Below are 51,313 nucleotides of genomic sequence, written 5' to 3'. Positions count from 1 at the left end.
GTTCTGTAACCAGTTTTTCAAAATCATTCTGTTTTTCTATATCTTTCATATGTCTAAATTAATAAATTATTAATTTGACACACTTTTTTGAACAGTCTCACAAATGATTGGTGATTAGTTACTTTTACTCCCCTAGCCACTAATCACTATTTACTAATCACTATTTACTATTCACTATTTACTATTCACTATTTACTAATCACTATTTACTAATCACTAATCACTAATTACTAATCACTAATCACTAATTACTAATCACTAATCACTAATCACTAATTACTAAATAGCTGATAGCTAAAACTGTTTGGTGGTTTTCAAAAAAAAACAACCCCGAAGTTGATTCCGGGGTTGTTGTTTAGTTAAGTTTAAGAAATGGTTTAACGCACAATTAGTTTTTTAATGGTTTGTTTGCCTTCGCCTTCAATCAACAGCATATAGACTGAAGCATTCAGTGTACTGATGTCCAGCGGGTAGTGTGCCTGTGGGCTGTTGAAGTGTTGTTTATTGATCATTCGGCCTCTCAAGTCATAGATTGTTATTTGATCTATTTGAACCAGCTGCGGATTCTCAAGTGTAGAGACTACGGTAGCGGGGTTTGGATACAGGCTAAGGCTGCCAAAGTAGGCGTCGGGCGTACTTAATACTTCATCTACCGTCAGGTTGAATGCACAACTGCTTTCATTGCCGCTGGCGTCTGTGGCCGTGAAGCTAACCTCATACTGCCCTAGCCCCACAAAAGTTCCGGGAGATGGGCTTTGCGTTATGGATGTTACAGGGTCAGTACAATTGTCAACGGCAAACACCATTCCCAGGTCAATGAAATCTTCCATTATATAGGTGCCATTTTCATTGGTGAACACTGTAAAGTCCTCCGGACACGAAATCTGGGGAGCCAGGTCATCTACCAATGTCACTTCTGTTGAACACTGGCTGCTATTGCCTTCGTTATCAGTGATTGTTAAAAAGACGGTTTGCACACCCAGGTCGTTACAGTCAAAACTTGTTTGACTGATGCTGATGGAGGCGGTATCGCAGTTGTCGAAACTACCATCATCAATCATCGCAGGGGTTATGGTTGCTTCGCCGTTTTCGTCCAACGCAAGCGTGAAGGGTGCCACACAAAATGCCTGAGGCGCTGTAGTGTCCGCCACGGTAACGGTGGTTGAACAGGCAGCCGTATTTCCAAAGTCGTCTGTAACGGTAAGGGTGACGGTATTTTCACCGATATCTGCACAGCTGAACTGAGTGACGTTAATTGCCAGGGTTACACCACTACAAAAGGCCGCACTGCCATTGTCTATATCGGCTGCTGTTATTGTTGCCAGTCCGTTCGCATCAAGTTCCACTGTAAAGGGAGCGACACAGGCAGCAATCGGTTCGGCCGATGCTTCAACGGTGACTACTGTTGTACAGCTAGCACTGTTTCCATTGAGATCAGTAACGGTAAGGGTGACGGTATTTTCACCCAGATCTGTACAGTCAAATTGGGACGGACTCAAACTCATGGAGGCAATGCCGCATTCATCAAAACTTCCGTCATCCAGCATCGCGGCAGTCAGGGTTGCCTGACCGTTGCTATCGAGCTGAACAGTAAAGGGCTCTGCACACACTACCGTTGGCGGTGTTGTATCTTCCACAGTCACTACTGTGGTACAGGTGGATGTCGTGCCGCTAATATCCGTTAGGGTTAAGGTAATAATGTTGTCACCTACATCAGCGCAGTTAAATGTAGTCTGACTTATGCTTATTGAAGCAAAGCTACAGTTATCAGTACTTCCGGCATTGATATCGGAAACGGTAATGCTTGCCTCACCATTGGCATCTAACTGAATGGTAAAGGGTGCTACACACATCGCTGTGGGTGCGATGCTGTCTTCCACCGTCACTGTTGTGGTACAGCTGTCAGTATTTCCATTTTCGTCGGTTACCGTGAGCGTGACTACATGTTCGCCAATATCTGCACAACTGAAGCTGGTCGTATCTAATGCTAGTGTTACAGCTCCACAGGAAGCGGTTGAACCGCCGTCTACTTGTTCAGGGGTAATGCTTGCCTGTCCGTTTTCATCGAGTTGCACCGTAAAGGGGGCTACACACTGGGCAACCGGTGGCAAGGTATTTTCCACTGTAACTGTGGTTGTACAGGTGGTTGTATTTCCGCCGGTATCGGTGACCGTCAGGGTAATGGTATTGTCGCCCACATCGGAACAGTCAAAAGTAGATGGGCTGATGGTCATGGAAGCCATGCCACAGGTATCGGTACTTCCGTTGTCTATGTCTTCAGCAGTGATACTCGCTTGTCCGTTTGCGTCGAGTTGTATGGTAAACGGGGCTGCACACAGGGCTTGTGGCGGGAAGGTATCTTCTACAGTGACCACAGTCGTACAGGTAGACACGTTGCCGTTGACATCTGTTACAGTTAAGGTAATGGTGTTGTCACCCACATCAGCGCAGTCAAAATTGGATTGACTCAGCGTCATGGAAGCGATCCCACAGTTATCGGTGCTTCCGCCATCAATATCGGCAGCGGTGATGCCGGCTGCTCCACCGGCATCCAGTTGAATGGTAAAGGGTGCTACACACACGGCTGTAGGTGCGATACTGTCTTCTACTGTCACTGTTGTGGTACAGCTGTCTGTATTTCCATTTTCGTCGGTTACCGTAAGCGTCACCAATTGTTCACCTATATCTGCACAACTGAAATCGGTCGTGTCTATTGACAGTGTTACAGCTCCACAGGAAGCAGTTGAGCCGCCGTCTACTTGTTCGGGGGTAATGCTTGCCTGACCGTTTTCGTCCAACTGTACTGTAAAAGGTGCCACACAAACGGCAACAGGTGCCAGGGTGTCTTCAACGGTTACCGTGGTTGTACAGCTCGCTGTATTTCCACTGGTATCTGTAACAATCAGGGTAATGGTATTGGCGCCTACATCAGTACAGTCAAAAGTGGATTGGCTGATCGTCATGGAAGCAATTGCACAATTATCGGTACTACCGTTGTCTATGTCTTCTGCAGTGATACTCGCTTGTCCGTTGGCATCGAGTTGAATGGTAAAAGGTGCTACACAGGTCGCTACCGGTGGTATGGTATCTTCTACAGTAACCATAGTGGTACAGGTGGATTCATTGCCATTGACATCGGTTACTGTTAAGGTAATGGTGTTGTCACCTACATCATTGCAGTCAAAATCTGTTTGACTCAAGCTGAGGGAAGCGATGCCGCAGGCATCTGTACTTCCGGCATCGATATCGGCAGCGGTAATGCTGGCCACACCGTTGGCATCCAACTGGATGGTAAAGGGGGCTACACATACAGCTTCAGGAGCCACATTGTCTTCTACGGTAACTACAGTCGTACAGGTGGATTCAAGTCCGTTCTCATCGGTTACGGTCAATGTGATGGTATTGTCGCCTACATCAGAACAATCAAAGGTGGACTGGCTGATGCTTAGGGAAGCGACACCACAGCTATCTGAACTTCCGGCATCGATATCGGCAGCGGTAATGCTTGCCTGACCGTTGACATCTAATTGAATGGTGAACGGAGCTACACACAAGGCAGTGGGTGGCAGTGCGTCTTCTACAGTAACCACGGTGGTACAGGTGGATACATTGCCGTTGACATCGGTTACCGTGAGTGTTATGGTATTGGCGCCTACATCAGTACAGTCAAAAGTGGATTGGGAGATGGTCATGGAAGCAATTGCACAATTATCAGTACTTCCATTGTCTATGTCTTCTGCAGTGATACTCGCTTGTCCGTTGGCATCGAGTTGAATGGTAAAAGGTGCTACACAGGTCGCTACCGGTGGTATGGTATCTTCCACAGTAACCACAGTGGTACAGGTGGATTCATTGCCATTGACATCGGTTACTGTTAAGGTAATGGTGTTGTCACCTACATGAGTGCAGTCAAAAATGGATTGACTGATTGTCATGGAAGCGATGCCACAGGCATCTGTACTTCCGCCATCGATATCGGCGGGTGTGATGCTGGCTGCACCGTTAGTGTCCAGTTGAATGGTAAAAGGGGCCACACATACTGCTTGCGGTGCTACTGTGTCTTCCACGGTGACTATTGTTGTACAAGTGTCAGTATTACCATTTTCGTCAGTAACGGTAAGTGTGACCGTATTTTCACCGATATCAGCACAGCTGAAGTCGGTCGTGTCTAATGACAGTGTTACAGCTCCACAGGAAGCAGTGGAGCCACCGTCTACTTGTTCGGGGGTGATGGTTGCCTGTCCGTTGACATCCAGTTGCACTGTAAACGGTGCGACACAAACAGCGATGGGTGGCAGGGTATCTTCAACGGTAACGGTCGTCGTACAGGTAGCGATATTGCCATACAGGTCGGTTACAGTTAACGTAATGGTATTGGCACCTACATCGGAACAGTCAAATGTGGTTTGGTTGATACTCATGGAAGCGATTCCACAGTTATCAGTACTTCCGGCATCGATATCGGCTACGGCGAGACTTGCCTGGCCGTTGGCGTCCAATTGAATGGTGAAGGGAGCTACACACTGGGCAACCGGCGGTACTGCATCTTCAACGGTAACAACGGTTGAACAGGTCGCCGTGTTACCATTGGCAGCTGTAATGGTGAGCGTCACGGTGTTGTCACCGATATCTGCACAACTAAATTCGGTTTTATCAATGGTGATTGAAGCCACCCCACAGGGGTCAAAACTTCCATCATCGATGTCACTCAGACTGATACTAGCTTCCCCGTTGGCATCCAGTTGAAGGGTGAACGGCGGCTTACACAGTGCTGTGGGTTGGGTATCAGGGGCTATAATCACATCGTCAAAGGCCTGTGAGCCCACCCAGTTGGAAGTGGTTCCGCTTAAAGCGAAATTTTGCAAGCTTCCCGGAAAGCTTCCGGTGGCATCCACCAGGGTTGTTTCTCCGGGGTTGTTTCCTGCGGGGACTCCCTGATTGAATTCATAGTAAGCTACGAGATTGGTTTCAGTGGGTGTGATGCCCTCATTGGCATCTTGTACCAGCAAGCACAGCAAACGCGCTTCGCTCCATACGGCCAGTTCGTCAATTTCACCTTGAAAAGTTTGTCCTCCATCAGTGCGGGAGCCGATGCTCATGACCTCATTGACTCCGGTGGAAGTATCCCCTCCAAAGGAAGCGCCTGCCAGTACCCCGTCTACAAAGATTTCGAGGGTATTGCTCAGGGCCGTCCAGCGTGCAGCGATGTGGTGGTTTTCACCAACGGTGAGTCCGGAGGTGGTGCGCACACTATGGGTAGTGCCTGCATCACCCACATAGACATACAACTCCATTTGACCGGAGAAGTTGGTAACGCTGATATTAAAGAAGTTGTTTTGGTCTTTCTGTGCATAAAACACACGTGTAAAGCCGGTGCCCGTATAACGGATTTGAGCTTCCACAGTAAGGTCGTTTGAAGGAATATTATCAAAGACAGCAGGCAAGCCGGCTGTTACAGAATTGGAACCTCCATCAAAATGGAGTGCATTTCCGGGAATTTGTGCAGCGAGGTGCATGCACAGCAAAAGGGAAAAAACCAGTAGGTATTGTTTTTTCATAATTTGGGGCTTTAAAAATTTTGTTAAATGTAGTTAAAAATTCATCTTTTTTATAATAATTTAATAATTCCGCGTTTTGAAGTGAGGGTATTTCAGCTTTTTTTATGTTTTTACAGCTCAATTTCAATCGTTGTTTTTTTATGTATTTAAAGAGACCTCTGACTTATTAATTAAATACCATTTAGTTGATCCCCTTTTATTTTCAGTGGGTTTCAAAAAATATTAGCTCGCATATCAACACCCAACTACAACAATCATAGCAGTTTAAAAGGAATGCTGTAATTTCAACACTGGTTTAAAATCATTTTTTTACGATAAAAGTATTGAAATTAGAATAAAATAGTAAGAATTTTCTTCATTCAATGCTTCTAAGCTTATTTAATTTTATTAATTTCGTGTTAAAATTAATGAAACCGCTCAAGATATTGTATAGGACAGACCACTACATTCTTGTCATCATTCGTACTACTTTTTATAAGAACCAACAAGCTGAAAAGTCTGTTTTTTTATCAGGTTGCTTATAGAACTATTGAAAAAAGTTATTTATATTTAAGATTTTTTAACAAAAATAAACCTTTAGAAGTGCTTTAAAGTATTTGATAAATCCCTAGTAAACCCACCTATTAAATATGAAATCTAACAAAGAAGTTAAACGTGTTGAGACGCTTCGCTCCTTCCGGATTTTGGACACCTTGCCTGAGGAAGCCTACGACAACATCACCCAATTGGCTTCTTATATTTGTGGGACTCCCATCAGCCTCATCAGTTTACTGGATGAGGAACGTCAATTCTTTAAATCACATCATGGCCTTTCGGTGTCTGAAACCCCTATAGAACAGGCGTTTTGTGCACACGCAATATTAAACCCCGAGGAACTCTTGGTTGTGGAAGACGCTCATAAAGACCCGCGTTTTAAAGACAATTCTTTAGTAACCGGTGAGCCCCATATTGGTTTTTATGCCGGAATGCCCTTGGTCACCAACGATGGTGTTGCGCTGGGTTCTTTATGTGTGATTGACCGGCAACCCAGGCAACTCAATGAAGATCAGCGCCTCGCGCTCAAATCACTTGCCCAACAGGTGATGCATTTATTGACCCTTCGAAAACAGCAACAAGAAGCAAAAACCCAAAAAGAGCAGATCGAAGCACAACGACAACGGCTGGATAATATTTTAAAAGCCAGCCAGGTGGGCACCTGGGAATGGAATGTACAAACCGGGAAAATGAAAATCAATGAACGCTGGGCTGAAATGTTAGGCTATACACTTAAAGAGTTGGAGCCTATCAATCTGGAAACCTGGTATACACTCACCCATCCAGAGGATGCCAAAAATTCTGATCAAATTATAAAGAAATGCTTTGAAGGAAAGGTTGAGTTTTATGACCACGAATGTCGGATGTATCATAAAGAGGGTCATTTAGTATGGGTTCATGACCGTGGTAAAGTGGTCGAGTGGACCCCTGAGGGCGAACCACTTTTGATGACCGGCACACATACTGATATCACCCAACGCAAAACTTCTGAAACCCAGCTTTTAGCGATTGCCAACAACATCCCCGGAGTGGTGTTCAGGTACATTCGCAACCCCGACACCCAAGACCAGTTAAAGCTAGTAAGTAAAGGTGCCGGCGAATTATGGGGGTTCACTTCACAAGAGGTCATGGAAAACAACCTCTTAGTGTGGAATCTTATTGTTGAGGAAGATTTGGATGGTTTATTAGACACGATTAAAAGCTCAGCAGAAACTCTTTCCCACTGGACACACGAATGGCGTTACAAGCATCCGGACGGAGGTATCAGATGGCATAAGGGTTCCGGAAACCCGGTGTTACAAAATGATGGCAGCACTGCCTGGGATTGTATCATTCTTGATATTACTGAAAGAAAAGAAGCAGAACGAAAAATAAAATACAGTGAAAGGCGCTTTAAAGCCCTTGTACAAGAAGGCTCTGATATGACAACCATTATCAACACTTCAGGGGAATATCTTTATGTAAGCCCTACCTCTGAAAAAGTTATGGGATATAATCCACGGGAACTCATTGGTAAAAACCCCAATGACTTTATACACCCCGAAGACCATGATGCGGTTGTAGAGGAATTTCAATTATTAAGGACCCAAAATCAGGTTCATTTTAAACCCTATCGATATAAAAATAACAAAGGTGAATGGGTATGGCTTGAGACCATTGCAACAAACCTGCTCAAAGACCCTGCTATAGAAGGGATCGTCACCAATTCAAGAGACATTACAGAAAAAGAGAAAACCTTTCAGGCTTTAAAAGCCAGCGAAGATCGTTATAAGGGCTTTTATGAATCCCAAACCAACTTTGTATTGCGCACAGATATGGAAGGGAAATATACCTATGTAAATAAAAAATTTCTTGAAGATTTTGGGTGGCTCTATCCGGACGGTAAAATTTATGGCAAAAACTGTTTATCATCCATTATTGATTATGACCATCAAAAAGTAATGCAGGTTGTTGAAAAATGTGTAAGTTCCATTGGAAAAGTATTTAAAGTTGAAATAGACAAGCCCACAAAGACCGGAGGAATTGTTACTACTTTATGGGATTTTGTCTGTATTGGAAATGAACGTGGCGAACCTTCGGAAATACAATGTATTGGAATTGACATCACTGAACGTATAAAGTTTGAACGTGAATTAATCAAAAGCAATGAGCGTTTTAAATTAATCAATAAAGCTACCAACGAGGCGATTTATGACTGGGATGTGGTGCAGGATGCATTTTTTTGGGGTGAAGGTTTTCAAAGACTCTTTGGTCATACTTTAAATAACAAAACCTTTCAGTTGCAAGACTGGATTGACTTGACCCATCCCAATGACGCGGCTCAACACAAGGAGAACTGGGAGCGTTTTATGAATGATACAAACCAGCACCAATGGACCAATTCCTTTCGTTTAAAACGCCAAGACGGCAGTTATGCGTATGTAAAAGAAGTGGGGTATTTACTGCGTGATGAACACGGAGCCCCTTTAAGAATGATTGGTGCTTTGAGGGACATGACCGAACATCGCATTCGGGAAATTCAAATTCAATTGGAGTTGAATGTTTCACAGTATTTCAAAGACGGAACCAAGTCTTTACATACTTCACTAACAGAAGTTTTAGAATACCTGACCTATTTTTCAGAATTTAAAACTGCCGAGGTTTGGCTTACCGGGACCAAACACAAACAGCTCAATCTAGTTTGCACCTATGCTTCAGACCTCCACGGTGAAACTTTTTATCAATTGGCCAAACCAATCAATCAGTTGAAAAAAGAGGAAGGGCTGCCGGGAACCATCTGGTCACAAAACAAACTGGAGGTATGGAATGACATTGATAAAAAAAAGGGATTTATCAGATATAAAGAAGCTAAAAAAGCCGGTCTCAAATCAGCTGTGGGGCTTCCTTTGGTTCACAATAATCAAACCATTGGAGTGCTTGTTTTTGGCAGTGACAGAACACTTGATGCCAGAGATGAGTTTGTTTCCTCTTTCAAATCCTTACCCTATTTTCTGGGAGCAGAAATACGACGGAAGCAGCAGGAAGAAGAAATTCAATTGTTTTTTGACAACGCCCCCGATATATTGGCAATTGCAGATTCTGAGGGGTATTTTATAAAAGTAAATCCTGCATTTTGTGCTATTATGGGCTATTCTAAAGAAGAATTAACATCTCAGCCATTTGAACTCTTTTTACACCCTGATGATAAAGCCGGTACACTGAAAGAATACCGTGAAACTTCTAGCGGAAACCGGCTTTCTAATAGTTTTGAAAACCGCTATCGCACGAAAGCCGGAACCTACCGCTGGATTTCCTGGAGTTCCTCAACGGTTTTTGGAGAAGACAATCTTTTTTATGCGTATGGGCGTGACATCACTGAAATGAAAGAATTGCAACAGTTGTTTGAAAATGCAGCCAAAATGGCACGCATTGGCAGCTGGGAGCTCAATCTGACAGCTGAAGATGACAACACCATGTACTGGTCACCGATGACCCGCGAACTGTTTGAAGTGGCAGACGACTACAATCCTTCCCTTAGTGGCGGTATGGAATTTTATACAGGAGAAAGTAAGCACCATTTATCCGGTGCTGTACAGGAGCTCATCAAAAATGGGGGATCGTTTGACCTGGAGTTGCAAATTCTCACCGGGGAAGGCAACCTGCGCTGGGTGCGTTGCATTGGTCAATGTGAATTTACAGAGGATGAATGCACCAAACTCTATGGAAGTTACCAGGACATTCACCAACGTAAATCGGCCGAAATCAAAGTAAAGGAAGCACTGACAGAACGCGACACGATTTTGGAAAGCATTGGAGATGCCTTTTTTGCAGTAGATCCCGACTGGTATGTTACTTACTGGAACAGAGAAGCTGAGAACTTGTTATCTACTAAGAAAGCGCATATTTTGGGTAAAAATCTTTGGAATGTTTTTGCAGATCAAGTGGGGCTTACTTCCTATCAGGCCTACAACAAAGCCATGCAAAATCAAACTACGGTGCATTTTGAGGACTACTATCCTGACACCAATAAATGGTTTGAAATAAGTGCTTACCCTTCCAAAGCCGGTCTTTCGGTTTATTTTAAAGATGTGAGCATCAGAAAAATTGCTGAAGAACAGGTCCGGCAATCCAGTGAACGCTTTGAGAAAATCACCGAAGCCACCAATGATGCCATCTGGGATTATGATTTGATTAACAATAAATTATTCTGGGGAAAAGGTTTTAAAACGCTTTTTGGATATGACCCTGAAGTAAAGCCGCCCACATTTGACTATTTAAACTCGTTGATTCACCCTGAGGATCGCGAGCGTGTACTTCAAAAAATTGGTAAATTTATGACCGATGGCACTTCTTCAAACTGGTTTGAGGAATACCGTTTTCAAAAAGCAGATGGCAACTATGCCTTTGTGATTGACCGGGCTAAATTTATCAGAAACAGCGAAGGGAACGTTGAGCGCGTGGTAGGTGCCATGACTGACATCAGTTACCGCAAAGAATATGAAGAATCGCTCAAGCGACTGAATTCAAAACTAAAAAAATACACACACCAGTTAGAGACCTCCAATGCAGAGCTGGAACAGTTTGCTTATGTAGCTTCCCACGACTTACAGGAACCCTTGCGAATGGTGAGCAGCTTTTTGAGTCAGCTGGAGAAAAAATATGGAAGTCATCTGGATGAAAAAGCACGACAATACATTCATTTTGCTGTTGACGGGGCTCAAAGAATGCGCCACATCATACTGGATTTACTGGAGTTTTCAAGGGTAACCCATTTTAATGAGGAAAAAGAAACCTTTCCTGTAGCGGAAGTGATCGAAGACTTTTGTGCACTGAGGTACAAGTTAATTGATGAACTTCAAGCTGAAATCACTTATAAAAATATGCCTGAAATCACGGCTTACAAGGCACCCATTGTTCAGGTTTTCAATAATTTACTGGATAATGCATTAAAGTACCACCGCACCGATAGTACTCCAAAAATTACTGTGGCAGCAAAAAATAACAAAGACCACTGGAAATTTAGTATAAAAGACAACGGCATTGGGATTGAACCCGAATATTTTGATAAAATTTTTATTATTTTCCAACGACTGCACAACAAGGAAGCCTATGGAGGCACCGGAATGGGGCTCGCCATCGTAAAGAAAGTAATTGACAACCTTGGGGGCACGATAGTGGTTGAATCCGCCCCCGGAAAAGGTTCTAAATTTATATTTACCATTCCCAAATAAGGGTGGCTTTTTAAAAATAAAATTAATGTGATGACGATCTCAAATTTATGAAGTAATTTTAAAACAGCAAACCAACCGAAAAAACCGCATGAACAGTAGTTTAAAAATAACCCTTATCTATTTGGCAGTAGGTATTGCATGGATATTTGTAAGTGACCGTGCTGCGCTCTTAATTTTTAGTGATGATCAGGTCAAGCTCATTCAGTTTCAAACATTTAAAGGCCTGCTCTATGTGGGGCTTACTGCTCTCCTGCTGTTTACACTCATACGTGGGTATTACCGAACCATTCGCAAAAAGGTGGAAGAGTTGGAGGAAGTCAATAAAAAACTACAGGAATCCAACAAAGAGCTGGAGCAATTTGCCTATGTGGCCTCTCATGATTTACAAGAACCCCTGCGCATGGTGAGCAGTTTTTTAACGCAACTGGAACGCAAGTATCGGGAACAGTTGGATGAAAAAGCTCATCAATATATTTATTATGCGGTGGATGGCTCGAAGCGCATGCAGCAGATGATTTCAGATTTACTGCAATTATCACGCTCCGGTTTAAAGGAAGAATTCAAAGAAGAGGTTGATTTGAACACGCTGATTGATGAGTTTTATGAGTTGAGAAAAGAACAGCTGGATGCTGTGAATGCCAAGTTTGTTTATGACCATTTGCCCGTCATCCAAACTTTTAAATCGCCGTTGAAGCAAATCATTCACAACTTACTGGACAATGCGTTGAAATACAGTAAAGAGCATGTCCCTCCCCGTATTGAAATTTTGGTAACAGAAAAAGATACCCATTGGGAGTTTGCCATACAAGACAATGGTATTGGAATTAAAAGTGATTATTTTGAGAAAATTTTTGTAATTTTTCAACGGCTTCACAATAAAGAAATTTATGGAGGTTCCGGTTTGGGGCTTGCCATCGTTAAAAAAAATGTGGCTGCATTGAATGGAAAAATTTGGTTAAAATCAAAACCTGACAAGGGCTCCACCTTTTATTTCACCATCAAAAAATAAAACGAAACACCCATGAAAAGTGTACACATACTATTGGTTGAAGACAACCCCGGGGATATCTTATTGACCACCGAAGCCCTGGAGGAGCGCAAACTGGTGAATAAAATCAGCGTTGTCAGAAACGGAAAAGAAGCGCTTGATTTTTTATTTCAGGAGCATCAATACAAAGGCGAGACCCCTCCTGATTTAATCCTGCTGGATATAAACATTCCATTGTTAAGCGGTCATGAGGTCCTTCAAAGAATTAAAACAGACGAACGCACCAAAGAAATTCCGGTAATCATCCTCACCACTTCATCGGCAGAAAGAGACATTCATTTAGCCTATAAAAACCACGCCAATTGCTTTATCACCAAACCTGTAGATATCGATGACTTTATGAAGGCCATCTTTAACATTGAAGATTTTTGGATTCAATTGGTCAGACTCCCCTCAGATACTCCCCAATGAAGATAGACAAAAACAAATACCGCTTGTTGATTGTAGAGGATAATCCCGGCGATTATTTTTTAGTAGAAGACTATCTGAGCGAACACATACAAAAACCCAACCTCACACATTGTTTGACCTATCAGGAGGCAAAAGACAGATTGAACGATCAAAGTGAGGTATTTGACCTTATTTTACTGGACCTGTCATTACCCGATATCAGTAAGGAAGATTTAATGAACGAAATGACCCGGGTAGTCCTCACCACACCTGTCATCATATTGACCGGCTATGCTGATTTGGATATTGCCACTAGGTTTTTGGCTCAGGGAGTTTCCGATTATATGATAAAGGATTTGATTTCTCCACTGGTACTTTATAAAAGTATCTTGTATGCGATGGAGCGGCATCGATTTATACAGAGCTTGAAACAATCTGAAAAACGCTATATGGATTTGTTTCAACTCAGTCCTTCCCCACTTTGGGTGTATGATCTTGAAACCTTGCATTTTCTGGATGTCAATCAGGCGGCGATTGCACACTATGGTTTTAGCAAGGAGGAGTTTTTATCCATGACCCTCAAAGATATCCGGCCGAAAGAAGACATCCATTTGCTTGAGGAAGCTGTCAGTGCCGTAAAGAATAATGTCATTGATTTTTACAGGAACACCTTTCGTCATAAAAAGAAAGACGGTACCATTATTTATGTTGAAATATTCAGCAACAAAATAGAAATTAACAACAAAACAGCTGAAGTCGTTCTTGCTTCAGATATTACAGAGAAATTAGAACAGATACAAGCCATAGAAATACAAAACAAAAAGCTCAAGGAAATTGTCTGGATTCAATCACATGTTGTTCGCGCTCCGGTAGCAAGACTTTTGGCTCTGGTAGATATGATAAAAAATACTGAGCTATCGCCCACTGAAAAAGATGAAATGCTGGAGCATATTGAAAGTTCAGCCAAAGAAATGGATACCATCATCAATGAAATTGTAGAAAAATCTGAAGATGTAGATACTCATACAACGGAGTGATTAAGAAATGAAGAAGCAAGTATAATAAAGAATGTCTACCACACACGATTATAGTACCTTATTTTATTACAGCCCACTGCCAAAATGGGTGTATGATGTCAAAACCTACCAAATTTTGGATGTCAATCAGGCCGCTATAGATCTATATGGATATAGTAAGGATGAATTTTTAGCACTTACTATTAAAGATTTAAGACCCAAAGAATACATACCGAAGGTCCTGGCAGCCCATGAAAAAATAGATATTACTGAGGGCAATATCAATTTTGGAGTTTTCACCCATCAAAAAAAGAATGGCGCACTTATTCGTATGGAGATCAACGGTCATAAAGTTGATTTTCAAGGAAGAAAATGCATCACGGTGGTTTGCCAGGATGTGACTGTTAAAGAAAAGCAATTTAGGCAAAGTCAGCAGGCAGTCCATATTATGAATGCTTCACTGGACGTCATCTGTTCCATAGACGCACAGGGGAAGTTTATTAGTGTGAGTCAAGCTGCAATAGATGTTTGGGGCTATCAACCTGAAGAATTGGAAGGCAAGGCCTATCTGGAGCTGGTTTATGAAGAAGATTTAGAGCTCACCCGGCAAACTGCTCAAGATATTATTTCAGGCAAATCAGTCACTACTTTTCAAAACCGTTATCTCAAAAAAAACGGGGAGATTGCCTATAATATCTGGTCAGCCCGTTGGGATGAGAGCACCCAAACGATGTATGCCATTGCCCGGGATGGCAGTGAAAAAAGAAAGGCCGATGAAGTGCTTGCCGAACGTGAGCAACGCTTTAAAGTGCTTGTGCAGGAAGGTTCTGATTTGATTGCCATCCTGGATGAGGAGGGGATTTATACTTATGTGAGCCCCACATCCGTTGCTATTTTAGGTTTTGCACCTGAAGCCTTTATTGGCAAAAGTCCCTTTGAGTTTATTCATCCTAAAGATGCTGATAAAGTTCAGCATAGCCTGGAAAAAGCAGCAACCTCTAAACGGGTTACCGTAGAGCCTTTTCGTTTTAAAAATTCGGAGGGCGAATGGCGCTGGATTGAAACTGTGTTGACCAACATGCTGGACCACCCTTCCATACAGGGTTTTGTTGCCAATTCCAGAGATGTTACAGAAAAAAGAAATGAAGAGCAGCACTCAAAGCTTTTGCAAAGTGTGATTACTCACACCAATGATGCCGTGTTAATTACTGAAGCTGAGCCCCAGGATGCACCAGGACCCAGAATTGTTTATGTAAATGATGCGTTTACACGTATGACCGGTTATACAGCAGCAGAAGTCATTGGCCAATCGCCCCGCATTTTGCAAGGCCCAAAATCTGACCGTGCCGAATTGGCACGATTGGGCAAAGCACTTAGAAACTGGGAGCCTTGTGAAATAACCACACTAAACTATAAGAAAAACGGCGAGGAGTTTTGGATTAACTTTACAGTATCACCTGTGGCCGATGAAAAAGGCTGGTACACCCATTGGATTGCCATTGAACGGGATGTTACCGCAGCAAAAAACGAAGCATTACAGAAAGCCCTTTTTAGTCAAATAAGTGCGGTGTTCAATCTCACGACCGATTTATACCAGTCACTCCAGGAACTCAGTCAAATCATTGTCTCTGTGGGTGATTTTTCTTTCAGCGAGATCTGGCTCCCCAGCAATCACAAAAATAAATTACGCCTTTTTGCTTCCTTTGCGTCAACCACTGAAGGTAAAAGCTTTTATAAATTTTCAAAAAAAGCTACTGAAACTGAGATTGGGGAAGGACTTCAAGGGTTGACCTGGAGTAAAAACAAACCCCTTTTATGGGGAACCGATGCGATCAAAAAGAATTTTATCAGGTGTGATGCTGCAAAAAAAGCAAGCATCAAATCTGCGATGGGCATACCACTGGAGCATCAAGGTGAATTGGTGGGAGTTCTTTTGGTGGGTTCAACACTCTCTGAAAATTTTGTAACATCACACAAGCCTGTTTTAACACAACTTGGAACGTTAATTGGGACCGAGATCAAAAGAAAACGCCTGGAAAGTGACCTGCACCATTTATTTGAAGCTTTGCCAGATTTAATTTGTCTGGCTGATTTTAAAGGCGAATTTTTAAAAATCAACAAGGCCGGATGTGCTCTATTGGGCTATGAAGAAAAAGAAATTATTGGTGCACACATCCATGATTTTATTCACCCTGCAGATGTGGATATTTCCGCCAAAGCGATGCAAAGCCTCCAGGCAGGAGCAACCAATTTTAAGTTTGAAAACCGTTATATTACCCAAAGCGGTAAGACCATCTGGTTGAGCTGGAATTGCAATACGATTGAAGAAGAAGGGGTGATTTATGCTACTGCCAAAGAAATTACCGATGAGAAAAAACTTCGTGAAGTTGTTTCCAATGCCTCTGAGCTTGCAACCATTGGGGGTTGGGAGATTGATCTTATCAACAATCAGTTTACCTGGTCTGATGTTGTGTATCACATTTATGAAACTGACCCAACTACTTTTATTCCTGAGTTAGCTTCTTCCATAGATTTCTATAGAGAAGATTATAAAGAACAGGTAACCAATATCATTCAAGAAGCCATTGAATCGGGTGATTCTTTTGACTTTGAAGCCGCCCTCATCAGTGCCAAAGGCAATGAAAAATGGGTGCGCGCCATTGGTAAACCGGAAATCGTTAACGGCAACTGTATACGGTTGTATGGAAGTTTTCAGGACATCACCTCGATCAAAGAGACCGAGCACAGGTTGCAGGCCATCACAAATGACTTACCCGGAGTTACGTTTCAATACTATATCTATCCTGACAAGACTGATGCACTGGTATCAGTGAGTGAAGCCTCTCATAAAATATGGGGTTTATCACCGGAGGCCTGTGAGAAGAAAAATTCCCTGGTTTGGAATCAACTTAAAAAAGGAGGAAACATTGAGCAGGTTTTAAAGGATATTCAACACGCTGCCGCTACCCTAACCCAATGGAACAGTAAGTGGAAAAATGTGCTGCCCAATGGAGATGTGCGCTGGCATGAAGGAGTGGGTACCCCCTACCGCCTACCCGATGGAACGGTACTGTTTAATTCCATGATCTTTGATATCACTGACATGGTCAACACTACCCAACTGTATGAAGAAGCCTCTGAGCTGGCTAAAATTGGTAGTTGGGAACTCGATTTGGGCTCCCAAGAGGGTCCCGATGTACTATTTTGGTCGCCCATGGTCAAAAAAATACTGGAGGTGGATGAGAACTACAATCCGTCATTGACAGGTGGCTTTGAGTTTTATAAAGACGAAAGTAGAGACCGCATTGAAAAGGCCCTGCAGAGACTCATCGAGGAAGGGACTGAATTTGATGAAGAATTGCTTATTGTCACCCAAAAAGGTAAAGAAAAGTGGATTCGATGCATTGGCAAACGTCAACAAGTTCAGGGAATAACCACTAAAGTTTTTGGTAGTTTTCAAGATATCAACTCCATGAAAACTGCTGAACTAAAGCTCAAGGAAATCCTGGGTAGTATTTCGGATGCTTTTTATGCTGTTGACCATCGCTGGAACTTCACCTACTTTAATAAAGAAGCTGAAAACTTATTGAACCGAAAAAGCAGTGAGGTATTGGGTAAAAGTATCTGGAAAGAATTTGCACCTGCAAAAGGCACTGAGTTGGAACGGGTGTATCGAAAGGTTGCAAAAACAGGAAAACCAATGAGTTTAGAATATTTGTATCCGGGAGATGGAAGCTGGTATGAACTCAATGTATATCCTTCAAGCGGTGGAATATCCTCCTATTTTAAAAACATAGATGAACGAAAGAAAATTGCCCAGGAATTGCAAAAAGCATTTGAGGAAAAGAACAACATCCTGGAGAGTATTGGTGATGCCTTTTTTGCCGTAGACAAAGACTGGACAGTAACTTACTGGAACAAAGAGGCCGAGCAACTATTAGGTCGCAAACGGGAGGAGGTTTTAGGAAAGAATCTTTGGGAAGTGTATCCTGATGCCGTTGCGCTCGACTTTTACAAATACTACCACGATGCTATGGCTTCAGGGACCACAGTTTCTTTTGAAGAATTCTATCCCGCTTTAAACAAATGGTTTGAAGTATCAGCCTACCCTAGTGAGGAAGGGCTTTCGGTTTATTTTAAAGATGTCACCCTTAGAAAAGAAACTCACATACAAATTCAGCAGGCCAATGAGCGTTTTGAAAAAGTAACCCAAGCCACTACTGATGCCATTTGGGATTGGGACATCGAAAACGATGTCTTTTATCGTGGCAATGGTTTTGAAAAACTTTTTGGTTATGACGTAAATAAAAAATTCAAAAAACAAGACTTCTGGCATGACCGCTTTCATCCTGATGATTTAACTAAAATAAAAACAAGTTTAAAAGAAACCATCAAGGATCCTAAAAAGGGGTTTTGGAGGCAGGAATACCGTTTACTTCATCAGGAAGGTGAATTAAAAACAGTGATTGACAAAGGTGTGATCATCAGAAACAATAAAGGAAAGGCCGTGAGAATGGTGGGGGCCATTACCGATATTACCGATCACATTAAGTATGAAAAAGAACTTCAGAAATTGAATGAACTCCTCAAACAAAACATCTATGAACTGGAGGTTACCAACGAGCAGTTGGAACAATTTGCCTTTATTGCTTCTCATGACCTGCAGGAACCATTGCGGATGATTTCCAGCTTTCTGAATCAGTTAGAACGAAAATACAGCAATCAGCTGGATGAAAAAGCCCATCAATACATTCATTATGCCACCGATGGTGCCAAGAGAATGAAACAAATTATTCTCGACTTACTTGACTATTCAAGGGCCGGAAGAGATCAACAGTCGTTGGAAGAAATAGATTTGAATCAGTTGATAGATGACTATAAAGTTCTGAGAGGGAAAATAATTTCTGAAAAAGAGGTCTCTATACACACCAAAGGTTTTCCAAAAATTGCAGGGTTCAAAGCTCCGGTAACACAAACCCTTCATAGCTTACTTGACAATGCCATTAAATATTCAAAAGAAGGAATTCCTCCAAAGGTTAGCATTTCGCTTTCAGACAAGAAAACCCATTGGCAACTAAAAGTTGAAGACAACGGAATTGGGATTGATAAACGTTTTTATGATAAAATTTTTGTTATCTTTCAACGTCTTCATAACAAGGACGAATATGAAGGCACCGGTATTGGCCTTGCTGTTTCCAAAAAACAAGTGGAATCGTGGGGTGGGAAAATTTGGGTAAAGTCTGAACCCGGTATAGGGAGTGCATTTTATTTTACAATCAAAAAACCAAATATATGAAACCAGTTCACATTTTATTAGTTGAAGACAATGAGGGAGATATACTTCTTACCCTTGATGCTTTTGAAGAAAGCAAGATTAAAACTAATATCAGTGTTGTAAAGAACGGAAACGACGCGTTGGATTTTCTATATAAACGCGGTGATTTTTCAAATCATCAACGTCCAGATTTAATATTGCTGGACATCAATATTCCTGTTTTTGACGGACATGACGTTTTAAAAAGTATCAAAAAGGATCCTTCCTTAAAAAAAATACCTGTTATTATGCTGACCACTTCTTCAGCTCAAAAAGACATTCATGCTGCGTATGAAAACCACGCCAATAGTTTTGTAACAAAACCCATTGATATGGATGATTTTTTAAAAGCCATATTGAAAATTGAAGAATTTTGGCTTCAACTGTCAAAATTAGCTAAATAAACATTGTAAAGAGTTATTGCTCACAAATCCCATCAATTTGTAACCACTCAACCAAAGAGTTTAAAAAATAAAAAAACCGAGGCGATGCCCCGGTTTTTTATTTTAGAGTGCTTAAACGCCTAACTATTTTTTAATTAATCGTTTAGCCGTTTGTGCTCCGTCACCTTGTATCATCACCATATACACCGCTGATGAGAGTTCGCTTACATCCAATGTATAGGTATTTTGTGGTGTACTGTACTGTTGTTGTACCACCATTCGCCCTCTGATGTCGTAGATGCTGATTTGATCTACGGCTATCATGCCGGGGTTGCCTATGTTCACCGCTGTGGCAGCAGGGTTCGGATACATCGTCAAACTGCTTAGGTTGAAGTTGTCTGTGCCCAGGAATGGGGTGACCTCCAACTCAAAGCTACAGCTTGAGGTATTGCCGGCCTCATCTTCTGCCGTAAAGGTAACGGTATAGGTTGTACCTGCTGACAACATTGTGTTAGGTGCCGGTTCCTGGGTGATCAACACCACAGGGTCTGTACAGTTATCCGTCGCGGTTACCCCGCCGGTAAAGTCTTCCACCACATAGGTTCCGTTTCCATTTGGATCGACGGTTACATCGCCCGGACAGCTAATCACCGGTGGCAAGGTGTCGGCCACGGTTACCATTGAAGTACAGCTCGTGCTGTTGCCTTCGCTGTCAGTTACCGTAACGGTTACCGTGTTCTCGCCTATATGTGAACAGTCAAACTCCGTCTGGCTGATAGNGAGGGTGGCTTCTCCGTTTTCATCAAGCTCCAGGGTAAAGTCTGTTACACACAAGGCTTCGGGTGCAATCAGGTCTTCCACGGTCACGATCGCTGTACAGCTGGAGCTGTTGCCCGCTGCATCGGTTACTGTGAGGATGACCGTGTTGACTCCTACATCACCACAGTCAAATTCCGTCTTGCTGGCCGTGTAAGTGAGAGCACTGTTACCACAGTTGTCGCTACTGCCGCCATTGAGGTCTTCCACAAGGATACTCGCCATTCCATTGGCATCCAACTGGATGGTCAGGTCCTGACAGACTGCTTGTGGAGACTCATTGTCTTCTACGGTCACGGTAAACGAACACACATCGGTATTGCCACTGTCATCGGTCACTGTCCAGGTCACTGTGGTGGTGCCTAAGTTAAAGGTCACCCCGCTGAGCGAACTTCCCGTACCGCTCGTCGCGCCTGACAGGCTGTAAGTGATGGTTGACACGCTACAGTTATCGGTCGCGGTGGCATTCCAGCCGGTGCCGCTGTGGGTATAGCTACAGCTGCCTGCATCGGCGTCCACTGTCTGGTTACCACCACAACTGATCTCAGGTGACTGGTTGTCTTCTACCGTGATTTCATAGCTGCATAGCGCTGTATTGCCATTGGTATCGGTCGCGGTCCAGGTCACCGTGGTAGTGCCTAAGTTAAAGACTACGCCGTCCAGGGTCATACCACTGCCTGTGGTCGCGCCTGAAAGGGTGTATTCGACCGCTGCGACTCCACAATTATCAGTGGCCGTGGCATCCCAGGCCGTACCGCTATGGGTGTAGGTACATACATCTGCATCGGTATCTACACTTTGGTTGCTTGTACAGCTAATAAGCGGTGCTTCATTGTCTTCGATGGTTACGGTATAGGTACACACATCGGTATTGCCGGCATCGTCGGTGGCCGTCCAGACTACCGTGGTGATGCCCAGGTTAAAGGTCACCCCGTCAAGGCTGTTGCCCGTGCCTGTGGTTGCTCCTGAGAGTTCATAGGTCAACGAGAAAACATTGCAGTTGTCTGATGCCAGGGAATCCCACAAGGTACCGCTATGGGTATAGGTACATTCGCCCGGATCGGTATCCCTGAGTTTGCTGCTGATACAGATGATTACAGGGGCTTCGGTGTCTTCTACCGTGATGGTCGTGGTACAGCTTTCGCTGTTGCCTATCGCATCCGTAGCCGTCCAGGTCACCGTGGTGGCACCTAAGTTAAAGGTCACACCGTCAAGGCTGGTTCCCGTGCCGGTGGTGGCCCCACTAAGGCTATAGGTCAAGGTGTTCAGGCTACAGTTGTCAGTGGCCGTAGCATCCCAGCTTGTTCCGCTGTGGGTATAGTTACATACGTCTGCATCGGTTGCTACCGTGGCATCTGCAACACAGCTCACCTCAGGCGCTTCGTTGTCTTCTACAGTGACTGTATACGAACACACATCGGTATTGCCGCCCACATCGGTCACGGTCCAGGTGACGGTGGTTACGCCTAAGTTGAAGGTCACCCCATTTAAGGTGCTGCCCGTGCCCGTGGTGGCGCCGGTGAGCTCATAGCTGAGGGTTGCTGTACAGTTGTCGTCATAAGATGCGTCCCAGAAGTTGCCCAGGTGGGTGTAGGTACATACCCCGGCATTGGTATCTGCGGTCTTATTGGTCGTGCAACTGATCACCGGTGCTTCATTGTCTTCTACATTCACCGTATACGAACAAACATCGGTATTGCCGCCCACATCTGTGGCGGTCCAGGTCACGGTGGTGGTTCCAAAGTTGAGGACCACACCGTCAAGACTTGTTCCTGTTCCAGTGGTTGCTCCTGTTAACTCATACGCTACTGTTGCCGAACAGTTATCGGTGGCCGTGGCATCCCAGGAGGTACCGTTGTGGGTATAGGAACAAACGCCTGCATCCGTATCCACTGTTTCGTTGCCGATACAGGTGATGACGGGATCTTCATTGTCTTCTACCGTCACCGTATACGAACAGACATCGGTATTGCCGCTGCTGTCTGTTGCTGTCCAGGTTACAGTGGTTTCGCCCTGGTTGAAGACCACGCCGTCCAGAGTAGTTCCTGTTCCGGTGGTTGCTCCTGTGAGTTCATAAGCGATGCCGGATACGAAACAGTTATCTGTCGCAGTGGCATCCCAGGCAGTGCCGCTGTGGGTATAGGTGCAAACACCCAGATCGGTATCCTCTGTTTGATTGGTAATACAGGTAATTACAGGAGCTTCGTTGTCTACTAAAGTAGGAGGTAAATCAAAAGCCTCTGTACCGTCTGATCTGCTAGTAGACACCCCCTGATCAGCACTAAAACCTAAGCCTCTTTTGGCGAAAGCACTCCAAATAACACATTCGTTGGCACCTCCATAAAGTAACTGATCAGCTGCCAGGATGGCATCACGTCCATCAACAAACCCCGGGCTACAGGGTTGTAATTTCAAGGCTTCGGTAACGAGTTGTATAGCGATGTTGTTTCCTCCGGTACCGTTGTAAAAATCAGGATCAAAACCGTAAATATCTATGAGTCCCCAGGTCATTTCAAATAACATAGTTGCCCAAACTGATCCTACCCCATGAGGGATAATAGCCGTTTTAATATCATCATAAGTTTGGGGGTTTACTGCCATATCTGTATTGTACGGAAAGGGTCTGATTCCCGGACCATCTTCAGGTTGTCCAAACAGATAATTTCCTACAGGTCTGGAATCAGTTCCGGTTTCTCCTGCTTTCATTGTCAACATATACCCGTAAAAATCACTCCAGCCTTCACCCATTTGTTCGTCATTTGCAAGACACCCAACATTGGCTGCTCCTCCTGTCAAACGATTCGTTATTCCGTGTGCATATTCATGAACTATTACCAGATTGTCAAGGTCACTATCCCTAGAAGGTATTGTGTTGTTACACAAAAACATTTGCATTCTTGGGTTTGAACCATCAGCCGGTGTTGCGAAGTTAGCATTGCAGTTCCCTGCGTTTTGTGCTTCAGCATTTACAGAATCACTTCCAACGCCTCCGTTTCCATAGTTATTTTCCTGAAAATTTCCGCTGGCTTCATCAAAACCGTAAAAATACATTACATCATGAACGATATTGTTCCAGTAAAAAAGATTTGAAATGATAGCCGATTCACTATTTACGGGGTTATCATTTAAATCAAGCGGAAAATCAAAATCCAATGAAGCCCCTCCATCGGGAGAAAAGCCCGGAACATTGTCACCGTCCCTGTCTTCATAAGCATACACATTGTTTCCTCTGGTGATTGTAAATTCTGGTCCTGCAACGCCGTCGGTATCGAGCCACCCAAATGGAGAGGCTGTTATGTTTTCAGGATTCACTACCACTTGCCGAGCTCCATCATAGGGTGATTCCATCGGCATAGGATAAACATTGTAAGTCCCTGACATCATAGCAGTAGAGGTTGTATTGACATTCAGGGGATATTCAGCAGGTCTTAAACTCACTTCCATCACTTCAGTATCCTCTTTATGATTGTGATTGCTATGATCTCCCATCACATTACAATTTTGAGTAAAATTGTATTTGTCGATTATTTGTCCAGTAGAGGCATCAACCCTAAAGTTCCACCAGTCAGAAGTATTGAGTTCACTTACTGATAACTCCCAAACTAATGAAGTTCCATAGTTTTCCCTGAAATAGTACATTAATTTTACCGGGATATTTTCATTTGAAATGCCAGCTTTATTATAGAGGGCTTTTCTACCAACCCCCTCCTCTTTTTCAATAAGATTTAAGTTTTCAACCTTATAGCCCATCTGCCTTGCAACAGCATTGATTGCCTGATCAGCAGAGAGTGAAGCCGTACGGTTTTTTACGGTTTGCTGTACATTCTCAATAAAATTATTATGAATCTGGATGGTTTTACCATTTTTATCCACATGCACACTTGATTCTGTACCAGCTATTTCAATCCCCTCAATAGCTTGACGAATATAAACGTGTTTGGTTCCAGTTAAACTACTTACATGTTCTGCAGTAATTACATAGTCTGATGATTTTGACTGAATCATTGTTTCCAACTGAAAGGGGTTCCCTTCCTTTTGGTTCTTTTGTTCATTAAGTGACTTCAGGTACTTTTCTTTTTCAGAAAGTCCCTTGTCAGAATTTTGTTTTTGTGCATTCAACTGCACAAAGCTCATGACTAAACAGGCCATGAAAATACTAATTGTTTTTTTCATAATAGGGTTGATTTAATTAGTTCGTTTGTTTTTTATAACATTATAAAATTAAAAATATTTAAATCATTTTTTTATGTTTTTTTTATAAGTTGTCAACATAGGTGTATGAATGTATGCTATTCTTTAATAATTTGAGTCTTTTTTTGCGAAGTAAGTAATTTACTACAGGAAACAAAAAACCCCGACTAATGGCCGGGGGTTCTTTCAAATTATGAGTTATCTTTAAACTCCTTCTTTTCTCAATACCACCAGAGGCGGACTTTTGATTACACTGATGTTATTTCCTAAGCCAATTGCCAGAACCAATACTACTAAAAATGGAAATAAGACTAAAAACGGAACCCAGGACGGAATAAAAGTAGTATCAAATACCAACCAGGCCAACAATTGACTTCCAACCAGTGATAACAAGATGCCTGCGAGACTGCCCAATACCCCAAGGTAAATGTATTCCAGCGCAGTAATCCACATGATTTGATGACTGCGTGCACCCAGTGTGCGTAACAGGACACTTTCTCTTATGCGTCTGTACTTTGTTGTCCTCACAGCCCCCAGCAAAACTATAATGCCTGTGAGTATACTAAAAAAGGCCATGAAGTTGATTAACCAACTTATTTTATTGAGTAAATCCTCCACTACTTGCAGCACTTGCCGGATGTCGATGATGGTTACATTGGGGAATGCAGCCACGAGTTGTTGTTGTAAAACAGCTGATGCCTGCTCGTCTGGTATCTGCGTGGTCATCACCCTGAACTGTGGAGCACTTTCAAGCACGCCGTGTGGAAACACCAATGAAAAATTCATTTGTGCCCTGCTCCAATCTACTGCCCGAATGCTGGTTACTTCAGTTTCCAGCATCACTCCCTGTACATTAAACACCATCACATCACCCAAAGCAACTTGGGCATCGTCTGCAAAATTTTCACTGATAGAAACAGGAACCCTCCCGGAGTTATCATAAGCCGAAACCCATTGTCCTTCCACTACATTCTCAGAAATGCTTAAAGAGTCTCTGTAGGTTGTTCTGAACTCGTGATTCAATATCCACCTTCTTATGGTTGATGTGGTATCTTTTCTGATGTCGCTTACCGATTTGCCGTCGATGCTTTCTACACGCATGGTAACGATGGGCATATTGTCCAACACCGGTAATTCATTTTTAGCAATCAAGGCTGCCAATTCTTTTTGCTGGTCTTGTTGCACATCCAGCAAGATCATATTTGGACTTTCACTGTTTTGCTCCACGGCTGCCTGTGCCAATAAAAGGTCTTTTGTAAAATAGAGTGTGCTGATTAAAAAACTTCCCACTCCAATAGCCAGAATCAAAATGAGGGTTTGATTTTGAGGACGAAACAGATTTAATAAACTCTGCCGGGGCACAAAACCCCATTGATCGGGAAAAAATGCTTTGATTGCTTTCATAAACAAGTGCGCCAAGCCAGTGAGAATAGAAAATGTAATCACTATTCCCCCAACAAAAGCAGCGGCATAGCTCAAGTCTCTCAATAACCAATATGCAAATAGAAAAATAAAGCCAAATATGGCCAATAATACCAAACTACCTGCAAGGCGCGACTTTTCTGATGCTGTTTCCTGTACCCGCAGAGTTTGTAAGGGGGAAACATACAAGGTGTTCATCAAGGGATAAAGTGCAAACAAAATTGACATTAAAACCCCCAACAGTATTCCTAAAACGATCACCTGAGGCGACCAGGACAACTGCACATCCACCGGAAGTAAATCACCTAAAAACAAGGGGAAGAGTTGTTGTAAAAGAAGCCCCAATGCGGTTCCAATAAGGCCTCCAATAAAGCCGAGCACTCCTATTTGAATTAGGTAAATAAGAAACGTTTGTTTTTTGGTAGCACCCAGGCATTTGAGAATGGCAACCGATTTTAGTTTTTCTTTAATGTATATATGTATGGCGCTTACAATGCCCACACAACCCAGTAACAACGCTATAAACGCTACTAAATTCAGAAACTTGCCAAAATTATCAAACCTTCTTCCCAGTCGTTGACTCGTTGCCGTATGGGTATCTAAATCGGCATTTTCCATATCGAGTTTTGGACCCAGTTCTTTATCCAGTAGTTCCAAATTGGTTTTTTCATCTGCCACAAAATAATATTCATAACGGACCCTGCTTCCCATTTGAATCAGCCCTGTTTGTTCAATCAGTTCATTTGGAATGACCACTGTGGGCGCTACCGAACTAAAGACTGCATTACTACCCGGAATGGATTTCAGCTGCCCTGCTATGGGCAGGATTACGTCCCCCAATTTGATGCTATCACCAACCGTCAAACCAAGTTGCAACATGACCGTGGCGTCCACTAAGGCCCCTTTGGATATTTGGTAATTTTGTGCAGCCTCTTTGGGTATTGTTTCCATTTCGCCGTAAAACGGAAACTTGCCTTCAATTCCCCTCACCTGAACCAGTTTTGTTGTTGCCGTACTTGAGAAGGAGGCCATGGAGGCGAAATTAATTTCACGTGCATCTGCACCACCCAGTGAGTCGATTATTGCCATCACAGTTTGGTTAGGTTCCTGATTGGCGTCAATTTTAAAGTCGGCCCCCATCAAAGATTTTGACTGCAAGGCAATATTGGCTTTCAGGTTTTCACCAAAGGACTGTATGGAAACCACGGCGGCAATCCCCAAAACGATGGAAGCCATAAATAAAAACAGGCGTTTACTGCTTGCTTTCCCGTCACGCAAGGCCATAGAAAACAGCCATCCCAATCGGGCTTTGGAAGTTTTGTACTTGTTTACCATTGTTTACCGCTTTCCTGTGAAACAATGGTTCCTCCTTTCAATTTGAGTATTTTTTGCGTTTTTTGTGCCAGCTCAAGGTCGTGGGTTACGATTACCAGTGTGGTACCCAGCTCTTTATTGAGATTAAAAAGCAGCTCTACGACGTTCTCTCCTGTGGTCACATCGAGATTTCCGGTGGGCTCATCTGCAAAAAGAATGTCAGGATTGTTTGAAAAAGCCCTTGCTACAGCTACCCGTTGTTGTTCTCCACCCGAAAGTTGTGACGGATAGTGGTCATATCTGTCTGCCAGCCCTACTTTATCCAGCAACTCCATCGCTTTTGATTTTGCATTTTTGGCTCCCTGAAGTTCCAGAGGTACGGCAACATTTTCAAGCGCAGTCAAGGTAGGAAGTAATTGGAAGTCCTGAAATACAAAGCCCACTTTTTGATTTCTTAAGCCGGCGCGTTCATCTTCATTTAGTTTGCTAATATCCTCACCACACAAAATGATAGTACCGGAATCAGGTCTGTCTAATCCGGCACAAAGTCCCAGTAGGGTTGTCTTTCCACTGCCGGAAGGACCTACAATTGAGAAGGTGTCTCCCGATTCTATTTCAAATGTTATATCGTTGAGCACCATTATTTTTTTGGTCCCTCCCTTAAAGGACTTCGCTACCTGCTGAATGTTTAATATCTTTGCCATTTACTGCTGATTTCTTCATTTTTTTGTAAGAAGGCAAAATAAAGAATTGATTTTAATTTTAATCCGAATTGGTATGCGAACCCTGTTAATGTTTTGTTATATTTTAATGTTCACTTCAGTGCTTTCCTGTGGTGAAAATCAAAACAAAAAAAGTACACCCTCCCCTTCTGAAACTGCTGAATCTACATCTGAAACAACCGATAGTACAGCTAGCAAAACGATCCTGTTTTTTGGCACCAGCCTTACTGCCGGTTTGGGAATTGACTTAAAAGACGCCTACCCTGCCCTGATTCAGCAAAAAATAGATTCGCTGGGGCTGAACTATCAGGTAATCAATGCCGGATTGAGTGGTGAAACCACTGCCAGTGGGAAAAACCGAATCGACTGGGTGCTCAACCAAAAGATTGATATTTTTGTACTTGAGCTGGGTTCCAATGATGGTCTGAGGGGCGTTCCTTTAAGTGAAACCAAAAAAAACCTGCAGGAAATCATCAATTTTGTGAAAGAAAAAAACCAGGATACCCAACTCATACTGGCAGGAATGGAAATACCACCTAATATGGGTCCGGAATACACTTCAACGTTCAGAACCCTTTTTCCTGAACTTGCCACTGCCAATGACATTTATTTAATTCCTTTTTTACTAGAAGATGTTGGTGGGGTTCCTGAATTAAATCAACGCGACGGTATTCACCCCACCGAAGAAGGTCATCAACTCATGGCAAGAAACGTCTGGAAGGTGCTGAAACCAATATTGATGAGTGCATCTGAATAAGCTATCTTTACAACACTTTCTATATCCTATGCATATACTTATTCATCCGGTTTATTTTGGTTCTATCGCAAACTATGTTGCTCTTGCCCAAGCAAGTGAAATCACATTTGAAAAGGAAGATAACTACCAAAAACAAACGTACAGAAACCGCACCTATATTGCCACTCCTGAAGGCCCCCTGTTGCTCAATATCCCCATTAAACACACTTCCAAAGGAAAGCGGGGTGAACGGGAACGCAGTCATCAAAAGTATAAAAATGTGTGTATTGAAAATGATTTTCCGTGGCAACGCGAACATTGGAAGTCCATACAAATTGCGTATCGCACTTCGCCTTTTTTTGAGTTCTATGAAGATGATTTTGCACCACTTTACCAACAACAATACAACTTCTTGATGGAATTCAACCTGGAGTGTTTTAAAGTGGTTTCTGAGGCCTTGGGAATGGATCAGGAAATTCATTTTACAAACGAGTATCACAAAGAGGTTGAAGCACTTGAGGATTACAGGTATCTGGCCAGCGCCAAAAACAAAACCTCATTTAGTAACAATCCCTATACTCAGGTTCTGGAAAAACATCACGGTTTTTTACCCAATCTTTCCATTCTGGATTTATTGTTTAACGAAGGCCCCAATGCACTGAACTATCTGGAAAACCAAAGCTTATGAGTCTTCAGTTTTTTGTTCATTACGGGATGCATTTTTTAATACCACTGGGAATTGCTTTGGTATTTTTCAGACAATCCTATTTAAAGGTTTATTTTATTTTTTTGCTCGCCATGCTCATCGACCTGGATCATTTATTGGCAGACCCCATTTTTGACCCCAACAGATGTAGTATAGGGTTTCATCTGCTGCACAGTTATGTTGCCATCGGGGTTTATTGTTTGCTGTTATTTTTTAGCAAAACACGCATCATAGGATTTGCCTTGCTGTGGCATATAATTACAGATGCTGTTGATTGTTTGTGGATTTAAACAATGGGCAGTACTAATATTAAAAAGTTATTCCCAGCTTACCGCAGAAGAAATCGCAAAATGGTCTGATAATTTTTCGCTGTGGGTTTCAAAGGTATTCACGGTAAAATCAGGATCAGTCAAAATAAAATCGATGCGCAGTGGAATTTTTTTCAATTCAAAAGTTTTACCGAGTCCACTTCCCCTTTCGGCGAAGGCATCTTTTTTATCTCCTTTAATTTTTCTGAATACATATGAAAAGGCAGTGTTGTTCAAATCGGCTGTTACAATTGTCTTGTAAGGACTCTTGTTGCTGTGTTCCACAAGCTGTTCAGCCTGGGTTTGCTGAATCTGAAATGCATTGGCAATTCGTTTTAAGAGTCGCTTGGAGCGTTCCTGGTCAAAATCTACATCCTTTTCATTGATTTGAATTGACTGCAGGTGGATGTTGTAAATGCGAATGGTGTCATTCTCTTTCAGTATATCGACAAAAATGGCGTTGTTTGATGTGTTTTCAAATTGGAGGTTTCCACTATTGACAATGGGGTATTTGGAAAAAATAGCCTGACCAAAACCCGGTTGTTGTTTTTTTAGCTGAATGTAATTATGGGGGTAGGCATTTAAATTTATTGTTTCATTATTAGAAAACTCCTGAAAGCTAATTATATCTGGGTTGGTGCTTGTGATTAAGCCGTTGATTTGCTCCGGTATGTCTTTATCAGGCAACCAGTCGTAGTTGTTAAACAAGCGCACATTGAAATTCATAACTTTCAGTTGTTTCTGCAGCATTGGCGGCGGATCTGTCATTGCAATCCTGTAAAAGGAATTGAATTGAAAAAAACAGATTCCCAGAATGATCAAAGACAGCAACATTTGTCGTTTAAAACGCAGCAACCAGTATATAAAAAACACTATATTGACAAGTAATAAAGGGGAAACCACTAAACTCAATACCCCAATTAAGGGGAAGCTTTGGGGTGGAATAAAAGGCACCAACAAGGAGAGCAATAATGCCAGGGCAAACAAGGAATTGAAAAAATATATTACTTTATCTATAAACCCCAGTCCCTTCATTTTTAATCTTCGTTACCGGATTTAAAAAGAAAGTCTTTTTCTTCCTTACTGAGGCTTTCATACCCACTCTTACTGATTTTGTCAAGGATGGCATCAATTTTCTTTTGTTTGTTGTTTTTGTCTTCTCGTTTAGGGGCTTGTTTTTTTGCTTTTGTATTGCGATGTACAGTTCTAAAGGGTTTCTCTTTTGTGGAGGCAAACAGTCCCACAAACCAATCTGAAAGTGACTCCCACCAGGCGCCTATATCGTTGCCTTTATCCAGTTGTTTTACATACATATAGCCCAACAAAGCACCACCCAGGTGTGCCAAATGACCTCCGGCATTGCCCATGGGCATTCTTATTAAATCGAGCACAACAAAAAATGCAGCGATTTGCCAAAGCTTAACTGTCCCTAAAAACATAAGGCGTACGCCCAGGTGGGGAACTTTGGTTGCAATTCCCACCAATATGGCCATTACAGATGCTGATGCTCCCAGCAAATAAGACCTCCCTGTTCCCGAAAAAGCTGGAAACACATTGTAGCTCAACATATAGATCATCGCCCCGCTAATAGCCCCAAGAAAATAAAAATTGAGGAGGCGTTTGGGGGTGAAATAGTTTAAAAAGTAATTTCCAAAGTAATATAAAATGAGCATATTAAAGAAAATGTGGAACAAGCCCTGATGCATAAAGGCATAGGTAATAATACTCCAGGGTTTGAACAAAAGGTCTTCGGGGTCTTTAGAAAAAACAAGCCATTCTGAAATAGTATCCAACGGCCATTGAAACAAAAACAAGACCACCTGAATAAGGTACATCAACACAAAAACCACCACATTGAAGAGAATCAATTTCTCTACCACATTGGCCATTTTATACCTGTATTTTGCTTGTTCTAAGGTGTTCATTTATTCTTTTGGTTAGCGGTTATTTAGAAATTTACGTTTGATAATTGACCTAGTACCATCTGTTTTTGTTAAAACTGTTTTTCTTCCAGTACCACATCATAATAAATCCAAAAAGGGCACCTCCCAGGTGAGCCCAATTGGCAATATTTTGACCAAATATTGAAAAACCGGTAAGGCCTGAAAATAAGTCTAAAAGTAGTAAAACCGGAATAAAAAACTTGGCTTTAATTGGAATAGGTACAAAAATTAGAAACAACTCCACATTTGGAAACATCATTGCAAAGGCCACCAAGATTCCGTAAATCGCCCCGGAAGCTCCCACTGCGGGAGTCATATAGGAAGCATAAAAGTTTTCGATGGTGTCCTTTGACATTACATCAAGCAGGCTGGTGCGATACTGACCGGTAGAAAGCATGTTTTGAATTTCGGCGGGACTTAAACCGGCTTGAAGCATGGCGTCATAAGCTGATTGAAAATTATAATAATTTACCAAAGTGTGAATCAGCGCTGCCCCAAGACCCGCAGAAAAGTAAAAGAATATAAACTTGTTTCTTCCCCACAATTCTTCCAAGGGACCACCAAAAGCCCACAATGCATACATATTAAAAAGTATGTGTGTAAACCCACCGTGCATAAACATATGTGTGAGGGGCTGCCACATTTCAAAGTTGGGGTTTTCATAAAAGTACAAAGCAAAGAGACGGTAAGCTTCATCGCCCAATGACATGGACCCTACAAAAAAGAGAATGTTTATTATCAGCAGTACTTTGACGGTTTCTGTAATCCTACCCATAGTGTTTTATTGTACTAAAATTAATTATTGACACGTGTTTGTTTAAAATTTTTTATCTAAATCTGTCAGTGGAATGGTAATAAAAACCTCTTTATTTTTTGGCGAAACGGAGGGCTCTTTACAGGCAAACAAACTGTTCACCAAATGTTCCTGTTGTTCTTTTCCCATTGGCGTTCCGGTTTTTACCGCCAGTGAGCTTGCCATGGATCTTGCCAGCAGGTCATTTTGACTAAAGCCGGTATCGGGCACTTCATTGTTGAGGTCGTCCAAAAGGTTATCCATAATGATTTGAACACCCGACTCTGTGGTTGCTGTTGGTATTCCTTTTACTTTTATAGTATCATCCCCGAAACTTTCAAAAGAAAACCCGGTGAATTCAAGTTGCTCTCGAACACTGTGAAGCAAGGCCACATCTTTTTTTGAAAAGGTTAATTCCATTGGAAACAACAATTGCTGGCTTACGGCTTCCTGAACAGTTATGTTTTTCAAAAGCTCTTCATATAAAACCCGTTCGTGTGCTCTTTGTTGATGTATGATGAGCATCCCACTTTTAACGTTCGTTATCAGGTATTTGTTATGCAATTGAAAGGTATTTTGACCTGATTCTGCCGCAGATTCTGAAAACAGGGAGCCTGTAACCACTTCACTTTCAAATTCAATTTCATCCAGGTTGACTGTATTTTCCTGAAGGTTCTTTTGTTGTTGCAATCCGGAATATAGGCTTTCCCAATTTTGAGTTTTATCCCGCTTAAAAGGAAATGTGATATTTTTTTGTCCGGGTTCTGACTCTTTAAAGGGGTTGAAGTTTTTATCGACTTCAATTTGAGGTATTCCCACCGGTTTGTTTTTGTAATCGTAGGGTGTATCGAGGTTTTTATCCCTCTCAAAATCAAGTACCGGTGTTACGCTAAACTGTCCCAAACTATGTTTTACAGCCGACCTCAACATTGCATACAAGGTGTGCTCGTCATCAAACTTCACTTCGGTTTTGGTGGGGTGAATGTTGATATCGATTGATTTTGTATCCACTTCAAGAAATAAAAAATAGCCGGGTTGTGAGCCCTCTTTAAGCAATCCTTCAAAGGCTGCAAGCACGGCGTGATGAAGATAGCCGTTTTTAATAAAGCGGTTGTTGACAAAAAAGAACTGGTCTCCCCTGCTCTTTTTAGCAAATTCAGGTTTTAATACAAAACCCTCCATTTTAACCACAGGTGTATCTTCCTTTACCGGAACCAATTTTTCGTTGGTTTTGGGCCCGAAAATGGCGACGATGCGTTGGCGTAAATTTGATATTGGTAACTGAAATACTTCGGCTCCGTTATTAAACATGCTAAAAGCCACACCCGGATGTGCCAGGGACACCCTGTGGAATTCATCAATAATGTGGCGGGTTTCTACCGTATTTGATTTCAGGAAGTTGCGCCGTGCCGGGATATTAAAAAACAGGTTTTTCACTGCTACCGATGTTCCTTTTGGAGTGACCGTTACTTCCTGTTCAACCACTTCACTCCCTTCAATACGAATGAGCGTTCCCACCTCATCAGAAGTTGTTTTGGTTTTGAGTTCGACGTGAGACACTGCCGCAATTGAAGCCAATGCTTCTCCTCTAAACCCTTTGGTGTGGAGTTGAAATAAGTCTTCTGCGGTTTTAATTTTGGAAGTTGCGTGGCGTTCAAAGCTCAGCCTGGCATCGGTTGTGCTCATGCCATCACCGTCATCAATCACTTGAACCAGTGTTTTGCCGGCATCTTTAATCAGGAGTTTTATATGGGAGGCTTCGGCATCGATGGCGTTTTCGAGCAGTTCTTTCACCACTGAAGCCGGCCTTTGAACGACCTCTCCGGCGGCTATCTGGTTTGCAACATGGTCAGGTAAAAGCTTTATTCTGTCTGCCATTTATAAGGGCTTCTTAAAGATAGAGAGATCAAAATCGATTATAAATAGAAAAATGAGAATTAAAATGAACGCTATAATGAAAATAATTTTATTGGTTTTTTTATCAGAATTGTTTTTATAGTCGTCCCAGGCGTTGGTAAATTTTGCCTTTAAGCCTTTGGTGTCCCCGGTTGCTTTGCGAAACTGGTCAAACTTTCGCTCCATCTGATAGGGACTTCCCTCCTTATCACTTTTGTAATAACGGGGTTCGTAATTAAATTTTTTATTGCTGCGTGTTTTAAAAATTCCCATACTATATTAATTTTCAAAGGTACTTAAAAACAAAAAGAATGCCGAACTCCCCCACTTAAAAATTGTTAACAAATCAAGCAATTGTGCCAGTATGATAATTGTCATTTTCTAATGTGGGTTTTAGGTATACATTTGCCTCTCAATAGAACATGGGGAGCATGACAAATATTTTAATTCCAACAGATTTTTCCCACAACTCGTGGAATGCGATTGTATATGCACTTTCCTTTTTCAAGGAGTGTAAATGTACTTTTTATCTGTTGCATGTAAATGAACTAAATGGTGCTTCCAGAAAAATTGCTGCCACTAAGGTAATCCCGATTGCTTCAGATATTGAAATAAAGAATAAGTTACACGCTCTGGTTGAAAAGATTGAAGCTTCGTCTCTAAAAGGCAAGCATCTATTTTTCACATTAACCGCAAAAGGGAACATTATAGAAGCTATCAGAAATGAAGTTGAAGACAAGCACATTGACCTGATTGTGATGGGAACAAAAGGTAGCAGTGGGATAAAAAAATTAGCTGTTGGGTCAAATACAGCCGATGTGATCAACAAAGTGAAATGCTCCACATTGGTGATTCCTGAAAAAGCTCAGTTCTCCCGAATTGACCATCTGGCGTTACCCACAGATTACAGTATCTTTTTTGGTCCCAAAATACTGGAAACCATTTCTGATATCATTGATTTATCTGAGTCTAAGCTACATGTATTTCATCTAGCAAAGTCTGATGAAAAGGTGTTGGGTGAAATGCTCCAAAACAAAGAGTTGCTTGAAGATTACTTTTCTGATAACAAGCATGAATTTCATACCGTGACCAATAAAAACCTTGACGTTGCCATTCAGGAGTGTATTGATAAACACAAAATCAAAATGATTGCGATGGTGGCAAAAAACATTCATTTCTTCCAGCAATTGTTTTTCAGCTCAAAAAACAATGCCACCACTTACCAAAGCAAAGTGCCCTTTTTTGTGTTACACGATTAAATTACTCTTTTCAGGTAGGGTAAAATGCTTTTGATTTGTTTTATAGATGAACAAACAAATTAAATGCACGTATATATGAAAAAGATAGTTTTTAAACCCATTTTAACCATTGTATTTTCTGCATTGGTTCTAATGTCTTGCAGCGATGATGAAAGTGTTCCTACAAATGAAACTGCACTAACAACCTTTGGTGCTAAAGCTACATTTGAAAGTGGGCGAATAAACAGTGAGTTATTCATCTCCAAGTTTATAGTAAATGTTGAAGATTTTGAACTCGAATTTGACGATGATGCTTTTGGTGATGATGATGATGGTGGACCGAGTGGAAACTATTATGGTGACCTTGAGCTGGAAGGACCATTTGAACTCGATCTTTCTCAGCCCGATGTAGTTTTTCCTATTGCCAATGTTGATATCCCTATGGGCCAATATGAAGAACTTGAATTTGATATAACCCGAAGTTCAAATAGTGAAAGTGAACTTTTTCAGAGGTCCATTCTTATTGAAGGAACCATTCAAGAGGTACCTTTTGTTTTCTGGCATGACTTTAAAGAAGATGTAGAAGTAGATTTTGAAGACACCAATATTGACATTGTTGTTGAATCAAATGGAGACAGTGTCATTATCAATTTTGACTTGGGTTTTTTGTTTAACACCAACATCATAGATTTATCAAACGCAACGGATAACAACGGAAATGGAGTTATTGAAATCAGTCCGACTGATCAGGATGGTAACAATGCGCTTGCCCAATTGATTAAAGAAACAATAAAAGATGCCATTGAGTTACTGGATGACTAATTCCCAATTATTTTAATTCAGTAATCTTAAATACCTGAAGCCGCCCCGCTTCAGGTATTTTTTTTTATAAATCAGTTAGTGCATTTTTCCAGGAAGAAATAGAAATATTAAAAACCTTCTCTATTTTTGATTGGTTCAGAACACTGTAAGCCGGTCGCTTGGCCGGCGTTGGAAACTCCTGTGAAGTAACCGCTTTTACAGGGATATTGATAGCGTGTTTTTCAAAAATGGCTTGGGCAAAATCAAACCAGCTTGCTTCACCGGTATTTGAAAAATGATAGATTCCTGAATTTTCAGGAGTTAATAATGTGGCAATTTTTAACAAAGCGTTTGCCAGATGTTCTGCATTGGTGGGGTTTCCTTTTTGGTCGTTTACCACTTTTAGTTCCTTATGGGTTTCAGCCAGACGCAGCATAGTTTTATAAAAGTTATTTCCAAACCGACTGTACAACCAGGAAGTGCGAATAATTGCAAACGCTTTTAATTCACTTTTTAAAATAACTAATTCACCTGCCCGTTTGCTTTTTCCGTAAACGGTAACGGGATTGGTTGTATCTGTTTCTTTATAGGGCACAGTGCTTTCACCATCAAACACATAATCGGTTGAAATGTGAATCAGCTTGCAGTTGTATTTTTCACAGAGTTCCAACAGGTTTTTCACTCCGGTTTCATTGATTAAATAAGCTTTTTCCTGATTTGTTTCAGCGGCATCCACTTGTGTAAAAGCAGCGGTATTGATGACCACTTTTGGAATACACTTCTTAAAAACAGCCTCCATTTGAGCACTGTTTGTGATGTCAAAACTAGATTGATCAGTAAACACAAGGGAGTCATTATTTGCATTTAACTGTTTGAGGGCTTGTCCCAGCTGGCCATTTGCTCCGGTTATTAAAATACTTTGGTTGGAATCCATTCTACAAAGCGTAAAGTTGTTTAACTGCCTCCGCAAAAGCGGGATTGTTTTGATCCTTTTCTGAAAGTATGCGCTCAGCTTCAGGAATTTTCCAGTCTATTTTAAATTGGGGGTCATTGTAAGCCACACCGATTTCTGACTCTCTATGGTAGAAATTGTCACATTTATAGACAAAAACAGCTTCATCGCTTAGTACTGAAAATCCGTGTGCAAATCCTCTGGGAATAAACAATTGGGTGTGGTTTTCTTCTGAGAGCAGGATGGAATATGATTTTCCGAAGGTGGGTTGGTCTTTTCGCATATCGACCACTACATCCAGCACTTGTCCCTTAAAACAGCGCACCAATTTTGCTTGTGCAAATGCACCGCCTTGCATATGTAACCCCCTCAAAACACCATATTTTGAAAGTGACTGATTGTCCTGAACAAAGTGAATATCAAGCCCGGTGTGTTTTTTAAAATGGGCTTCATTGAAGGTCTCGTAAAAGTAACCTCTGCTATCCCCCATCAAAGTGGGTTGGCAGACCAATAGGTTTTCAAATGGCGTTTTAATGTATTTCATGCACAGGTGATATTTGCAAATATAAGTTTTTTGTTGAGGAAATACTTCTGTTTAAAAAAAGCCAAGTCAGACATAATTTCTATTTTTGTCAAACCGCAATAAAAGTTTAGCATTTGAACAATATTGTGGGATGCAAAAAGTTTTATATTACAATCTATGATTGCACTTATACAAAAAGAAATACAATCGTTTTTTGGTTCCTTAATCGGCTATCTGGTGATTGCTGTTTTTTTGACAATCAACGGATTGTATTTATGGGTATTCAGCGGGCCTTTTAACATCCTGGATGCCGGTTTTGCAGACCTCTCCTCTTTTTTTGAACTGGCCCCCTGGGTCTTGATTTTTTTAATTCCCGCTGTCACCATGCGAAGCTTCAGTGATGAAAAACGTATGGGAACCATGGAGTTGCTTTTAACTAAACCCCTTTCTCTTCATTCCATTGTTTTAGGGAAGTATTTTGGGGCTTTGTTGCTGATTGTTTTAGCGCTGATTCCCACCTTGCTTTATATAGTGACCCTCTCAGAACTTGGCAATCCGCCGGGTAACTGGGATTTGGGAAGCACTTTGGGCTCCTATTTGGGCTTATTCTTTTTGATTATTGCTTATACGGCGATTGGTGTGTTTTCTTCCACGCTCTCTGAAAATCAAATTGTTTCTTTTATAACGGCTGTCTTCATTTGTTTTTTTATGTATTATGGCTTTGAAGGCCTGGCAGACTATAATTTATTAGGAGATTCTGATTATGTACTTTCCCAGCTGGGAATGATGTCTCATTTTGACAGCGTTGCACGTGGTGTGCTGGACACCCGTGATATCCTTTATTTTCTCAGCCTTGGATTTCTTTTTTTAGGTTTCACTGTTTTAAAACTGATTAAAGATCATGAATAAACAAACCAACCTGACAAAAAAGATTGTACTGCTGTTGCTATTTGTAGTTGGTATCAACCTTTTGGGAAACCAAGTTTATAAACGCTTTGACCTTACTGAAGACAAGCGTTATACCTTATCTGATGCAGCCATCGCCACGCTTGACGAAGCCAATGCACCCGTAGTTATTGAAGTGCTGCTAGACGGAAAATTTCCTGCCGAGTTCAGGCGTCTTCAAAGTGAAACACGCCAGTTGCTGGAAGCATTTGCTGCTCACAACGCTCGGGTGAAATTTCACTTTACTGATTTAATGGAGGAACAGGAAAACCCTGAGGAGCTTAGGAGTAAATTAGCACAGATAGGAATTATGCCTGCTCAGGTAAGCATACAGGAAGGAGGTAAAAAAACTCAGGAATTAATTTATCCCTGGGCGCTCATCACGTACAAAGAAAAAATGGTAAAAGTGCCCTTGTTAAAAAACACACTTGGAGCCACTCAGGAAGAACGCGTAAGCAATTCCGTACAAAATTTAGAGTATGCTTTTGCCGATGGATTTAAAAAAATCATCACTCCCAAAAAAAAGAAAGTAGCTGTTCTGAAAGGCAATGGCCAACTGGAAGACCGTTATATAGCTGATTTTTTTTCCACCTTGCGTGAATATTACTTTATCGCACCATATACGCTTGATTCTGTTGCCATCGACCCTCTCCGTTCACTAGAGCAACTCAGTACTTTTGACCTCATTGTATCAGCCAAGCCTACAGAGCGCTTTAACGATGCTGAAAAATATGTACTTGATCAATACACAATGCGGGGTGGAAAAAGTCTGTGGCTGGTAGATGAAGTTCAAGTGAGCATGGACAGCCTTTTTCAAAGGGGATCTACTTTTGCTTTTAACCAAGACCTCAACCTGACCGATTTTTTCTTTCGCTATGGCGTAAGGATCAATCCCGCATTGGTCAATGATGTTTATCATGCCCCCATTGTTTTGGCTACCGGAACAGAAGCTGAAAGCCAGTACAATCAATATCCGTGGTTTTACAGTCCGTTATCTTCCAGCACAAGCGAGCACCCCATTGTGAACAATATTAAAGCTATCAAGTTTGATTTTGCCAACGTGCTTGATACCCTCGAAAACGACATTCAAAAAACGATTTTGCTGAGCAGTTCGCCCATTACCCGCAGCGTGGGCACCCCGGTTGAAATCAGGTTGGATGAGATAGAGTTTAATCTAAACGTGGTCAATAACCCGCCTGATATGCAGCAGTTTTCTGCCGGAGAAATCCCGCTGGCTGTTTTACTGGAAGGTACTTTTCCATCGGTATACCGCAACCGTGTCAAGCCTTTTGAACTCCCCGGACATCTTGATCAAGGAGTTGAGAACAAAATGGTCGTTATCAGTGACGGGGATGTTATCAAAAACCAACTGCAGGGCAACCGCCCCATTGAACTGGGATTTGATAAATGGACAAACAAACGCTATGGAAACAAGGAGTTTTTACTCAATACTGTAAACTACCTACTTGATGACACCGGACTTATAAACATAAGAAGTAAGGAGATTTCCATCGCATTTTTGGATCAGCAAAAGAGTATACAGGAACGCAGCAAATGGCAGGCACTGAATTTATTACTCCCACTGGCTGTTTTGGCGGTTTTTGGTGTACTCTTTATGTATTATCGCAAGAGAAAATATACTTGATTTTTGTTAATAAGTTTGTTTCGGGTTTCAAGCAGATTGCAATATATTTGTATTTATGAGATATTTTAACCAGTTTTAAACTAAAAACAACGAATGAAATTTATAGTATCCAGCTCATACTTACTAAAACAACTTCAGGTTTTAGGCGGCATTATAAACACCAGCAACACCCTTGCAATTTTAGATAATTTCTTATTTGAACTGGACAAAGACACCTTGCGTGTTTCTGCTTCAGATTTAGAAACAACTATTTCTGCAAAACTTGAAGTGGAATGTGACAGTAACGGAAGCATTGCTGTACCCGCCCGACTCCTTTTAGATATTTTAAAAACGTTTCCAGAACAACCCTTAACATTTGTGGTTGAAGAAAATAACACGATAGAAATTAGTTCCAATCACGGTAAATATGCGCTGGCTTATGCTGACGGTGAGGAGTTTCCAAAAGCCATTGAAATTTCAAGCCCCAGCAGTACCGTTATCCAATCAGACATTCTGGCAACTGCGATAAGCAAAACCATATTTGCCAGTGGTAATGACGATTTGAGACCGGTGATGAGTGGTGTATTTTTTCAGTTTTCAACTGAAGGACTCACTTTTGTGGCGACTGATGCTCACAAATTGGTGAAATATACCCGTGAAGATGTAAAAGCTTCAGAGGTTGCAGATTTCATTATGCCTAAAAAGCCTTTGAATTTGATGAAATCAATTTTAGCGGGCAGTGAAGAGGATGTGTTGATTGAGTACAATGAATCAAACGCCAAGTTTGTTTTTGATAATGTCGAACTGGTTTGCCGACTGATTGACGGAAAATATCCAAATTATGAAGCGGTGATTCCGAAAGAAAACCCCAATAAGCTTACTATTGACAGAAGTCAGTTTTTAAGTTCTGTAAAGCGTGTATCTATCTTTTCAAATAAAACCACTCACCAGATACGATTAAAAATTGCCGGTGCTGAGTTGAATGTTTCAGCTGAAGACATTGATTATTCAAATAAAGCGGAAGAGCGACTTACTTGTAGTTACCAGGGTGATGATATGCAAATTGGTTTTAATTCGCGTTTTTTAACAGAGATGTTAGCCAACTTAACCAGTGATGAAGTGTCTTTAGAAATGTCACTACCCAACCGTGCAGGAATCTTAACTCCTGCAGACGGCTTGGATGAAGGGGAACAAATAATTATGCTTGTTATGCCTGTGATGCTTAACAACTAACAATATTACTAACTGAAAATGTGTTTGGTAACCTACCCAACTTGTTAGTATTTTTTAACCTCACAATGCAAACCGCGGTTTTAATAAAAATTGCGGTTTTTTTATTTCAAGAAGCGAATTGTCAGGGGGTATTTTGAAAACTTACCTTTGCCAGCATTGATTGCATTGATGATCGGAAATACAAAGGAGATGATTCCTATTACAATGAGTCCTAAAATACCAAGCCCCACTAGCAAAATAAGAGGAATGCAAATCAATGCAAACAAAATCATGCTTAGTTGAAAATTGATAATTTCTTTGCCGTGTTCATCCACCCCTTTCACTTTGTCTTTATTGACTGCCCAAATGATTATGGGAACTAAAAGTCCTCCAAAACCGGTGACATAGCAAAGTAATTGTGATAAATGAGTGAGCAAAAGGAGTTGATTGTCCTCTCGCATTGTGATTGTACTTTCAGGATTGATGACTTCCATTTTTAATTGTTTTTTGATTCATGACATCTATGTGTCGTCAAAAAATGGAACTTGTTACAATGAAACTTTGTCTTGAAGTAATTCCAATATTGTTTTCTTTACAATTGGTTTTACCAAGTAGCCTGATATTTCGGTGTAGGTTTTAGATTTTTCGATGTCGTGTTTGGCTATGGAAGAACTGGCAATAAAGATATTCATGGGTTTGGAAAATTGACTTTTGTCTTCAACAAATTGGTCCATAAATTCCCAGCCGTCCATTACCGGCATATTGATATCAAGAAGTATAATATCGGGTAATTTAGCTGCTTCAGTATTTAATGTTGACAACCCTTCAATCGCTTGTTTTCCATCTTCAAAGGTCAAAATATTTATATTCATATTTAACCTTTCAATTGTTTTTTTGAGTAACAATTTATAAAGGGGGTCATCGTCAATTATGCATATTGTTCTTGACATTTTACTTGATTTTTTACTTTTTAAAATAGATTTTAAATGTACAACCTTTATCTATGCCGCCTTCTACTTCAATTTTTCCTTTCATGGCCTCAATTTGATTTTTACTCATAAAAAGGCCTAATCCCTTTGCGTTTTTATTGCTGTGAAACGTATTGTACATTCCAAATAACTTGTTTTTATACTTTTTAATATCAAGCCCCAAACCATTGTCTTTTACTTTTAATACAACAAAATCTTCTTCTTCAAAAGTGCTTATCTCCAAATTGAGCATACGTTCGGGATGACTGTATTTGATGGCATTGTAAAACAAGTTGTGTAAAATACTTTCAAGATAACTTTTGTTAAAGTTAATGTTTAAATTTTTATCAATGTCAAAATGTACTTTTCCATTGATCGCATGGAGCTTAGATTTCAGTGTTTTTAAGCTTATCAGAGCATATTTGCGCAAGGACAGGGATTCAATTTTCAGGTTTTCACCAGATTGTATAGATACCACCTCATTGAGATTGATCATTGTTTCATTCAGTGCTTCAGAAACTTCTTTGAGGTGTTGAATCATTTCAAGTTGTTCCTTTGGGTCGTCTGTAATATCAAGGTAATTGATAATTGACTGAATGTTACTGGTGTGTGACCTTAAATTATGAGAAACAATGTAAGAAAAATTTAACAGGCGGTTGTTTTGGCTTGTTAAAATTTCAATGGTATTGTTCAGGTCTCGTGTTTTATTTTTAGCGACAGTAATGTCCCTGAAATTGGTCATAAAACCTTCAATGCCCGGTATCAACCTGGCATCGCTAATCACTGCCTTTGCCCAAATAAAATGTCCGTTTTTATGCAATAATCTTTCTTCATTAATGGTTTCAAAATTCATTTCGGACTCCAAAAGCATTTTGTAAGCATTTTCCCTAATTGGTAAATCATCAGGGTGAATATGTTCTATCACATTGGTGCCTACAAATTCTTCAACTTTATAACCCAGAACCCGCTCTATTGCTGGACTAGCGTAAGTGATCGTTCCATCATAATCATAAGTAATCACCGGGTCATGAGAATATTCAATTAAGCCTTTAAAACGTTGAGCATCTTCCCAGCGTTGCTGCTTCGCTTCTTTTATTTGTAGTTTTTCAAGGCTTTGTCTCAAGGCTTTGTAAATTGTTGCGGGAAGTGCAGAGCTATTGTCTTTGGTCAAAAAATCTGTAGCTCCCAATTCTAAAAAGTCAAGAGCAGATTTATTACAGGTATGTGAACTGAAAATTATAAATGGAATTTCAGGATATACCATCCTGCAGTAATCCAATTGTTCTTTTCCCTCAACTTCATTGAGGTGTAATTCTGAAATTATTAGATTGGGTTTATTTTTTTTGATGAGTTCTTTAAACTCATTTCCACAAGTGGTGTTATAAAAAATAAAATTATATCCATGCAATACCTGAACTACTTCTTTTATTTCAGGAATAATACTTTCTTCATCAAGAACTAAAACTTTGATATTTTTTTCCTGAATTTTATATTTAATCTCGCAAGTTGTATTTTCAATTTGACTTTGGAGGTTATGCATAATGGGAGATTTGGGGATTTGGAAATACGGATTTCTCAGGTTAATTTTCTGTAATTAATTTTAAGAGTTCCGGTATTTTGTCAAATTCGTAGGATTTGTCTAAAAAATAATCTGCTCCCAGGTCTTTTGTTTTATTTTTATAGAATATTTCGGAGTGGTTTGATAACATAATGACAGTTACTTTAGGAAATTTATTTTTTATAATTGACAACAATTCAATTCCATTTTCTTCTTTTAGAAAGATATCTAAAAACACAATCTGTGGTTTTTTGTTTTCTAATAAAATCAATGCCTCATCGATAGTAAAAGCGTGTCCTGAAAACGAAATACCATCTAAATTTTCTAACATTCTTTGAAGATGATCAGCAATCGTAACTGAATCATCCACTGAAATTACATTTAACTGCATCTACAAATTGATTTGAGTATATAAAATTGTGATAATTATTAAACAATTATCATAGTAGATATTATGAAACACTTGTAGCATTTCATACTACAAGCGGGTTATATTGACAGGCAAAACTTTAGTTGCTTAAAAATTAAGCGATCCCATTCAAGAAGGGTTTTTGATAATTCCTTTTTCCAAATATGCTGTTCATCTCTTTCATCATAAACTGTTTTGATCTTTAGGAAGCTGTCAAACAATTGATTGATTTTCTTTTCTTCAAGTTCAGGTACTTCAAGCGGGTAGAGATAAAACAGCCCCCTTAAATATGTTATATGCCATTTTGTAAAATAATATTGGTTTTGTTTACAAAGAAAACGTGCATCTACTATCACACTCTCGGTAGATTCTTGAAGCAATAAGACCATATGCTCAATGACGGGATATACATCTTCCGGGTGAATAAAGTCTAAAATCGATTTTTCGAGAGCGTAGTAATTTTCGCAATCAATTTTTGAAAAGGAAGGACTTATGAAGCGTATTGTTCCTTCGAAGTCACAAATAAATGATACCGTGTCACTTGGATTTAAAAGACCACTTTCTGAAGCTATATCAAATGATTTGACTGCTTTGTTAAATATAGGACTGCTTGTTTTAAGCTGTTTATTAACAGCAGAAATGATTTCGGTATTCATTGTACTAATTCTTTGGGGCACTTTGCTTTCAACTCACTGTATTAAGCAAAGATTCATTAAATGTAGGAATTTATTCCTACATACAATTAATCTTAATAGTTATTTAATTTAAATTCCACTTTATTTGATGTTCTTTTAACAATAAGTTTGGAATGGACTCAAATTCAAAAGATTTATCAATAAAATGGCAAGCACCTAACTGCAAGCTTCTTTTTACATAAATAGAATCATTTAGGTTGCTTAACATATACACCTTTATATTTGGAAAGTATTTTTTTATAAAATTGAGCATGTCAAAGCCGCTTTCCTCGCTAACCATTATATCCAATAAAACCACATCGGGTGTTGTATCTTTTAAAATTTTTTTACCTTCATCAAGATCATACGCATGTCCTACCCAATCAATTTCTTTCAAGTTTTTTAGAAGGTAATTTAAGTGAGTCGTAATTGTAGTTGAGTCATCAATGGTCAATACTTTTAATGTCATTTTTTTGGGGAATGAATTATATGACAAATGTAGGAAGAATATATAAAATCAGAAATAGTTGAGAGTGTGATATTTGTGTAGCAATTAAGACTACAATAGTCTAAAGAATAAATAAAATAAGTAGTGTGTATAAAATAACACAAATGAATGCAAAAGAATTTTTAGGAAGTTTAAAACGTGTCATCTTTGTAGTCCAATTAGTCATTTTTATATAAAAACCGGCAGTAAAAGAATCTATTTTTTCCCTATATCATAAAAGCTCAAAAACCACCAAAGTGTTTCTCAAATTTTTAAAAAATAATTCTTTTATAACTTACCGGTTTACTTGATTTTTTTAAGCTTTTAAAAAAAAACAGGCTCCTGTTTAAATAATTGGGGATGTATTTATTTAATAGGAGCCTGAATCAGAACTATATTAACACAATTAATTATGAATAAATTGTTAGTACAAATTAACATCAAAATAAGTTTCTAATAAATAGTATAACTTGTGAATAGCTCGTGGTTGTTTATACTACAAAAGAAAGGCTTGAAGGAAAAACAGGTTATAAAAAAAAAACAGAAAAGTGCTTTAATTGATTTTTCCCTATATCAAAAAACTCAAAACCTCTTAAGTGTTTAAATTCTTTAAAAATCAATTTTGATAAGCACTTTTCTGTCAGTCTAATTTCTAGACTATTGAATAGTAACAAACCTTTAAAATTACAGCTTGGGGATGATTGTAATTGCTTAAACGGATTGTTACCAAACTAACATTAAATGAATAATTTATTATGAAAAAAATTATGGTACAAAGAAACGGAAGAATAGAAGATCAGGAAATAGTACAAGCTGTATAAAACGTGTAACATAAAGGACTACAAACCCTAAACAAGACTGTTATCCAGCGCATATCTGGTAAGCTCTGCGTTGTTATTTAACTTCAATTTGTCAAGTATGCGAGCCCGGTAAGTGCTGATGGTATTGACGGTGAGAGAGATTTCTTTAGCAATTTCTGAAACAGTTTTTCCGGAAGCTATGAATTGTAATACCTGTAATTCACGATCAGAAAGGTTTTCATACAGTGGTTTGTCAAAAGGGGTACCAATGGAGTCTGCTAATTTTTCTGCAATGGAGGCAGAAATGTATTTTTTTCCGCTTAACACCTGATTAACCGCATTTAAGAGTTCTTCGGGAGCACTGTCTTTGTTTAAAAACCCACTGGCTCCGGCTTTCAGGACACGAATTGCATATTGGTCTTCAGGCTGAACACTTAAAATTAAAACAGGTGTGTTGTTACCGTCTGATCTAATTTGTTTGAGTGTATCCAAGCCATTTCTACCGGGCATTGAAATGTCTAACAAAATAAAATCCAATTTTTCTTTTCTGCATATTTGTAATGCTTCAAGACCATTTGATGCCTCAAAATATTGCAAAGAGGGAAAAGATTCATTTAGAATTTCAATCAATCCTTTTCTTAAAATTGCGTGATCGTCTGCGATTAACACATTCATCAGTTGGTATTTAGTTATCTAAAGGTACTAAAACTTTTAATTTTGTGCCACTTCCATTTAAGTTTTCGATAAAAAAATCACCATTGAGCATTATGGCGCGTTCTTTCATGCCTGTTAAACCCAAAGAAATAGTATTCTTTTTTTCTACTTCAGTAATACCTCTGCCATTATCTATAACTTCAAAAATCAATTTGTTGTCTTTTGTTTCTAAAGTGATTTTTACCTCAGTAGCATTTGAATGCCGGGCAATATTGGTCAGTGCCTCTTGATAGATTCTATAAATCGCTGTATTGATTTCTTCTCCATAATCAACAATATCACAATGAATAGTAAGGGTGCATTTAATTCCTGTTTGATCTTCAAATTGGGTGGTTTTCCATTCGATGGCTGCTTCAAGACCTAAATCATCCAACACCCCCGGGCGCAGGTTTGTGGAAATTTTTCTAACATCATTGATGGTCTTGTTGATGCTTTCTATCAATCTGGAAGTACGGTCGTTTGCTTCAGGATAAACAGTTTCCAATTTATTTTTTAACCAAGATACATCCAACTTTATTCCGGTTAATTGTTGTCCCAGTTCATCGTGAATTTCTCTTGAGATTGTTATGCGTTCTTCTTCCCTAACTCTTTGTAAATGTGCTGTTAGATTTCTTAACTTGGTATTCACCTCAAGGATTTCATCTTCATATTTCTTTTGTTTTGTAATATCATTAATGATGATTGTTTCAGCTAATTTATTTTGATATTCAATCGTAAAACCGTGAATTTGAACCTGCATGAACTCTCCATTCTTTTTTTTATGTCTTACAGTTCTTTTGGTATATTTTTTATGCTCATTTTTTAGGCTTTCAATTGCATTTGTGAGTATTTTGATATCTTTCTTTGGTCGAATATCTACTAGTGTCATTTCTAAAAACTCCTGTTTTGTATACCCATAATGCACTTCAGTTGCTTTATTGACATCCAAAAATTTTAAAGTATTAACGTCATAAATAAAAATGGGCAAAGGGCTTAAACTATAAAGATCTTGATATTCCTTTTTGGACTTATGCAGTTGCTGTCCAATTTCTTTTCTTTCAATACTAAAAACTATACTTTTAAAAAGGGCCACTGCACTTATATCATTTTTAATCAGATAGTCTGTGACTCCCAGGTTTAAAGCCTTTAATGCGAACTTTAGATCGTTGTTTCCCGTAAGGATAATTACAGGTATGTTTTCACAAAACGACATCACTTTTGTTATCAAAGATTCGCCTTCTGCATCGGGCAGCGATAAATCCAGTAAAATAACATCAAAACCCTTTGGCGTTTTCTTTACTATATCAAAGGTTTGGGCATAGGTTTTAGCTTGCTGAATATGGGGGTTTTCAAATCCTTCGTTCAAATAATCTGATATTAAGACATAGTCACCAATATTATCTTCTACAACTAGTATATTTATATCTTTATTTAAGGGTAATTTCATTTAATTTTAATTTTAAATAATTAAGCTTTAAAATCAAACAGGAACTGTAACTTTTAGTTTTGTCCCACCTTCCTTTTGTTTATAGAGGTGGAAACTTCCGTTTACAGTAAAAGCTCTTTCTCTCATTCCTGTGATTCCAAGAGAAAATGAGTTATTTTTTTGATTATCACTAATGCCTACTCCGTTATCAATTACTTCAAGTATTAATGTATTGTTTTTTTCAGAGAAATATGTGTTTACTTCAGTAGCCTTGGCGTGACGCATTATATTTGTTAATGCTTCCTGATAAATACGGTAAACTGAAGTATTTATTCCTTTTCCGTAATCACTTTTTACACTGTCAATATGCAACTGGCATTTAATTCCTGTTTGCGTTTCAAACTGGTTGCTTTGCCAATCAATTGCTGCTTCGAGACCAAGATCGTCCAGTACGCCCGGTCTTAGATGTGATGCTATTTTGCGGACGTCATTGATGGTCTTATTAATGTTTTCAATGAGTCTTTGAGCGCGATCGGAGTTTTCAGGTAACACCTCTTCCAATTTGTTTTTTAACCAGGAAACATCGAGTTTTATCCCTGTTAATTGCTGCCCCAGTTCATCGTGAATTTCCCTGGCGATCGCGATTCGTTCCTCTTCTCGAGCTTGCTGTAAATGAGCTGAAAGGTTTCGCAATTTCTGGTTTACATCAAGGAGTTTTTGCTCATATTCTTTTTGTGAGGTAATGTCCTGCAAAGCACCAATGATTCGTATTGCCTTTCGTTCAACATTTCTTAAAATGATGCCACGGTCTCTAACATAGCGATAGGTGCCATTTGCGTGTTTGAACCGGTATTCATTTTCCCAGTTTAAACCCTGACCTTCAATTGCTTTCTGGACACTTTGCTTCACACGATTAACATCTTGAGGGTGTATATTTTCATACCAGTACTCCTCATTTGTGGTGACAGGTTTATACCCAAAAATAGTATGATATCCTTCTCCCCAAAAAATCGTTTTTTGAGTTAAATCCCAATCCCAAATAGCGTCAAAGGTTGCTTTTGTTACATATTCATAGCGTTCATTACTTGCTGCCAGTTTTTGTTCTGCTAAGGCCTTTTCGGTGACATCCAACACAGTAGATATCATTAAATTTTGATCATACAGTGGAATGTTTCTGGCATTTACAATGCGTTTATCTCCTTTTTTTGTAGTTATTTGAATCCCCTCCCATTGCATTCTGTTTAAATTTTTACTTCCAAGATCACTAAAAATTTGGTCTTTAATTTTTTTCCTGTAATTGGAATCAGGATATACCTTTTCAAAAAAAGTATCCACATCCCGTAATTCCTTTTGTGACCATCCATAAATTTGCGTAAAATTTTTGTTCATTAAAGTAAACTTACCTGTGTGACTGTTTCTCACTGCAATACCCACCGGCAAATTGTCAATGGCTGTTTTAATAAAATTATTTTGCTCTCTCAATTCAATTTCAATCTCCTTCTGACTGGTGATGTCCTGAACTGTACCTTCAAAAAGTATGGCATTACCATTTTCATCTTTTATCACCTTTCCTCTTTCAAGCACCCATTTTGTTTTTCCGTTGCTTAAAAGAATCCTGTGTTCAACTTCCAAGGGTTTTTCACCTTTTAAAGCTTTTTCCTGTTCCAGACTAAAACGTTCTTGATCATCAGGATGTATGGAATTAAAGAAGGTTTCATATGAAACTTTAAAATCCTTTTTTGACAATTCCCATATTTCATAGACTTGGTCTGACCAGGTTAGGGCATCGTTATTGTAATCAAACTCCCAGTACCCTAATTTTGCGATTTGCTGAGCGGTTTGTAACTTTTCATTATACTCAAGGATGGCTTCTTCCTGATTTTTTTGTTCTGTAATGTCTCGCATAATGCCTTTAAAAATCGTGCGGTCGTTGTTTTTATCTACTATTTTTTGGCCGTATTGATAAATCCACTTTAATTTTCCTGTAGCAGTAATGATGCGGTATTCAATATTTTGTTCTTCGATAGAGTCAATGGGTCTCTTTGCATATAAATTAAATTTATTTCTGTCCTCCGGAACAACAGATTCAAAAAAGCTGTCAATTGTGGGTGTGAATACCTCTTCATCCACTTCCCAAATATTAAAAATTTCTTCAGACCAAAAGAGTGTATCCTCACCCAAAACATGCTCCCAATAGCCCAATTTAGCTATTTTCTGGGCCGTTTTTAGTCTTTCATTATATTCTTTAATTTCTGCTTCGGTTTTGATCCGTTGTGTAATATCACGCGCATAACAGGCAACACCTACCACTTCATTATTAACAATGATGGGGCTAAAATTTGTTTCAACCGTTTTGTAATTTTGCTTTTCATTGGGTTGTACGGTTGTTTCGATGGTAAAACGCTCTCCTTCTAATCCCCTTTGGTAATATGTTTTCCACATATTGAGATAATCGGCTTCAAAAAATTCATCAGGCAGTAAAAAATCGCCTTCTTTTATGGTGTGTTCGGAATAAATTTTAAATGATTTTTTGAAGGCTTCATTTGCAGAGATGAGCGTCATTTTTTTACTTACACTCCAGATCATATCCTCGGTTGCGTTGATGAGGGCTTCCCTGTTACGCTTTTCATATTCTTTTTGCCGTTCTGCTTGCTTTTGTAGTGTAATATCATTGATAAACCCAATAAAAAATTCCTTTCCTCT

The 51,313-nt window shown here is 40.1% G+C and carries 34 protein-coding genes (1 of these 34 cut by a window edge); 14 read left to right on the top strand and 20 right to left on the bottom strand.

Annotation, left to right across the window (positions count from 1 at the left end; genetic code table 11):
- Positions 1–377: 377 nt before the first annotated feature.
- Complete coding sequence (locus IEV69_RS07970) at positions 378–5,558, bottom strand: HYR domain-containing protein (RefSeq protein ID WP_188441268.1); 5,181 nt, start codon at positions 5,556–5,558, stop codon at positions 378–380.
- Between the two features lie 629 nt (positions 5,559–6,187).
- On the opposite strand from IEV69_RS07970, the gene IEV69_RS07965 reads away from it, so the two are divergent.
- From IEV69_RS07965 to IEV69_RS07940, 6 genes are all read left to right on the top strand, one after another.
- Positions 6,188–11,302, top strand: a complete 5,115-nt coding sequence (locus IEV69_RS07965) for a PAS domain S-box protein (RefSeq protein ID WP_188441266.1) — start codon at positions 6,188–6,190, stop codon at positions 11,300–11,302.
- An 88-nt stretch (positions 11,303–11,390) separates the two neighbouring features.
- Complete coding sequence (locus IEV69_RS07960) at positions 11,391–12,311, top strand: sensor histidine kinase (RefSeq protein WP_188441264.1); 921 nt, start codon at positions 11,391–11,393, stop codon at positions 12,309–12,311.
- 12 nt (positions 12,312–12,323) lie between these two features.
- The gene (locus IEV69_RS07955; RefSeq protein WP_188441262.1) at positions 12,324–12,761 is read left to right on the top strand and encodes a response regulator; all 438 of its coding nucleotides are present in this window, start codon (positions 12,324–12,326) and stop codon (positions 12,759–12,761) included.
- A complete protein-coding gene (locus IEV69_RS07950; protein ID WP_188441260.1) occupies positions 12,758–13,777 on the top strand; it encodes a PAS domain S-box protein in 1,020 nt (339 codons plus the stop codon). The genes IEV69_RS07955 and IEV69_RS07950 overlap by 4 nt, the downstream gene beginning before the upstream one ends.
- A gap of 31 nt (positions 13,778–13,808) precedes the next feature.
- Positions 13,809–19,052 (top strand): PAS domain S-box protein, encoded by a 5,244-nt coding sequence (locus IEV69_RS07945; protein ID WP_188441258.1) that lies wholly within the window; start codon positions 13,809–13,811, stop codon positions 19,050–19,052.
- Complete coding sequence (locus tag IEV69_RS07940; protein WP_188441256.1) at positions 19,049–19,474, top strand: response regulator; 426 nt, start codon at positions 19,049–19,051, stop codon at positions 19,472–19,474. Before IEV69_RS07945 ends, IEV69_RS07940 begins: the two co-directional genes overlap by 4 nt.
- 123 nt (positions 19,475–19,597) lie before the next feature.
- Here IEV69_RS07940 and IEV69_RS07935 read toward each other — a convergent pair whose 3' ends face one another.
- From IEV69_RS07935 to IEV69_RS07925, 3 genes are all read right to left on the bottom strand, one after another.
- A complete protein-coding gene (locus tag IEV69_RS07935; protein ID WP_444543916.1) occupies positions 19,598–24,274 on the bottom strand; it encodes a M36 family metallopeptidase in 4,677 nt (1,558 codons plus the stop codon).
- A 390-nt stretch (positions 24,275–24,664) separates the two neighbouring features.
- Positions 24,665–27,217 carry an ABC transporter permease gene (locus tag IEV69_RS07930; protein ID WP_229741398.1) on the bottom strand — a complete coding sequence of 851 codons (2,553 nt, stop codon included), beginning with the start codon at positions 27,215–27,217 and terminating at the stop codon, positions 24,665–24,667.
- Positions 27,211–27,900 carry an ABC transporter ATP-binding protein gene (locus IEV69_RS07925; RefSeq protein ID WP_188441253.1) on the bottom strand — a complete coding sequence of 230 codons (690 nt, stop codon included), beginning with the start codon at positions 27,898–27,900 and terminating at the stop codon, positions 27,211–27,213. The genes IEV69_RS07930 and IEV69_RS07925 overlap by 7 nt, the downstream gene beginning before the upstream one ends.
- Positions 27,901–27,973: 73 nt before the next feature.
- On the opposite strand from IEV69_RS07925, the gene IEV69_RS07920 reads away from it, so the two are divergent.
- From IEV69_RS07920 to IEV69_RS07910, 3 genes are read left to right on the top strand one after another with little or no spacing between them, the layout of a single operon-like run.
- Positions 27,974–28,675, top strand: coding sequence for an arylesterase (locus tag IEV69_RS07920; RefSeq protein ID WP_188441251.1), 702 nt, complete (start codon positions 27,974–27,976; stop codon positions 28,673–28,675).
- Between the two features lie 28 nt (positions 28,676–28,703).
- The gene (locus IEV69_RS07915; protein ID WP_188441249.1) at positions 28,704–29,342 is read left to right on the top strand and encodes a WbqC family protein; all 639 of its coding nucleotides are present in this window, start codon (positions 28,704–28,706) and stop codon (positions 29,340–29,342) included.
- Entirely contained in the window at positions 29,339–29,650 is a 312-nt protein-coding gene (locus IEV69_RS07910) for a DUF6122 family protein (RefSeq protein WP_188441247.1), read from the top strand. Before IEV69_RS07915 ends, IEV69_RS07910 begins: the two co-directional genes overlap by 4 nt.
- A gap of 27 nt (positions 29,651–29,677) precedes the next feature.
- On the opposite strand, the gene IEV69_RS07905 is transcribed toward IEV69_RS07910, so the two are convergent.
- Genes IEV69_RS07905 through IEV69_RS07885 form a run of 5 tightly spaced genes read right to left on the bottom strand, consistent with a single transcriptional unit; the run spans position 29,678 to position 34,573 of the window.
- Complete coding sequence (locus tag IEV69_RS07905; RefSeq protein WP_188441245.1) at positions 29,678–30,703, bottom strand: endonuclease/exonuclease/phosphatase family protein; 1,026 nt, start codon at positions 30,701–30,703, stop codon at positions 29,678–29,680.
- Positions 30,704–30,705: 2 nt separating this feature from the next.
- Positions 30,706–31,593 carry a rhomboid family intramembrane serine protease gene (locus tag IEV69_RS07900; RefSeq protein WP_188441243.1) on the bottom strand — a complete coding sequence of 296 codons (888 nt, stop codon included), beginning with the start codon at positions 31,591–31,593 and terminating at the stop codon, positions 30,706–30,708.
- Between the two features lie 49 nt (positions 31,594–31,642).
- Entirely contained in the window at positions 31,643–32,386 is a 744-nt protein-coding gene (locus IEV69_RS07895; protein ID WP_188441241.1) for a rhomboid family intramembrane serine protease, read from the bottom strand.
- A gap of 42 nt (positions 32,387–32,428) precedes the next feature.
- On the bottom strand, positions 32,429–34,282 hold the full coding sequence (gene mutL, locus IEV69_RS07890) for a DNA mismatch repair endonuclease MutL (RefSeq protein WP_188441240.1): 1,854 nt from the start codon (positions 34,280–34,282) through the stop codon (positions 32,429–32,431).
- Positions 34,283–34,573, bottom strand: coding sequence for a riboflavin synthase subunit beta (locus tag IEV69_RS07885; RefSeq protein WP_188441238.1), 291 nt, complete (start codon positions 34,571–34,573; stop codon positions 34,283–34,285).
- A 158-nt stretch (positions 34,574–34,731) separates the two neighbouring features.
- Between IEV69_RS07885 and IEV69_RS07880 the strand changes: the two genes are divergently transcribed.
- Together IEV69_RS07880 and IEV69_RS07875 are read left to right on the top strand one after the other, a co-directional pair.
- Positions 34,732–35,559, top strand: coding sequence for a universal stress protein (locus tag IEV69_RS07880; RefSeq protein ID WP_188441236.1), 828 nt, complete (start codon positions 34,732–34,734; stop codon positions 35,557–35,559).
- A gap of 75 nt (positions 35,560–35,634) precedes the next feature.
- Complete coding sequence (locus IEV69_RS07875; RefSeq protein WP_188441234.1) at positions 35,635–36,360, top strand: hypothetical protein; 726 nt, start codon at positions 35,635–35,637, stop codon at positions 36,358–36,360.
- Positions 36,361–36,424: 64 nt separating this feature from the next.
- On the opposite strand, the gene rfbD is transcribed toward IEV69_RS07875, so the two are convergent.
- Positions 36,425–37,273: a dTDP-4-dehydrorhamnose reductase gene (gene rfbD / locus IEV69_RS07870; RefSeq protein WP_188441232.1), complete on the bottom strand. Its 849-nt coding sequence runs from the start codon at positions 37,271–37,273 to the stop codon at positions 36,425–36,427.
- A gap of 1 nt (position 37,274) precedes the next feature.
- A complete protein-coding gene (gene rfbC / locus IEV69_RS07865) occupies positions 37,275–37,835 on the bottom strand; it encodes a dTDP-4-dehydrorhamnose 3,5-epimerase (RefSeq protein ID WP_188441230.1) in 561 nt (186 codons plus the stop codon).
- 156 nt (positions 37,836–37,991) lie between these two features.
- On the opposite strand from rfbC, the gene gldF reads away from it, so the two are divergent.
- The 3 genes from gldF (at position 37,992) to dnaN (ending at position 41,616) form a co-directional block, all read left to right on the top strand.
- On the top strand, positions 37,992–38,723 hold the full coding sequence (gldF, locus tag IEV69_RS07860; RefSeq protein ID WP_188441228.1) for a gliding motility-associated ABC transporter permease subunit GldF: 732 nt from the start codon (positions 37,992–37,994) through the stop codon (positions 38,721–38,723).
- Positions 38,716–40,404, top strand: a complete 1,689-nt coding sequence (gldG, locus tag IEV69_RS07855) for a gliding motility-associated ABC transporter substrate-binding protein GldG (protein WP_188441226.1) — start codon at positions 38,716–38,718, stop codon at positions 40,402–40,404. Before gldF ends, gldG begins: the two co-directional genes overlap by 8 nt.
- A gap of 93 nt (positions 40,405–40,497) precedes the next feature.
- Entirely contained in the window at positions 40,498–41,616 is a 1,119-nt protein-coding gene (gene dnaN / locus IEV69_RS07850) for a DNA polymerase III subunit beta (RefSeq protein ID WP_188441224.1), read from the top strand.
- Positions 41,617–41,717: 101 nt separating this feature from the next.
- Here dnaN and IEV69_RS07845 read toward each other — a convergent pair whose 3' ends face one another.
- From IEV69_RS07845 to IEV69_RS07805, 9 genes are all read right to left on the bottom strand, one after another.
- A complete protein-coding gene (locus IEV69_RS07845) occupies positions 41,718–42,056 on the bottom strand; it encodes a DUF4870 domain-containing protein (RefSeq protein ID WP_188441281.1) in 339 nt (112 codons plus the stop codon).
- 87 nt (positions 42,057–42,143) lie between these two features.
- Positions 42,144–42,545 (bottom strand): response regulator, encoded by a 402-nt coding sequence (locus IEV69_RS07840; RefSeq protein ID WP_188441222.1) that lies wholly within the window; start codon positions 42,543–42,545, stop codon positions 42,144–42,146.
- 13 nt (positions 42,546–42,558) lie between these two features.
- A complete protein-coding gene (locus IEV69_RS07835) occupies positions 42,559–44,103 on the bottom strand; it encodes a PAS domain S-box protein (protein ID WP_188441220.1) in 1,545 nt (514 codons plus the stop codon).
- Positions 44,104–44,143: 40 nt separating this feature from the next.
- Positions 44,144–44,512: a response regulator gene (locus tag IEV69_RS07830; RefSeq protein WP_188441218.1), complete on the bottom strand. Its 369-nt coding sequence runs from the start codon at positions 44,510–44,512 to the stop codon at positions 44,144–44,146.
- 98 nt (positions 44,513–44,610) lie between these two features.
- The gene (locus IEV69_RS07825; protein WP_188441216.1) at positions 44,611–45,186 is read right to left on the bottom strand and encodes a PAS domain-containing protein; all 576 of its coding nucleotides are present in this window, start codon (positions 45,184–45,186) and stop codon (positions 44,611–44,613) included.
- A gap of 103 nt (positions 45,187–45,289) precedes the next feature.
- Positions 45,290–45,673 carry a response regulator gene (locus IEV69_RS07820; protein ID WP_188441214.1) on the bottom strand — a complete coding sequence of 128 codons (384 nt, stop codon included), beginning with the start codon at positions 45,671–45,673 and terminating at the stop codon, positions 45,290–45,292.
- A gap of 866 nt (positions 45,674–46,539) precedes the next feature.
- Entirely contained in the window at positions 46,540–47,166 is a 627-nt protein-coding gene (locus tag IEV69_RS07815) for a response regulator (RefSeq protein ID WP_188441212.1), read from the bottom strand.
- A gap of 10 nt (positions 47,167–47,176) precedes the next feature.
- Entirely contained in the window at positions 47,177–48,631 is a 1,455-nt protein-coding gene (locus IEV69_RS07810) for a PAS domain S-box protein (protein ID WP_188441210.1), read from the bottom strand.
- 33 nt (positions 48,632–48,664) lie between these two features.
- Positions 48,665–51,313: the 3' portion of a PAS domain S-box protein gene (locus IEV69_RS07805; RefSeq protein WP_188441208.1), read on the bottom strand. It continues 1,947 nt past the right edge of the window; only the last 2,649 of its 4,596 coding nucleotides appear in the window; its start codon lies beyond the right edge, outside the window — the gene reads right to left on this strand; it ends in the stop codon at positions 48,665–48,667.

The sequence above is a fragment of the Planktosalinus lacus genome, assembly GCF_014640155.1.
In the GTDB taxonomy this organism is placed as follows: Bacteria; Bacteroidota; Bacteroidia; order Flavobacteriales; family Flavobacteriaceae; genus Planktosalinus; species Planktosalinus lacus.
Note: the sequence above shows the minus strand (reverse complement) of the source record. Positions and strands in the feature narration are given on the sequence as shown.

Excerpts from the sequence above, each read along its gene's own strand:
- IEV69_RS07895 (WP_188441241.1), bottom strand. The coding sequence starts at position 32,386 with ATGGGTAGGATTACAGAAACCGTCAAAGTACTGCTGATAATAAACATT.
- IEV69_RS07885 (WP_188441238.1), bottom strand. The coding sequence starts at position 34,573 with ATGGGAATTTTTAAAACACGCAGCAATAAAAAATTTAATTACGAACCC.
- IEV69_RS07905 (WP_188441245.1), bottom strand. The coding sequence starts at position 30,703 with ATGAAGGGACTGGGGTTTATAGATAAAGTAATATATTTTTTCAATTCC.
- IEV69_RS07955 (WP_188441262.1), top strand. The coding sequence starts at position 12,324 with ATGAAAAGTGTACACATACTATTGGTTGAAGACAACCCCGGGGATATC.
- IEV69_RS07820 (WP_188441214.1), bottom strand. The coding sequence starts at position 45,673 with ATGACATTAAAAGTATTGACCATTGATGACTCAACTACAATTACGACT.
- IEV69_RS07970 (WP_188441268.1), bottom strand. The coding sequence starts at position 5,558 with ATGAAAAAACAATACCTACTGGTTTTTTCCCTTTTGCTGTGCATGCAC.
- IEV69_RS07925 (WP_188441253.1), bottom strand. The coding sequence starts at position 27,900 with ATGGCAAAGATATTAAACATTCAGCAGGTAGCGAAGTCCTTTAAGGGA.
- IEV69_RS07815 (WP_188441212.1), bottom strand. The coding sequence starts at position 47,166 with ATGAATGTGTTAATCGCAGACGATCACGCAATTTTAAGAAAAGGATTG.
- IEV69_RS07880 (WP_188441236.1), top strand. The coding sequence starts at position 34,732 with ATGACAAATATTTTAATTCCAACAGATTTTTCCCACAACTCGTGGAAT.
- IEV69_RS07900 (WP_188441243.1), bottom strand. The coding sequence starts at position 31,593 with ATGAACACCTTAGAACAAGCAAAATACAGGTATAAAATGGCCAATGTG.
- mutL (WP_188441240.1), bottom strand. The coding sequence starts at position 34,282 with ATGGCAGACAGAATAAAGCTTTTACCTGACCATGTTGCAAACCAGATA.
- IEV69_RS07965 (WP_188441266.1), top strand. The coding sequence starts at position 6,188 with ATGAAATCTAACAAAGAAGTTAAACGTGTTGAGACGCTTCGCTCCTTC.
- IEV69_RS07945 (WP_188441258.1), top strand. The coding sequence starts at position 13,809 with ATGTCTACCACACACGATTATAGTACCTTATTTTATTACAGCCCACTG.
- IEV69_RS07915 (WP_188441249.1), top strand. The coding sequence starts at position 28,704 with ATGCATATACTTATTCATCCGGTTTATTTTGGTTCTATCGCAAACTAT.
- rfbC (WP_188441230.1), bottom strand. The coding sequence starts at position 37,835 with ATGAAATACATTAAAACGCCATTTGAAAACCTATTGGTCTGCCAACCC.
- IEV69_RS07940 (WP_188441256.1), top strand. The coding sequence starts at position 19,049 with ATGAAACCAGTTCACATTTTATTAGTTGAAGACAATGAGGGAGATATA.
- IEV69_RS07825 (WP_188441216.1), bottom strand. The coding sequence starts at position 45,186 with ATGAATACCGAAATCATTTCTGCTGTTAATAAACAGCTTAAAACAAGC.
- IEV69_RS07920 (WP_188441251.1), top strand. The coding sequence starts at position 27,974 with ATGCGAACCCTGTTAATGTTTTGTTATATTTTAATGTTCACTTCAGTG.
- dnaN (WP_188441224.1), top strand. The coding sequence starts at position 40,498 with ATGAAATTTATAGTATCCAGCTCATACTTACTAAAACAACTTCAGGTT.
- rfbD (WP_188441232.1), bottom strand. The coding sequence starts at position 37,273 with ATGGATTCCAACCAAAGTATTTTAATAACCGGAGCAAATGGCCAGCTG.
- gldF (WP_188441228.1), top strand. The coding sequence starts at position 37,992 with ATGATTGCACTTATACAAAAAGAAATACAATCGTTTTTTGGTTCCTTA.
- IEV69_RS07845 (WP_188441281.1), bottom strand. The coding sequence starts at position 42,056 with ATGCGAGAGGACAATCAACTCCTTTTGCTCACTCATTTATCACAATTA.
- IEV69_RS07910 (WP_188441247.1), top strand. The coding sequence starts at position 29,339 with ATGAGTCTTCAGTTTTTTGTTCATTACGGGATGCATTTTTTAATACCA.
- IEV69_RS07830 (WP_188441218.1), bottom strand. The coding sequence starts at position 44,512 with ATGCAGTTAAATGTAATTTCAGTGGATGATTCAGTTACGATTGCTGAT.
- IEV69_RS07875 (WP_188441234.1), top strand. The coding sequence starts at position 35,635 with ATGAAAAAGATAGTTTTTAAACCCATTTTAACCATTGTATTTTCTGCA.
- IEV69_RS07840 (WP_188441222.1), bottom strand. The coding sequence starts at position 42,545 with ATGTCAAGAACAATATGCATAATTGACGATGACCCCCTTTATAAATTG.
- IEV69_RS07930 (WP_229741398.1), bottom strand. The coding sequence starts at position 27,217 with ATGGTAAACAAGTACAAAACTTCCAAAGCCCGATTGGGATGGCTGTTT.
- IEV69_RS07950 (WP_188441260.1), top strand. The coding sequence starts at position 12,758 with ATGAAGATAGACAAAAACAAATACCGCTTGTTGATTGTAGAGGATAAT.
- gldG (WP_188441226.1), top strand. The coding sequence starts at position 38,716 with ATGAATAAACAAACCAACCTGACAAAAAAGATTGTACTGCTGTTGCTA.
- IEV69_RS07810 (WP_188441210.1), bottom strand. The coding sequence starts at position 48,631 with ATGAAATTACCCTTAAATAAAGATATAAATATACTAGTTGTAGAAGAT.
- IEV69_RS07835 (WP_188441220.1), bottom strand. The coding sequence starts at position 44,103 with ATGCATAACCTCCAAAGTCAAATTGAAAATACAACTTGCGAGATTAAA.
- IEV69_RS07960 (WP_188441264.1), top strand. The coding sequence starts at position 11,391 with ATGAACAGTAGTTTAAAAATAACCCTTATCTATTTGGCAGTAGGTATT.